50 protein-coding genes (1 of these 50 cut by a window edge) are annotated in these 56,176 nt (G+C 69.6%); 26 read left to right on the plus strand and 24 right to left on the minus strand.

Features of this window, described 5'->3' with window-relative positions:
• The first annotated feature begins 199 nt into the window (after positions 1–199).
• On the plus strand, positions 200–667 hold the full coding sequence (locus tag ACFYMC_RS21580; protein WP_388527728.1) for a MarR family winged helix-turn-helix transcriptional regulator: 468 nt from the start codon (positions 200–202) through the stop codon (positions 665–667).
• 65 nt (positions 668–732) lie between these two features.
• On the opposite strand, the gene ACFYMC_RS21585 is transcribed toward ACFYMC_RS21580, so the two are convergent.
• On the minus strand, positions 733–1,653 hold the full coding sequence (locus ACFYMC_RS21585; protein ID WP_388527731.1) for a DMT family transporter: 921 nt from the start codon (positions 1,651–1,653) through the stop codon (positions 733–735).
• 148 nt (positions 1,654–1,801) lie between these two features.
• Here ACFYMC_RS21585 and ACFYMC_RS21590 point away from each other — a divergent pair, with 148 nt between their 5' ends.
• Positions 1,802–3,043, plus strand: a complete 1,242-nt coding sequence (locus ACFYMC_RS21590) for an AI-2E family transporter (RefSeq protein ID WP_388527734.1) — start codon at positions 1,802–1,804, stop codon at positions 3,041–3,043.
• A gap of 54 nt (positions 3,044–3,097) precedes the next feature.
• Here the strand turns inward: ACFYMC_RS21590 and ACFYMC_RS21595 are convergent, their stop codons facing one another.
• Positions 3,098–4,291 (minus strand): FAD-dependent monooxygenase, encoded by a 1,194-nt coding sequence (locus ACFYMC_RS21595; RefSeq protein ID WP_388527737.1) that lies wholly within the window; start codon positions 4,289–4,291, stop codon positions 3,098–3,100.
• Between the two features lie 90 nt (positions 4,292–4,381).
• Between ACFYMC_RS21595 and ACFYMC_RS21600 the strand changes: the two genes are divergently transcribed.
• A complete protein-coding gene (locus ACFYMC_RS21600; protein ID WP_388527740.1) occupies positions 4,382–4,987 on the plus strand; it encodes a TetR/AcrR family transcriptional regulator in 606 nt (201 codons plus the stop codon).
• Positions 4,988–5,102: 115 nt separating this feature from the next.
• Here ACFYMC_RS21600 and ACFYMC_RS21605 read toward each other — a convergent pair whose 3' ends face one another.
• Complete coding sequence (locus ACFYMC_RS21605) at positions 5,103–5,627, minus strand: MarR family winged helix-turn-helix transcriptional regulator (RefSeq protein WP_388527743.1); 525 nt, start codon at positions 5,625–5,627, stop codon at positions 5,103–5,105.
• A gap of 109 nt (positions 5,628–5,736) precedes the next feature.
• Between ACFYMC_RS21605 and ACFYMC_RS21610 the strand changes: the two genes are divergently transcribed.
• Positions 5,737–6,150, plus strand: a complete 414-nt coding sequence (locus ACFYMC_RS21610; protein WP_388527746.1) for an organic hydroperoxide resistance protein — start codon at positions 5,737–5,739, stop codon at positions 6,148–6,150.
• A gap of 143 nt (positions 6,151–6,293) precedes the next feature.
• On the plus strand, positions 6,294–7,553 hold the full coding sequence (locus ACFYMC_RS21615; protein ID WP_388527749.1) for a glycosyltransferase: 1,260 nt from the start codon (positions 6,294–6,296) through the stop codon (positions 7,551–7,553).
• Between the two features lie 255 nt (positions 7,554–7,808).
• Here the strand turns inward: ACFYMC_RS21615 and ACFYMC_RS21620 are convergent, their stop codons facing one another.
• Complete coding sequence (locus ACFYMC_RS21620; RefSeq protein ID WP_388527752.1) at positions 7,809–9,446, minus strand: phospholipase D-like domain-containing protein; 1,638 nt, start codon at positions 9,444–9,446, stop codon at positions 7,809–7,811.
• 444 nt (positions 9,447–9,890) lie between these two features.
• Here ACFYMC_RS21620 and ACFYMC_RS21625 point away from each other — a divergent pair, with 444 nt between their 5' ends.
• A complete protein-coding gene (locus ACFYMC_RS21625; RefSeq protein WP_388527755.1) occupies positions 9,891–10,706 on the plus strand; it encodes an alpha/beta fold hydrolase in 816 nt (271 codons plus the stop codon).
• A gap of 202 nt (positions 10,707–10,908) precedes the next feature.
• Here ACFYMC_RS21625 and ACFYMC_RS21630 read toward each other — a convergent pair whose 3' ends face one another.
• Positions 10,909–11,340, minus strand: a complete 432-nt coding sequence (locus ACFYMC_RS21630; RefSeq protein WP_388527758.1) for a GNAT family N-acetyltransferase — start codon at positions 11,338–11,340, stop codon at positions 10,909–10,911.
• 334 nt (positions 11,341–11,674) lie between these two features.
• On the opposite strand from ACFYMC_RS21630, the gene ACFYMC_RS21635 reads away from it, so the two are divergent.
• Entirely contained in the window at positions 11,675–13,234 is a 1,560-nt protein-coding gene (locus ACFYMC_RS21635; RefSeq protein WP_388527761.1) for an RHS repeat-associated core domain-containing protein, read from the plus strand.
• Entirely contained in the window at positions 13,228–13,410 is a 183-nt protein-coding gene (locus tag ACFYMC_RS21640; RefSeq protein WP_388527764.1) for a hypothetical protein, read from the plus strand. Before ACFYMC_RS21635 ends, ACFYMC_RS21640 begins: the two co-directional genes overlap by 7 nt.
• Positions 13,411–13,753: 343 nt before the next feature.
• On the opposite strand, the gene ACFYMC_RS21645 is transcribed toward ACFYMC_RS21640, so the two are convergent.
• Positions 13,754–15,139, minus strand: coding sequence for a glutamate decarboxylase (locus ACFYMC_RS21645; protein ID WP_388527767.1), 1,386 nt, complete (start codon positions 15,137–15,139; stop codon positions 13,754–13,756).
• Between the two features lie 330 nt (positions 15,140–15,469).
• On the opposite strand from ACFYMC_RS21645, the gene ACFYMC_RS21650 reads away from it, so the two are divergent.
• The 5 genes from ACFYMC_RS21650 to ACFYMC_RS21670 all read left to right on the plus strand — a co-directional run bounded on the left by ACFYMC_RS21650 (position 15,470) and on the right by ACFYMC_RS21670 (position 19,774).
• Positions 15,470–17,269 (plus strand): S8 family serine peptidase, encoded by a 1,800-nt coding sequence (locus ACFYMC_RS21650; protein WP_388527866.1) that lies wholly within the window; start codon positions 15,470–15,472, stop codon positions 17,267–17,269.
• Positions 17,270–17,607: 338 nt separating this feature from the next.
• Positions 17,608–18,006 carry a hypothetical protein gene (locus ACFYMC_RS21655; protein ID WP_388527770.1) on the plus strand — a complete coding sequence of 133 codons (399 nt, stop codon included), beginning with the start codon at positions 17,608–17,610 and terminating at the stop codon, positions 18,004–18,006.
• Positions 18,007–18,029: 23 nt separating this feature from the next.
• The gene (locus ACFYMC_RS21660; RefSeq protein ID WP_388527869.1) at positions 18,030–18,797 is read left to right on the plus strand and encodes a transcriptional regulator; all 768 of its coding nucleotides are present in this window, start codon (positions 18,030–18,032) and stop codon (positions 18,795–18,797) included.
• A gap of 38 nt (positions 18,798–18,835) precedes the next feature.
• Positions 18,836–19,273: a roadblock/LC7 domain-containing protein gene (locus tag ACFYMC_RS21665; protein WP_388527772.1), complete on the plus strand. Its 438-nt coding sequence runs from the start codon at positions 18,836–18,838 to the stop codon at positions 19,271–19,273.
• 126 nt (positions 19,274–19,399) lie between these two features.
• On the plus strand, positions 19,400–19,774 hold the full coding sequence (locus ACFYMC_RS21670; protein ID WP_388527775.1) for a hypothetical protein: 375 nt from the start codon (positions 19,400–19,402) through the stop codon (positions 19,772–19,774).
• 454 nt (positions 19,775–20,228) lie between these two features.
• Here ACFYMC_RS21670 and ACFYMC_RS21675 read toward each other — a convergent pair whose 3' ends face one another.
• The 3 genes from ACFYMC_RS21675 to ACFYMC_RS21685 all read right to left on the minus strand — a co-directional run bounded on the left by ACFYMC_RS21675 (position 20,229) and on the right by ACFYMC_RS21685 (position 23,187).
• Positions 20,229–20,507, minus strand: a complete 279-nt coding sequence (locus ACFYMC_RS21675) for a hypothetical protein (RefSeq protein ID WP_388527778.1) — start codon at positions 20,505–20,507, stop codon at positions 20,229–20,231.
• Positions 20,508–20,542: 35 nt separating this feature from the next.
• Positions 20,543–21,430 (minus strand): alpha/beta fold hydrolase, encoded by an 888-nt coding sequence (locus ACFYMC_RS21680; RefSeq protein WP_388527780.1) that lies wholly within the window; start codon positions 21,428–21,430, stop codon positions 20,543–20,545.
• Between the two features lie 113 nt (positions 21,431–21,543).
• Entirely contained in the window at positions 21,544–23,187 is a 1,644-nt protein-coding gene (locus ACFYMC_RS21685; RefSeq protein ID WP_388527783.1) for a LuxR C-terminal-related transcriptional regulator, read from the minus strand.
• Positions 23,188–23,398: 211 nt separating this feature from the next.
• Here ACFYMC_RS21685 and ACFYMC_RS21690 point away from each other — a divergent pair, with 211 nt between their 5' ends.
• Positions 23,399–23,974: an ETX/MTX2 family pore-forming toxin gene (locus ACFYMC_RS21690; protein ID WP_388527785.1), complete on the plus strand. Its 576-nt coding sequence runs from the start codon at positions 23,399–23,401 to the stop codon at positions 23,972–23,974.
• On the opposite strand, the gene ACFYMC_RS21695 is transcribed toward ACFYMC_RS21690, so the two are convergent.
• A complete protein-coding gene (locus tag ACFYMC_RS21695) occupies positions 23,904–24,719 on the minus strand; it encodes an alpha/beta fold hydrolase (protein ID WP_388527788.1) in 816 nt (271 codons plus the stop codon). The two genes, ACFYMC_RS21690 and ACFYMC_RS21695, sit on opposite strands and share 71 nt — an antisense overlap.
• A 160-nt stretch (positions 24,720–24,879) precedes the next feature.
• Positions 24,880–25,539: a DUF4097 family beta strand repeat-containing protein gene (locus ACFYMC_RS21700; protein WP_388527790.1), complete on the minus strand. Its 660-nt coding sequence runs from the start codon at positions 25,537–25,539 to the stop codon at positions 24,880–24,882.
• Between the two features lie 232 nt (positions 25,540–25,771).
• Between ACFYMC_RS21700 and ACFYMC_RS21705 the strand changes: the two genes are divergently transcribed.
• The 5 genes from ACFYMC_RS21705 (at position 25,772) to ACFYMC_RS21725 (ending at position 31,155) form a co-directional block, all read left to right on the plus strand.
• Positions 25,772–26,530, plus strand: coding sequence for a helix-turn-helix domain-containing protein (locus ACFYMC_RS21705; protein ID WP_388527872.1), 759 nt, complete (start codon positions 25,772–25,774; stop codon positions 26,528–26,530).
• A 296-nt stretch (positions 26,531–26,826) separates the two neighbouring features.
• On the plus strand, positions 26,827–28,413 hold the full coding sequence (locus ACFYMC_RS21710) for a serine hydrolase (RefSeq protein WP_388527793.1): 1,587 nt from the start codon (positions 26,827–26,829) through the stop codon (positions 28,411–28,413).
• A 330-nt stretch (positions 28,414–28,743) separates the two neighbouring features.
• Positions 28,744–29,340, plus strand: coding sequence for a malonic semialdehyde reductase (locus ACFYMC_RS21715; RefSeq protein WP_388527796.1), 597 nt, complete (start codon positions 28,744–28,746; stop codon positions 29,338–29,340).
• A 132-nt stretch (positions 29,341–29,472) separates the two neighbouring features.
• Entirely contained in the window at positions 29,473–30,261 is a 789-nt protein-coding gene (locus tag ACFYMC_RS21720; RefSeq protein ID WP_388527874.1) for a polysaccharide deacetylase family protein, read from the plus strand.
• A 174-nt stretch (positions 30,262–30,435) separates the two neighbouring features.
• Positions 30,436–31,155 carry a polysaccharide deacetylase family protein gene (locus ACFYMC_RS21725; RefSeq protein WP_388527877.1) on the plus strand — a complete coding sequence of 240 codons (720 nt, stop codon included), beginning with the start codon at positions 30,436–30,438 and terminating at the stop codon, positions 31,153–31,155.
• 15 nt (positions 31,156–31,170) lie between these two features.
• Here the strand turns inward: ACFYMC_RS21725 and ACFYMC_RS21730 are convergent, their stop codons facing one another.
• Positions 31,171–32,220, minus strand: coding sequence for a phosphatidylinositol-specific phospholipase C domain-containing protein (locus ACFYMC_RS21730; RefSeq protein ID WP_388527799.1), 1,050 nt, complete (start codon positions 32,218–32,220; stop codon positions 31,171–31,173).
• 192 nt (positions 32,221–32,412) lie between these two features.
• On the opposite strand from ACFYMC_RS21730, the gene ACFYMC_RS21735 reads away from it, so the two are divergent.
• Complete coding sequence (locus tag ACFYMC_RS21735) at positions 32,413–33,135, plus strand: Clp protease N-terminal domain-containing protein (protein WP_388527802.1); 723 nt, start codon at positions 32,413–32,415, stop codon at positions 33,133–33,135.
• Between the two features lie 69 nt (positions 33,136–33,204).
• Here ACFYMC_RS21735 and ACFYMC_RS21740 read toward each other — a convergent pair whose 3' ends face one another.
• Positions 33,205–34,047 carry a YhjD/YihY/BrkB family envelope integrity protein gene (locus tag ACFYMC_RS21740; RefSeq protein ID WP_388527880.1) on the minus strand — a complete coding sequence of 281 codons (843 nt, stop codon included), beginning with the start codon at positions 34,045–34,047 and terminating at the stop codon, positions 33,205–33,207.
• Between the two features lie 300 nt (positions 34,048–34,347).
• On the opposite strand from ACFYMC_RS21740, the gene ACFYMC_RS21745 reads away from it, so the two are divergent.
• A complete protein-coding gene (locus ACFYMC_RS21745) occupies positions 34,348–34,824 on the plus strand; it encodes a carboxymuconolactone decarboxylase family protein (protein WP_388527883.1) in 477 nt (158 codons plus the stop codon).
• A 105-nt stretch (positions 34,825–34,929) separates the two neighbouring features.
• On the opposite strand, the gene ACFYMC_RS21750 is transcribed toward ACFYMC_RS21745, so the two are convergent.
• The gene (locus ACFYMC_RS21750) at positions 34,930–36,615 is read right to left on the minus strand and encodes a helix-turn-helix domain-containing protein (protein WP_388527804.1); all 1,686 of its coding nucleotides are present in this window, start codon (positions 36,613–36,615) and stop codon (positions 34,930–34,932) included.
• 836 nt (positions 36,616–37,451) lie between these two features.
• Between ACFYMC_RS21750 and ACFYMC_RS21755 the strand changes: the two genes are divergently transcribed.
• Positions 37,452–38,894, plus strand: a complete 1,443-nt coding sequence (locus ACFYMC_RS21755; protein WP_388527807.1) for a PP2C family protein-serine/threonine phosphatase — start codon at positions 37,452–37,454, stop codon at positions 38,892–38,894.
• Between the two features lie 212 nt (positions 38,895–39,106).
• Here the strand turns inward: ACFYMC_RS21755 and ACFYMC_RS21760 are convergent, their stop codons facing one another.
• The gene (locus ACFYMC_RS21760) at positions 39,107–40,627 is read right to left on the minus strand and encodes a hypothetical protein (RefSeq protein WP_388527810.1); all 1,521 of its coding nucleotides are present in this window, start codon (positions 40,625–40,627) and stop codon (positions 39,107–39,109) included.
• A 233-nt stretch (positions 40,628–40,860) separates the two neighbouring features.
• On the opposite strand from ACFYMC_RS21760, the gene ACFYMC_RS21765 reads away from it, so the two are divergent.
• Positions 40,861–42,003 carry an aminoglycoside phosphotransferase family protein gene (locus tag ACFYMC_RS21765; RefSeq protein WP_388527812.1) on the plus strand — a complete coding sequence of 381 codons (1,143 nt, stop codon included), beginning with the start codon at positions 40,861–40,863 and terminating at the stop codon, positions 42,001–42,003.
• Positions 42,004–42,228: 225 nt separating this feature from the next.
• A complete protein-coding gene (kstD, locus tag ACFYMC_RS21770; protein ID WP_388527815.1) occupies positions 42,229–44,028 on the plus strand; it encodes a 3-oxosteroid 1-dehydrogenase in 1,800 nt (599 codons plus the stop codon).
• Positions 44,029–44,073: 45 nt separating this feature from the next.
• Here the strand turns inward: kstD and ACFYMC_RS21775 are convergent, their stop codons facing one another.
• From ACFYMC_RS21775 to ACFYMC_RS21800, 6 genes are all read right to left on the minus strand, one after another.
• Positions 44,074–44,574 (minus strand): hypothetical protein, encoded by a 501-nt coding sequence (locus ACFYMC_RS21775; RefSeq protein WP_388527818.1) that lies wholly within the window; start codon positions 44,572–44,574, stop codon positions 44,074–44,076.
• Positions 44,575–44,915: 341 nt separating this feature from the next.
• Complete coding sequence (locus tag ACFYMC_RS21780; protein WP_388527886.1) at positions 44,916–45,146, minus strand: DUF397 domain-containing protein; 231 nt, start codon at positions 45,144–45,146, stop codon at positions 44,916–44,918.
• Between the two features lie 119 nt (positions 45,147–45,265).
• Entirely contained in the window at positions 45,266–46,432 is a 1,167-nt protein-coding gene (locus ACFYMC_RS21785; protein ID WP_388527821.1) for a thiolase domain-containing protein, read from the minus strand.
• 85 nt (positions 46,433–46,517) lie between these two features.
• Positions 46,518–47,579 (minus strand): thiolase domain-containing protein, encoded by a 1,062-nt coding sequence (locus tag ACFYMC_RS21790; RefSeq protein ID WP_388527824.1) that lies wholly within the window; start codon positions 47,577–47,579, stop codon positions 46,518–46,520.
• Positions 47,579–48,562, minus strand: a complete 984-nt coding sequence (locus tag ACFYMC_RS21795; protein ID WP_388527827.1) for a Zn-ribbon domain-containing OB-fold protein — start codon at positions 48,560–48,562, stop codon at positions 47,579–47,581. The genes ACFYMC_RS21790 and ACFYMC_RS21795 overlap by 1 nt, the downstream gene beginning before the upstream one ends.
• A gap of 123 nt (positions 48,563–48,685) precedes the next feature.
• Entirely contained in the window at positions 48,686–49,486 is an 801-nt protein-coding gene (locus ACFYMC_RS21800) for a crotonase/enoyl-CoA hydratase family protein (RefSeq protein WP_388527830.1), read from the minus strand.
• 391 nt (positions 49,487–49,877) lie between these two features.
• On the opposite strand from ACFYMC_RS21800, the gene ACFYMC_RS21805 reads away from it, so the two are divergent.
• Both ACFYMC_RS21805 and paaK read left to right on the plus strand, forming a co-directional pair.
• Positions 49,878–51,542 (plus strand): acyl-CoA synthetase, encoded by a 1,665-nt coding sequence (locus ACFYMC_RS21805; RefSeq protein WP_388527833.1) that lies wholly within the window; start codon positions 49,878–49,880, stop codon positions 51,540–51,542.
• A 104-nt stretch (positions 51,543–51,646) separates the two neighbouring features.
• Positions 51,647–52,939 carry a phenylacetate--CoA ligase PaaK gene (gene paaK / locus ACFYMC_RS21810; protein WP_388527835.1) on the plus strand — a complete coding sequence of 431 codons (1,293 nt, stop codon included), beginning with the start codon at positions 51,647–51,649 and terminating at the stop codon, positions 52,937–52,939.
• A 60-nt stretch (positions 52,940–52,999) separates the two neighbouring features.
• On the opposite strand, the gene ACFYMC_RS21815 is transcribed toward paaK, so the two are convergent.
• The 3 genes from ACFYMC_RS21815 to ACFYMC_RS21825 all read right to left on the minus strand — a co-directional run.
• Positions 53,000–54,223, minus strand: coding sequence for a calcium:proton antiporter (locus ACFYMC_RS21815; protein WP_388527838.1), 1,224 nt, complete (start codon positions 54,221–54,223; stop codon positions 53,000–53,002).
• A gap of 164 nt (positions 54,224–54,387) precedes the next feature.
• Positions 54,388–55,947 (minus strand): acyl-CoA synthetase, encoded by a 1,560-nt coding sequence (locus tag ACFYMC_RS21820; protein WP_388527841.1) that lies wholly within the window; start codon positions 55,945–55,947, stop codon positions 54,388–54,390.
• Between the two features lie 14 nt (positions 55,948–55,961).
• Positions 55,962–56,176, minus strand: the end of a protein-coding gene (locus tag ACFYMC_RS21825) for an NAD(P)H-dependent flavin oxidoreductase (RefSeq protein WP_388527844.1). The gene runs 892 nt beyond the window's last position; the window shows 215 of its 1,107 coding nt (coding positions 893–1,107); its start codon lies beyond the right edge, outside the window; the stop codon is at positions 55,962–55,964.

Genomic DNA, 56,176 nt, shown 5'->3' on the forward strand with positions numbered 1-56,176 from the left:
GCAAGGGCTCCCACTTCCTCGCCTTCCTCGGCCTCGCAGCCGCCCTGACCTGCTACAAGAAGCTCGCGAAACTCGCCACGTGAGACACCCACTAAGGCCTCTCTACAGGCGACGACGGAACAGGTGATTCGAATTCGAATTACCTCGAACGACGATAGCCCTTGATTCGAATTTGAACAACAAGCGTAGGGTGAGGCCCATGGGTGACATGACACGATGGCTCGACGAGGGCGAAATGCGCGCGTGGAAGGGATTCCTGGCCGCCTCCTCGCTCCTCAACCGGCGCCTCGACCAGCAGCTCCGGGAAGACTCCGGGCTCTCCCACGCCCAGTACGAGATCCTGGTGCGGCTCGGCGAGGCTCCGGAGGGCGAGCTACGCATGACCGAGCTCGCCGACGCCCTGGTGAACTCCAAGAGCGGCATCACCTACCAGGTCACTCAATTGGAGAAGGCCGGCCTGGTACGGCGCCGTAGCTGTCCTTCCGACGTACGGGGCGTCTTCGCCGTGCTCACCCAGGCCGGTCGGGAACGGCTAACGCAGGCCGCGCCCGGCCATGTCGACACCGTCCGCAAACACCTCATCGACGTTCTGACCCCAGAGCAACTGAACGCGCTCGCAGAAGGGTTGGGCGAGGTCGGTCGGCGACTGCGCACCCAGAACCACTGACCCCAGCCGCACACGACCCCGGCCGGCCACGGGCACCCCAACACCCACCGCGGCCCGGACACCCATCACAGGAGGCGGTCGTCGACGCCCCCGCCAGGCAAGGCCGAGGAGGCCTCCTGCTCACCCTCCGGTCCCACCAGTGAGTGCAACAGCGAGGTCCGCGCGAGGGCGAAGACCCCGCCGGAGACGAGGAGCACCCCGAGCAACTGCGGTAACAGCCACCAGCCGGCGCGCAGATGCTCCTGGTAGAGCGCGATACCCAGGGTGAGTCCGAGCAGCGCGTCACCCAGGGTGAGTGCGGGTTGCGAGGCCACCAGTGGACCGCCTTGCATCGCGTGCTCCAGCAGGAGAAGAGCCGCTACGCCCACGGCGGCTAAGGAATAGGTCTGCCAGGCGGTCAGGAAGGCGACCAGCCCGTGGTCATCGAGGATGTGGGTGGCGGCCTTCATCAACGCGGCCGTCATCGCATAGCCGATGGCGGTGGCCGCCCCGAGGCACGCAGCACGCATCCGGCCCCGGGGCCTGCGCAGCCCGAGGGCGGCCAGGGCCGCCGCGGCGGCGGCGCAGAACACCAGTGCCGGAATCCAGCGGTCGGCCGGAACGGTCGTCCGGTTCCCGGTCGGCGCCGCGGACACCATGGCCACGCCCAGGCCTCCCACCACGGCAGCCACGGCGAGCCATGTCACGACGGGAAGCTGGCGCCGTTCGAGCAATGAGGCGATCAACAGTGCCAGCGGGAGCTCCAGGACGAACAGTGGCTGCACCAGGGAAAGCGGCCCGGAGTTCAACGCCAGCGCCTGGCCCGCACTGGCACCGATCATCGCGAGGATCCCCACCACCCAGATGGGGCGTCGCAACAGGTCCAGGATCAGCCCAGGACGCAGCCCCTGGGACTGCGGGACCGTCAGGGCAGCCCGTCGCTGAAGCACCGTCGCCCAGGCACTGCTGACCGCCGCGGCGATCGCGAAAACAACCGGCAGCCACACGCGTGCGCTCCTGACAGGGTGTCGGTCGACAGCGAGATGACGATCTTCCCCACTTCGGGACCGCTGAGGCTCCAGCGACACCCGCCGGGCGGGGGAATGTCCAAGCCGGCCCGTGGGCGGGGGCCAGCACCGTGGTATCAGCAAGGACATGCCCAGGCGTCCGGACACCGATCCCGCTCACCCCCGGGTCGGTACGACCGCGCAGGCGCGGCGTCCTCGGCTCCGGACCGCCCGAGGGGCCCGTGGCCGCGGCGGCCGGACGAAGCGCTCCGCCGTGACCGGCGCGGGGGCGAGCGAGCGCGAGGTTCATCCCGCCCTGCGGACCGCGGCGGCCTATGCCTGGCGGCTACTGGTGGTGGCCGCCGTGGTCTACGGGGTCTTCGTGGTGCTCGGCCGCTTCCACGAGCTCGGTGTCGCGGTCTTCCTGGGGCTCGTCGCCACCGCGTTGCTGCGTCCCGTGGCCGACCTGTTGGCGCGCTGGCTGCCACGGCCGCTGGCCGTGGCCCTCGCTCTGATCGGGAGTATCTTCCTGGTCCTCGGCGTGCTGGCGCTGGTCGGGGAGGCGGTGGCAGGAGAGCGCGGCTCCCTGGAACGCGAGTTCGACCAAGGGGTTCATCGCATCGAGCGCTGGCTGGAAGAACCCCCGTTCCGGCTCGACCCCGGCGCGCTGAGCGATGTTCAGTCCCGGATCGGTCAGTATCTGTCCGAGCACCGCTCCACCCTGTTGAGTACCGCGGTCAGCGGGGCAACCCGCCTGGTCGCCGTGCTGACGACACTCGCGCTGGCCTTGTTCTGTTCGGTCTTCTTCATCCATTCCGGGGACCGTCAGTGGGCTTGGTTCTGCGGCCAGCTCCCACCCGCCGCGGCGCCCCGAGTGACCCTGGCCGGTCGCGCCGCCTGGCGCACCTTCACCGGCTACACCCACGGCATCGTGCTGGTGGCCGCGACGAACGCGGTGCTCGTGGGGGTGGCGTTGTTCGCCCTCGGCGTGCCTTTGGCCTTCCCGTTGGCGCTGCTGGAGTTCTTCGCCGCGTTCGTACCCCTGATCGGCTCGCCGATCGCGCTGGCCGTCGCCGCAGTGGTCGCGCTCGCCTCCAAGGGGCCGCTGGTGGCGGCCGTGGTGATGGCCCTGATCGTGGTCATCGGCCAGATCGAGGGCCACGTACTGCATCCGATCGTGATGAGCTGGGCGGTGCGCCTGCACCCCCTGGTCGTGGCTCTCTCCGTGATCGGCGGAGCGATCGCCGCCGGCGTGGTGGGCGCTGTGGTGGCCGTGCCCTTGGTGTCGGTTCTGTGGGCGGTCTGGCTCGCGTTGCGCGGCCCCCGCGATGAACAGGTGGCGGGTCCGGCAGCGGCCGACATCGAGGCGGACCACATCGGGAAGGCTTGAGGAGCCGCAGCGCCCTTCTGGCGGGGTGGTGGGCGGCGCCGGCTCCGGGCTGGTTCATCGTGGCGCCGGAGGCGCACCGGCGGTTCCTGGCGGGGTCCACTCCAGGAGTGCGTCGAGGGCGCGGCGGACCACCACGCCCGGGGTCGTCCGCAGCAGGAGGTCCCGGGCTGAGGCCGCAACGGGGTTGGTCACGGCGGCCACCCGGCCAGCGCGCCGCGCCCGCAGCAAGATGGCGTTGACCCGGGCACGGCGAGCCCGGGTGTAGTCGCTCAGAGCAGTCAGGACGTCGTGCTCGCTGGCCAAGAGGTGCGCCAGCTCGACCGCGTCCTCCATCGCCAGACAGCCGCCCTGGCCCAGGTTGGGCGTCATGGCGTGCGCCGCGTCGCCGAGCAGGGCCACGTGGCGCCGGTGGAACCGGTTCAGCGGGAGCGCGAGGTCGTACAGATCGTGCTGGAGCACGGATGCGGGCTCCAGGGCGTCGATTCGTTCGAGGAGTTGCGGGATCGGCTGGTGCCAGGCCGCGAACCTGCGGCGCAGTTCACGGCGGGCGTCAGCGGGTCGGTAGCCGGCCGGCGCGAGGGCCGTGGCGTACACGTAGATCCTCCCGTCGGCGAGCGGCACCACGCCGAACCGCTCGCCTCGGCCCCAGGTCTCCGCGGCGGGGTACGGCGGCAGGCCGGTACCGTCGACGACCGCACGCCAGGCGGTCTCACCGCTGTGGCGCAGCCCCGGGTGCGAGGGGAAGCACTGACGGCGCAGCACGCTGTGGATGCCGTCCGCTGCCAGCACCACGTCGGCCTTGAGGTCTCCGGCCGTGGTGTGCACCACGGTGGGTTGGCGCGCGGCTGGCGGCTCGGTGACGGACAGGACGCGCGCGTTGTGGCGCAGGGCGCCGTCGGGGAGAGCGCGGGCGAGCGCAGCCGTCAGGGTGGGTCGGTACACGGCCAGCGGTGGTCTGCCGTAGCGAGCCGTGAGCGCCGCGGCGTCAGCGCGGCTGAGCCAGGTGCCGCTCGGGCGGCGCAGACCGAGGGCGGCCGGGCTCGCGTCACCGGCCCAGTCGGCGGCGCCGAGCCCGATGGCGTCGAGGGCGCGCAGCGCGTTAGGGGCGAGGATGATTCCGGCGCCGTGGGCCGACAGTCGAGGTGCTCGCTCACAGACCGTGACCCGCCAACCCTGCCGGTGCAGGGCGACGGCGGCCGTGAGTCCGCCGATCCCGGCTCCTGCAACCACCGCGTGCCGCTGGAACATGTCCGTTTCCCCTCTTCGAGTTGCAACCGACCCCACCCTCTACAGATGTAGAGGGTCGCTGGCTGCACTCTACAGCTGTAGAGTGCAGCCATGTCCACCCCCGACCGCCGCACGCTCATCGCCGACGCAGCCATCACCACCGTCGCCGGAGCGGGCCTGCGCGGCTTGACGCACCGGGCCGTGGACACGGCGGCGCAGCTCCCTGCCGGCAGCACCTCGTACTACTTCAGGACCCGCACGGCCCTCATCGAGGCCTGCTACCACCGTCTCGCACAGGCAGACCTCGCGGACCTCGCCGCACTCTGGGGTGACGACGCCGCAGGGCCCCCGCACCCCGCCCCTGCCTCGCTCGACGCCGCCGCGGGCACGCTCGCACGAGTACTCCACCACTGGTTGACCGATGGACGCGCCCGACAGCTGGCCCGTTTCGAACTGAGCCTGGAAGCCGTCCGCAGGCCCGAGCTCCAGGGCGCCCTGCACAGGGCCGGCCACGATGCACGGACCCGTGCCGCCGCCCTCCTGGCGCAACTGGGGGCCACACACCCCGAGGAGGCAGCCGAACTCCTGACGGCCTGGACGGACGGCCTGCTCTACGACCGCCTCGCCGGCGCCCTGGCGAGCACCCGACCAGAGCCAGACCGGGCCGAACTCACCAGGGTGGTACGCCGAATGATCACCACGGCCCTGGAGCCCTGACCTCGGGGGTTGACCACTGGGCCGCACCCACCCCCAGCGCGCCACGGGCCCCGGCGACGACTCCCAACCCCGTGACGGGCGAGCCGTAACCGGCCAGGGCCGCAGGGGCCGGGAGTCAGCGGGCGCCTCCCGCCACCCGCCCCTCCACGGCCGATGCAGCACCCTCCGCCGCCGCGTCGATCGCGGCGGTCAGGCGTTCGAGGCGGGCGCGCAGGTCCCTCATCTCGGCGAGGTCGAAGCCGGTGGCCAGAGCGATGCGCCGCGGGATCCGCGCCGCTCGGACCCGTAGCCCCGCGCCCGCTTCGGTGAGGTGGACCCGCACGGAGCGCTCGTCCTCGGCGCTGCGCTCGCGCCGGACCAGACCGGCCGCCTCCAGGCGCTTGAGCAGCGGGGAAAGCGTTCCCGAGTCGAGCCGAAGGCGCCGGCCGAGCTCCTTGACGGGAGCCTCGCCCTGCTCCCACAGCACCAGCATCACCAGGTACTGGGGGTAGGTGAGCCCGAGGTCCTTCAGGACGACGCGGTAGAGACCACCGAAGGCTCGGCTCGCCGCGTTCAGGGCGAAGCAGATCTGTCCGTCCAGGCTCAGGAAGTCCTCGTCGGGGTGCTCGTCACCGGGGGTGGGGGACGGATGCTCGCTCATGCACCAAGCCTACCTTGCAAGACATTAAGTTGTGCACAACTTAATTGTGTGCTTCATTAGTAGGGCGGCTTCCACCGGTCGCACCACGACCTTCGAGAGGACCCCCGAGATGGACGCTCTGTACACGGCTGTCGCCACCGCCAACGGCCGTGAGGGCCGCGCCGTCAGCTCCGACGGCCAGATCGACCTCGCGCTCGCGATGCCCCCGGCCCTTGGCGGAAACGGCCAGGGCACCAACCCCGAGCAGCTCTTCGCCGCCGGCTACGCAGCCTGCTTCGCCAGCGCCCTCGCACTGGTGGGCCGCCAGGCCAAGGTCGACACCGGCGACATCTCGGTGACCGCCGAGACCTCCATCGGCAAGGACGCCACGGGCGGCTTCGCGCTCGCCGTGACCCTGCGCGTGGAACTGCCCGAGGCCCTCCAGGGCGAGACGGGCACCCTGCTCGTCAAGCAGGCCCATGAGGTCTGCCCGTACTCCAAGGCGACCCGTGGCAACATTCCGGTCGAGCTCGTCGTCGAGTAGGTCCCCTCGCGCTCCGACGCGCGCTCGCCCGACGGTGCACGGACCTCGCGAAGCGACCCCAGAGCCGCCCGCACACCTGAACGTGCGGGCGGCTCTCCCGTGTCCACGGGTCTCAGCACCGGATTCGAGGGCAGAGTCGGAACATGCGTGTGCTGATCGTGACCGCGGGGACCTGGGGCGATGTCGCCCCCTACACCGGGCTCGGCCTCCGGCTCAAGGCAGCCGGTCACGAGGTGTCACTCGCCACCCACACCCGCTTCGCCGATCCGGTGACCGTCCAGGGGCTCGGATTCCGCCCACTCCCCCTCGACCCGCGCGAACAGCTCGCCTCGGTAGGACAGGGACTGGCGCACCCCGGCAACCTGCTGGCCCTGGCCCGACTGAGCCGGCTGGCCCGCCGGAACGTGCCGGCGCTGGCCGCTGGGATCGTCGAGGCCCTGCGCCCCGGAGCCGACGTGGTGCTCGGCTCCACGCTCACCGATCCGCTGTGCGCGCCCCTCGGAGAAGCCCTGGGCATCCCCACCCACGGGGTGTACCTGCAACCCGTACACCCGACGCGGCATTTCCCGCCACCCGTGGGAATCCCCTCACTGGGCCCCCTCGGCAACCGGCTGGCCGGGCGCGCGATGACGATGACGATCGGGCAACTCCTGGGCCCGTCCGTCTCCCGGCTGCGCAGCGATCTCGGCCTGTCCAAGGGCAACCGGCCGGGCACGGGCGTCCCCGGCAGCCCACTGGTGCACCACGGTTTCAGTCCGTTGGTGGTGCCCCGGCCCGCGGACTGGCCCACCGGGCACCGGGTTTGCGGATACTGGTGGCCGGCCCGCCATCCGCACTGGCAGCCGCCCGCGCGCCTGCTGGACTTCCTCGACGCAGGGCCCGCCCCGGTGTTCGTCGGTTTCGGCAGCCATGTCGCAGCGGACGCCGAACGGTTGAGCCGGCTGGTCACCACTGCCCTACGGCGCGCCCGGGTACGGGCAGTCGTGCAGTCGGGCTGGAGCGGTCTTCGCGCGGAGGGCGATGAGGTGTTGACCGTCCCCGAGCTACCGCACGACTGGCTCTTCCCGCGCATGGCAGCCGTCGTCCACCACGCGGGCGCCGGGACGACGGCCGCCGGTCTACGCGCCGGCGTACCCGCCGTACCGGTTCCGGTCCACCTGGACCAACATTTCTGGGCCACCCGGCTCGTCGCACTCGGTGTGGCACCAAAAGCCCTGCCGTACCGCTCGCTCGCCCCCGAACCGCTCGCCGCTGCGATCGGCCGGGCCGTCCAGCGGTCCGACCACCGAATCCGGGCCCGCCACCTCGCCGCCGCACTGCTCGAAGAGGACGGCGCGGCTGACGTGCTGCACGCCGTGGAGGGTCGCGGTGGCGGGGACCGTAGGCGAGGCACTCTCGCCTGAGGCCCGTCCCGTCGTCCCCGGTGGGTCAAGCGCGGGGCGTCATACCGGGGTGGCGAGCGGTACGGCCCACGGGAGTCACGCCGGAACCCACGACGACTGCCGGGCCCGGTTGCTCCCCCTCCTTAGCGTTCGCTCGCACGGGGGTCCCGTCGGGACCAACTACCGCTTTCGCCAGCGGCCCTTCGAGATCCCCCCGACACTCCTACGGGTCGGGGCGCCCAACAAAGGGGAGCAACCAGTCCGGGGCGGGAGCCATCAAGCCGCGCAGATGCCCCGCTCGTGGTCGAAGGTCGCCGTGGCCTGCGAGTACTTCCACTGCGGAGCCAGGAGATCGGAGGCCAACTGGCCCGCAGCGGTGGAATCCTCCACGACGTAGCCGAAGTCCTGTAGCCAGGAAGGGTAGAGGTTCTTCGAGCCGAGGTAGAAGGCGGAACCGTCCACGGAGACCAACTTGTGGTGCTGCGCGTAGGCGTGGCCGTCCGCCCACTTCGCGCTCATGGCACTGCGGAAGCTGGCAAGCTGGAGGTTGTCGCACATCGCTGCACGTGCCTCGCCCACGTCGCCACCGGTCAACAGGGCGATGCGCCCGCGCAACGCATCACTGATCTCGGACAGCGACTTGATCTGCGAGTACCCCCCGCTGCCGACCGCACCGCGGTTCTCCGGGTCACTGACGACGATGCGGACCTTGACACCGGCCACCAGTTTGGCGGCCAGGGCGTCGTAGACCCGGACGTCGTAGCGCGGCAGTGGCGGGCAGGTGGCGTTGACGTCCTGCTGGGAGATCTCGATGTGCTCGGTGGCGCTGGAGATGAGTGCGCGCAGGGCGCTCTCCTCCGGGTTGACCGTGTCGTAGTCACGGTCCGCGTTGGTGTTGTCGTGCAGGCTGACTCCGCACTTGATGTCCGGGGCTACGGGCAGTACGGGGCGGAAGGAGGAGACGGAGTCTCGGCTCTGGATGCCAACTCCCAGGCCCCCCACAGCGATCACCGGAACTGCGGAACCTGCGGGCGGAACCGGGGTGGACTTGGCTGCCTCATCAGCCAGTGAAGACATGCAACCGGCGCCGGACGAGGAGAACCACACGCTTGCGAAGTTGTACTTGTTGCGGCAGGTCCAAGCCCACAGCGTGTCCAGGTACTTGCCGGCGGAGCCCGCTGCCGGGCCGGTCAGGGCCAGGTCCACGTCGGCCACCGGATGCGCGGTCTCGACGTAGTCGCCCTTCCAACTGTTGATACCGCCAGTGATCACCGACTGGTTGTCAACCACCAACAGTTTGGAGTGGTTCCACGACAGTGCCGTCTTCGAGGTGGTCATCGAAGCCACGTTGAGCGAGACCCCGGAGGCAGCCGGGCCGAGCTTGGCGAGGAGCTCGTCACGGTACTTCGAGGGCACCACGTTCATGTGGTAGAGCGGGGCGGCACCGACCAGCACCCGGACCTTGAGTTGGTGTCCGGCGCCCGTCGAGGCCTTCAGTCCTTCCACGATGGCGTCCTGGAAGGCACCGTCCGGGAAAGGAGCCAAGGTGGATATGTCGACGGTGTGCGTCGCCCGAGCGATGTTCTGAGTCATCTTGGCGAGCAGACGCCGGGTACCGGGCCGCTCGGCACAGGTGTTGTCCCCCCAACAGCCGGGGGTCTGCAACAGCCAGTCAGCGGAGTCCTGCGAGGACGCGTCGAGCCGGTTCCCCGCGGTGCGCTCCCACACCGGACCTTCCAGTCCCGGGCTGACCTCACGCAGCACCTGCTCGACGGAGTCGAGATGCGGGGTCGACGCTGCGGGGTCGGCGGGCGCGGCGGCCACCGGGGCGGCGGGCAACAGGGCGAGCGCGAACGCGGGGACTGCCGAGCGGGCGAGGAACCGGTGCGAACGGCTGGAACGAAGGCGAACCAATGGACTGCTTCCTTGTCGAGGGGGCGGACAGCCCCGGGCACCGCCCACCGGGCCAACTCGGGGTCCCGGCCGACGGCGTGATCAACTGTGTGAAGTTACCAGCCAGGAACATCAAGCCGGCGTGCCGGTGAACACAAATCGGCCATCGCCTCCGGGAGTCCGGCAGCGGCCGATCAGAGCCCAGGGCGGCCCCTCCACGACGGCCACGGGCGAGTGACCTGACATCCACGGAACGCCGTCGACTACTTGCCCGAAGCGGTGGAGATACCGAGCCCCCGGGCGATCCGGCGTCGTCACGGGCCTCCGATCAGCTCCACCGCGCCCCTCACAGCACGGGCTGGGCCGCGGCGTGGCTGCACTCGGGAGGGGTGGCCACGCTGATAGGGAGGGACGCGGTGAGCGATTACCGAAGCACGCCGTGGACTCTTCGCGAGGGAGCATGCCATGCCATTGATCCACGCCAACGGGGTGAACCTCTTTTTCGAACGTGTCGGCGAGGGGGACCCTCTGGTCTGCGTCCACGGATCATGGAACGACCACAACAGCTGGCTGCCCGCGATCGAAGCCGACCTACGCGCATCCTTCTCCGTCATCACGTACGACCGGCGCGGTCACGGCCAGAGCGAGAACATGCCTGGCCAGGGCACCCGCAGGCAGGACGAGGACGATCTGGCCGCCCTCATGGAACAGTTGGACGTCGCCCCTGCCCACGTCACCGCCAGCTCCTTCGGTGCCTCGATCGCCCTCGGCCTGGCCGCTCGACGCCCCGAGCTCTTCCGCAGCCTGACGCTGCACGAGCCCCCGCTTGTCGCGGTCGTGGCCGACGACCCCGGCTCGCTGGCTCAGCTCCAACCGATGATGACTTCCATCGACGCGGCCCTTGACCACCTGCGCAAGGGCGAGGACGAGCAAGGTGCACGGCTGTTCGTGGAGGAGGTGGCCTTCGGCCCCGGCTCGTGGGACAAGCTTCCCGAGACGTTCCACCGGACACTGGTGGACCACGCCCAGACCTGGCTCGACGAGCAGTCCGACCCCGACTGGGCCACCCTCGACCTCGACGATCTTGATCGTTGCACCATGCCGGTGCTGCTGAGCCACGGGGCGCAGAGCCAGGAGTGGTACCTCACCGTGCTCGACCGACTGGCCGAGGCCCTCCCTCGGGTCAGCCGCCAGACGATCGAAGGTGCGGGGCACACCCCCCACATCACCCACGCCCCCGCCTACGTCGCCGCGCTGACCGCGTTCATCCGGGATGTCTGACGGGTTCACCGAACTCGCAGGGCTCCGCCCGCCCGTACCCGTACACGTGTGGCCGGCAAAGGCGGCTCGCCACAAGTCCCCCTTCGGCGCCGGGCAAGTCCGCCTCCCGACGGACCGGGCATCAGGCGCAGGCTCGGGGTGGTGCACGCCGGGCCGCGACACCGATCCGGCGGGCACGTACCCCAACCCGCGCCGTTCCGGCTCACTGTTCGCCCAGCACCATCCACTTCTCGGGCGCCTGCATCGGGGCGAAACCGATCCGCGCGTAGACCTCGTGAGCGTCGGCCGTGGCCAGGAGCGTACGGCGGAGCCCGAAGGGGGCGAGGTGGTCACGGACCGCGGCGACCAGAGCAGTGCCCACGCCCTTGCCCCGCACGGCCGGCTCGATGTAGACGTCGCACAGCCAGGCGAAGGTGGTGTGGTCGGTGACGACTCGGGCGTAGCCGACCTGGACGCCGGAGACCTCGTCGTACACCCCGAAGTTCAAGGAGTTGGCGATGGCCAGGTCCTGCTTCTGCCGGGAACGCCCCAGGGCCCAGTAGGAGTCCTCGGAGAGCCACCGATGGATCCTGGCTCCGTCCAGGCGGGAGGGTTCGCTGGAAATCTCGTAGCCGACTGGAAGATCGCTGGTCATGAAGAACCTCCGAGGAGACCCGCGGTGTTGGCCGTGGGGAGGAATCGGACCCCTGCGGAGCAGGGCGGGAAGAGCCGGTTCGCCTTGCGGACGGATCGCCGTCCACCCGTCGCCGGCTGACACCCGTCACTCACACAGAACCTGATGGGGAGTCCTCCTGGACGGGGCGTCGGTGAAACAGGGACCCGGCGGGCGACCGCTGGAGACCTCCGTCTTCAGACTCAGGCAGGAGGTCAAGCAGGATCTAAACAAATTCGGTCAGCCAATGACCACTAGGTTTCGGTGGCCGACCCAGGGGTGCCCATTGCTGCAAGCTTCTCGACTTGCGCCGGAGATGACGAACTCGCTCTTCGCCGACCGCGGCTACGACCACACGGCGGAGCCGCGCGGTCTGCCCACGGCGCTGACCGATTCCGTCGCGGGTACGTTCTCCGCCCGGTACGACGTGGACGGCACGGTCGTGGAGGAGACCCTGCCCGGCGGCTACACCATGAGGCAGACCGGAGGAAAGGCTGGACTGCCCTACCAGCGGGTCTACACGCGGGACTCCGACGGTGAGGTTCTGCTGAACGACACGGTCACCGAGTCCGTGCACGACGAGTGGGCCACTCACGCCGGCGGTGCGGGTGTGGGCGAGTCGCAGGCGTATGCGTTCGACGCGGTCGGCCGGCTCGCCTCGGTCCAGGACACCTACGACAACGTCTGCACTACCCGCACGTACACCTTCGACAAGCGCACCAACCGCACGGGACTGGCCTCGGCCGCGGCGGCGAGCGGCGCGGACTGCACCACGTCCGGCGCCACGACGGTCACCCACGCGTATGACAGCGCGGACCGCATCGTGGACTCCGGTTACGTCTACGACGCGTTCGGCCGCACCACCGGCCTGCCCGGGGGCACCGCGGTCGCGTACTACGTCAACGACCTCGTCCGGCAGCAGACAGCGGGTGACAGCCGTCAGACCTGGACACTGGATGCCGCCGGCCGCTTCCGCGGCTGGACGGAGGAGTCCAAGGCTTCGGGCACGTGGAAGCAGACGGGTTCGAAGACCAACCACTACAGCGGTGCCGCGGACAGTCCGCGCTGGATCACCGACAACACCGCAGGCACCGTGTCCCGCATGGTGGCCGGCCTGTCCGGCAGCCTGTCGGTGATCACGGCGGCAACGAACGCGGCGGTGCTGCAGCTGTCCAACCTGCACGGGGACGTCAGCCTGGTCCTCCCACTGGACAGCTCGGTCGCGCCGACAGCGCTGAGCGCCGACGAGTACGGCCGGCAGCGGACGAGCCGGGCGGCCTCAGGCTACGGCTGGCTGGGCGGGATGCAGCGGTCCGCCGCCACTCCCACAAGCCAGATCCTCATGGGCGTACGCCTCTACAACCCCGCCACCGGGCGTTTCCTCCAGGTCGACCCCGTGGTCGGCGGCAGCAGGAACTCCTACGAGTACGCCGCCGGCAACCCGGTCAGTAACTACGACCTGGACGGCCGCCGGGTGTACCGCTACGCGCAGCGGACCCTGTACCGGTCCTGGGGCAAGGTGATTCTCAAGCGGTGGAGCAACAAGAGCAACATGGCGCGCTCCTACAGCACGCGGTGGACCCTCAACCGGCGCTGGACCAGTAGGATCGCCTACTACGGTCCGTACGCCTCGGGCTTCTTGGCTATCGCGTCCGGTGCTGTCGCGTTCATCCCGGGGGCCCAACCGATAGCCCTGATCCTGCTCGCACTCTCCGCGGCGGCACTCGCCATCGGGATGATCGCAGGCCATGCCGAGCGCTCCGGCCAATGCCTCAGCATCTACAGTCGCACGACCGTGCATTACCGGAGAACCTTCGGCTACACCCATTTCTACTACTACACGGGATACGCGTACCCATGGAAGGCGAGATGCTGAACAGCAAGGGAACCGTCGTGGCGGCGTACGCGATAGCGGCTGCAGTGATCACGGCAATGGTCGTGGTGTCCGTCGCGTGGGGGGCGCGGGCTTCCGTCCCGTACTACGTCCCTGCCGTCCTGATCGCCCTCTCCGCGGGCACGATCCACTACAACACGCGTAAGCGGAAGAGGTAGAAAGAGTCACCGCCTCTGGCCGGAGTTGACGGAATCCACCGTCGGCTCCGGCCTCTCGCGTTATCGGCTGTCAGTTACCGCTGTAGTTCATCACCGACAGGCCGGTGATGTGTTGCTGTAGAACTCGTCTCGGAAGCGTGACAGTTCCACCAGCGGCTCTCGCCGGGCATCGTGATGCAGCAGACTCATCCCCACGGCCTTCGTGCTGGACGTGTGTGTTCCTTGATCGGAGCACATGTTCAGACGAAGGCCGCTTCCATGTACGGCGGTTACCGAACCGAGTGATCAAGTACGACACACCGTTCGACCACGCACGTTAAAGATCAAGTTAGGCGGACGGACTTCAGTGGTGGAACCCGGTGCGAGCCGCGTCGGAGGGCGTGCCGGAGACGAGCCGGTCCAGACAGCGTCGCATGTCCTGGACGAGCAGGGCGATCTGGTCGCGCTCGATGCCGTGCCGGATCAGCACGCGCTGGATCACGGTCTCTTCGCGGTCGGGCGGCAGGGGGTAGGAAGGGACCTGCCATCCGCGGAGCCGGAGTTGCTCGGAGAGGTCGTAGAGGCTGAAGCCCGCTGTTTGAGGGTCGGTCAGCGTGTACGAGACGGCCGGCAGACCGCCCTGACCGTCGTAGAGCAGGGTGAAGGGCCCCATCTGCTCGATCTGGGTGGCCAGGAAGCGGGCCGTGTCCGCGCAGGCCTGGTGGACCCGTCGATAGCCCTCACGACCCAGCCGGAGGAACAGGTAGTACTGGGCGATGACTTGACCGCCCGGCCTGGAGAAGTTCAATGCGAACGTCGGCATGTCGCCACCGAGGTAGCTCACCTTGAAGATGAGTTCGGGCGGCAGCTGATCAGCGGATCGCCAGACCACCCAGCCCACGCCCAGGGGGGCCAACCCGTACTTGTGGCCTGAGGCGTTGATGGAGACCACGCGCTCCAGTCGGAAGTCCCAGACCACGTCGGGGTGGAGGAAGGGCGCGATGAAGCCGCCACTGGCTCCGTCGACGTGCAGCGGGACGTCGATGCCGGTCTCGGCCTGGATCCTGTCGAGTTCGGCGGCGAGATCGGCGACCGGCTCGTAGTTGCAGGAGTAGGTGACGCCGAGAATGGCGACGACCCCGATGGTGTTCTCGTCCACATAGGAAGCCAGTTGATGGGGCAGAAGTCCGGTGGCGCCCTCCTCCAGGGGGATCTGGCGCAGCTCCACATCGAAGTACCGGGCGAACTTCTCCCAACACACTTGTACCGGTCCGCAGACGAGGTTGGGGCGGTCCGTGGGCTTTCCCTCGCTTCGACGACGTTCCCGCCAGCGCCACTTCAGGGCCAGCCCTCCGAGCATGGCCGCCTCGCTGGATCCCGTGGTGGAGCACCCGGCTGCCGAGGGCCCCTCGGACGGAGCGTGCCAGAGGTCGGCGAGGATGTTGACGCAGCGGGATTCGATCTCGGCCGTCTGCGGGTACTCGTCCTTGTCGATCATGTTCTTGTCGAAGCACTCCACCATCAGGCGGTGCACTTCCGGCTCTGACCAAGTGGTACAGAAGGTGGCCAGGTTCTGGGCCGCGTTGCCATCCAGCAGTAGTTCGTTGTGGATCATGGAGTACACGACGTTGGGTGGTGCGTGTTCCGTGGGAATTCGGTTCTTGGGTAGAACGTCCTCGCTGAGGGCGGATGCGAACACATCCGTGTAGGCGTCGTCCGCCCCGGGGGTCTTCATCTCGTGCAGAGCCATCGGCCACCTCCATTGAGGGGGCCATAACACCACAAAGCGGCACGTCAGCTCATGAAGCACGGCGGCATGGCCTTCGCGCCGCGGGCCGGGTTCCACCCGGGGCCACCGGCGCGGGGTGCCGGGACCGGCAGCTGTCGGTCGTTCCCCGCACCGACACCACCCGCAAGCGGAACCTCCACCCCCAGATCTGGCCCCTTCCCAACCTAACCGTGCTCATGACAGATTGCGTCCATCCCATTTCACCGGTCCCACCGGCGCCACGAGCACCGACGGGCCCCCGAAAGGACGCACTTGACTCCCCACATATCCCTCCGCCTGAAGCGCACGGCCGTGGCCGCTGCCGCGATGGGCGCGGCTGTTGCGTTCGTGACTCCCGCCTCCCTGGCCTTCGCGTCGGTCCCGGAGGTGCCGGCGGGCACCTCGGCCGCGGCGCAGAGCCCCCAGACGACCCCCCTCCGGGCCACCACCGCGCGCACGACCACGGCCTCCTGGGCCGCGGGCACCCGCGCCTACCTGGTCATCACCGCCCCCGGCGACACCTCGGCAGTGCGAGCCGCGGTATCGAACAACGGTGGCAGCGTCTTCTCGTCCTACGACGCGATCGGCGTGATCGTCGCCCACTCGACGTCCTCCTCCTTCGCCGCCGCCATGCGCGGTGTCAGCGGAGTGACACAGGTGGGCGCGACGCGCACGTCCGACGTCCCTGCGGACGCCTACAGCCCGGCCCTGCCGGCGACTCCCTCCCAGTCGAACACCACGCTGACGGAGTCCAACCGCTGGGACATGACCCAGATCAACGCCGATCAGGCCTGGGCCGTGAACCAGGGGTCGGCCTCCGTCAAGGTGGGCGTGCTCGACACCGGCGTCGACGACCTGCACCAGGACATCGCGCCCAACTTCAACGCCGCCGACTCGGCCTCCTGCGCGTACGGCAAGGCCGACACCCGCACCGGGGCGTGGCGTGACGTCGGCTCGCACGGCACCCACGTCGCGGGCACCATCGCAGCCGCCAAGAACGGCAAGGGCGTCATCGGTGTCGCGCCGGGCGTGAAGATCTCCTCAGTGCGCATCGCCGAACCCGGCACCAGCCTCTTCTTCGCCGAGAACACCATCTGCGGGTTCATGTGGGCCGGCGACCACGGCTTCAAGGTGACGAACAACAGCTACTACACCGACCCGTGGCTGTTCAACTGCCCGGACGACCTGGACCAGGCCGCCATCATCGAAGGTGTCCGCCGCGCCCAGGCCTACGCGGAGAGCAAGGGCTCCCTCCAGGTCGCCGCCGCCGGCAACAGCAACTACGACCTGGCGAACAAGCGGACCGACAGCGACAGCCCGAACGACTCCACTCCGGTCACCCGCACCATCACCAACGCCTGCATGGACATTCCGACCGAGTTGCCCGGTGTGGTGACCGTGGCGGCCATGGGCAAGGGCGACGTCAAGGCCTCGTACTCCAACTACGGCAAGGACATCATCGACGTAGCCGCCCCCGGCGGCGACGGTTCCTCCGGTGTCTACTCGACCCTGCCGGGCGGCAAGTACGGCAACATGAACGGCACGTCGATGGCCTCGCCGCACGTGGCCGGAGTCGCCGCCCTGATCGCCAGCGCCAACCCGTCGTTCACCCCGGCGGACATCCGCGCCCGTCTCGGCGTCCAAGCCAACGACACCGCTTGCCCCTTCGACAGCCGCTGCCAGGGCACCACAGCCAAGAACGGCTTCTTCGGCGAGGGCCAGGTTGATGCGTTGAAGGCGGTGGGCGGCTCCACTCCGCCTCCGAGCGGGGACTACTTCGAGAACCCGAGCGACGTCGCCATCGTAGACAACTCCACGGTGGAGAGCCCGATCACGGTGACCGGTGTGAGCGGCAGCGCCCCGGCCACGCTGAAGGTCGGCGTGGACATCAAGCACACCTACCGTGGCGACCTGGTGATCTCGCTCGTGGCACCGGACGGATCGGTGTACCTCCTGGAGGACTTCCGGAACAACGACAGCGCCGACGACGTCAACAAGACGTACACCGTGAACGCTTCCTCCGAAGCGGCCAACGGCACGTGGAAGTTGCGAGTCAGTGACAACGCGACCTACGACACGGGCAAGATCGACGCTTGGAGCCTGACCTTCTGATTCAGGCCCGCCCCTGCACCAACCGCCGGCTCCACCCTTCGGGGTGGGGCCGGCGTCCTGCTCTTTGCGGACAAGCGCGGGGGGTGTGTCACACCATGGAGAACCGGCGGAACGGAGCAGGGCCGGCGAGACCGCCGGGAGCGGGCCGCAGGCTCAGGCTCGCTCGGCACCTGAAGGCGGCCGGACCTGCGACGAACTCTAGTCCGGTGAAGGCATGTTCCGTTGGAAAATGCCAGAACCTCTGCTGCGGACGCGCACGTTGCGTAGCCTCTGGATCACCGCCACAACGGTCGACCGCCGGCCGCCGAGCGACATCCGCCGGGAAGGGGATTTTTCGCGTGCCTGGAATCGACGAGTGCCTGCTGGAAGCCATGACGCTGCCCGGCGCCCTCGGCGCTGCCGTCGTCGACTGGACCAGCGGCCTGGCGCTCGGCACGATCGGAGAGTCACCAGGTGGCGATCCCGAAGCGGCTTCCGCCGAAACCGCCGAACTGGCGCGCATGGCCGCAGAGCAGCCCGCGTTCCTACCGCGCGCCCTGGCGGGCGACACTGGCTCGGCCGGGACTCCGGTCGAGGACGTGATTGTCACCACCCGCAGTTGCTATCACGTCCTGCGATTCGTGGAGACTGCCTTTGACGGAAGCGTCTTCATGCACCTCTGGTTGGACCGTGAGGACGGCAACCTCGCCCTGGCCCGATTACGGATGCGCGACCTCGCCGATCGGCTCGTTCTGTGAGCCCCGGCCCGGCTCTCTCGCCGATGTTGGTGCGACTCGCTGCGGAGCGCGCCACCGGAGTGCTACTGCGTGACCGAGGGGCGCTGTACCTGGCGCAGGGTCAGGTCGTACACGCGGAGAGCCCGGCGGCTCCCGGGCTGGACGTCCTGCTGACTGCCGGCGGCCGACTGCGGCCGGAGGGCTGGCGGCGCGCCGTGGACGAAGCCGGCGCGCGCTGCCGGGTCGGACGCTTCCTCGTGGACAGCGGGCAGGTGCCCGGCGGCGAGTTGGAGCTGTGCCACCTGGGCGCGATCTTCGACGCCGCCTACTTCGCGCTGTCGCCCAGCGGCGCCCCCGCCCGCTTCCGCTACGGAGTCGCCCACTGGATGGGCCCGGTCCGACCCGTACCAGTGCAGTTGGTCGAACGCGAGACGGTACGACGCCGTGAGCTACTGGACCGTCTCTGGCCACACCCGGCGATCGACACCGTCCCCGTGCTGCGCACCGAGGGCGTCGGGGAAGGCACGGTCACCCACCGTCAAAGCGCGGTGCTCGCCCTGGCCGACGGAACGCGCACACCGTGCGAGTTGGCCCGAGAACTGGGACGCCCCGCCTTCCACACCCTGGTCGATGTACGAAGGCTCGCCGCAGCAGGGTACGTCGCCTCACCCCGGGGCGCTTCGCCTCCCGCAGGGCCCGCGGTCACAGCCGCTCCTGCGGTGGCAGGAATGCCTTGGGGGGCGCACGGGACGTCTGCACCAGACATCGCGCTCCTGCGCCGGCTGCGGGACGCATTGGAGGCGACCCTTTGATCCGCGCCATGCGGCAGCGCGCCGAGAGGAGACAGCTGATGACTGCCGAGGCGGAAGTCCTGGAGGAACTCAAACGGCTAAGGGCCCGGCTGCCCCAGTTGTCGGGAGCCCTCGCAGCCAGCGTCGACGGGCTGGTCGTGGCGCAGGACGCAGAGACGGTCGAGGCCGAAACGGTCGCGGCTCTCACGGCAGCCGCGCTGAGCGTGGCCCAACGACTGTCCGACGCCACCCGGCAGGGCGGTTTCCGGGAGCTGTTGGTGCACGGAGAACACGGCTATGTCGCCACCTACGCCGCCGGCAGGGCGGCCGTCCTCCTGCTGCTCGCCGAGCCCCGCACCAACGTGGGACGGCTGCACCTGGAAGGCCGGCGAGCTGGCGCCCGGATCGGAGAACTGGTCGACGGAGTTCTGGAGCGGATGCCCCGTCAGCAGCTCTCCCCCATCAGCAGGCCGATGATGCGGCCACCTCGTCCCTGACGTCCGCCTTGGCAGCCGGTCCGATTCCCGGTCGGCCACCAGCGGCGGGCACATCCCTGATCGTCCCCACGGCGATCGACAGATCCACCGAAACAAGAAGAACACCGAAAGAAGGAGCACAGCGCTATGGCTTCCACCGACGCCACCCTCAAGGACGCGATGACCTCGATCGAGGGCGTACTGGGCGTGGCTCTCGTCGACTACACCAGTGGGATGGCCCTCGGTATCGCCGGCGGGAGTAAGGAACTCGACCTGAACGTGGCTGCGGCTGGCAACACCGATGTGGTCCGCTCGAAGTTGCGCACCATGGAACTCCTCGGACTCAAGGACGAGATCGAGGACATCCTGATCACGCTGGGGGGTCAGTACCACCTGATCCGACTGCTGAAGTCGCGTGGCGGAAAGGGCCTGTTCCTCTACCTGGCGCTGGACAACCAGCGGTCCAACCTGGCGATGGCACGGCACCAACTGAAGCGGATCGAGAACGACCTGGAGATCTGACCGCGGCCGAACCCGCTCAACAACGCAGCCCTGTGCACCGAAGGGCGCCCAGGGCTGCGGGCAGACAACACCAGAGTCGAGGGCGCCGGTGGGTGCCTGCTCGTTCAGTGAACATCCCCGGCGTTGCTGTGCCAGGGCCCCTTCGGCCTACTCGCCCGCAGTGCCCCCGTACGGGACGCCCCTCGGGCCTTACGCCCACGGCCCCGCCGCCCACCAGGCCAGCGACGGGGCCGAAGAAGGCTGGTAGCTGGCAGGGCACGGGCGTCGCCACCGTGTCGCGGACGCACTCGATCAAGGCAGCGGTGGCGATCCCGCGGGGATGCTCCGTCGCCTGAAGGCGTGGGCCGGCACCTCCCGTGAAACCTGCACCAAGGTCATCGACGATGGCGCCCGCCTCGGCATCGACGTCGAGGTCGCCCAACGCGAGCCGGGCCGGAGACCTGGGGCTCCGTCGTCATGTCATGTAGCTGTAGATCGGCGAGAACTGCGGTGTCGGGGGCGGACCCGTCGCGCCTGCGGCTTGGAGGGCGGGGGCGAGGCGCTCCTTGACGAATCGCTTCGCCTCCTCCTCCGACTCCCAGATCTCGATGACACGCCAGCCGCCGGTGGGGCTGGGGCCAGCGGCGTGGAAGATGCCGCCTGCGGGCTTGTCCTGCAGGCCCAGTTGCTCCCGGGCCCTGTCGTAGATCTCCTGTGAACCGTGGGGGTTGTCCAACACCATGGCGATGGTCATCACTGCCTCCTCATGGTCGGGCGTCTTCCGTGTGGTCATGTGGCGTGCGAGAGGGTGGTGGCGATCTCTGTCCGTAGCGCTTCTAGGAAGGCTCCGGGCTGTTCGAAGGCGGGGTCGTCGGCGGCGTTCTCGATCACGTGCAGCGGCCATCCGTGGCGGGCGCTCGCGGCCTCGGCCACCTTCAGCCCGACCTGGCGGTCGTGCCTTCCGCAGATCAGGGCCGTCGGTACGGGGATGCGGGCCAGGTCGGCCGCCGGGATCGGGGTCATCGCGAACGCGGGCATGAGGCTGCGCAGAGCTGCCTTCTCTTCGCGTGTGCGGGCGCCACCGAGCATGTACGCCTCCATCAGCTCCATCTGCTCGCCGAGCTGTCGGCGCAGCGCGCCCAGGTCGACCATGCAGGCGTCCATCAGCTGGTCCCGGGAGCGTTCCGTGGGCCGTGCCACGAAGCGGGCCATCGCAAGGGCGAACTTCGGGGCGGGGCGGAACCGGGCGAGGCCGTACGTGTCCACCAGGACCAGGCGGGCGAGCCGGTCCCCGTGGTCGCAGGCGAACCGGGCGGCGATCGCGCCACCGAGCAGATGGCCGGCCAGGACGGGCCGAGAGGCGCAGGTCTGCTCGATCAGTTCGCCAAGCCAGGTGAGGACGCGGTCGACCTTCAGCCGGCCTTCGCCCGGTTCGGAGGCACCGTGTCCCGGCAGGTCGGGGGCGACCACGGAGAAGGTCTTCATCAGGTCCGGCATCACGCGCATCCAGGTCGCGGCGAACTCCCCTGCGCCGTGCAGGAGGACGAGCGGCGGTCCTTGGCCTCCTTCCAGTACGGCCGTCGGGATGCCGGCAGGGTCGATACGTCGTTCCGTGGCGGGGAAGCCGGCGAGGAGCCGTTCACGGATCTCGTCGCCGGTGGCGGCGGGCTTGGTCATCTCTGCCACCTCCATCCGCTGCCAGCATCCTCGGGACGGCGGCGGGGCGGCATCGACCGGAATCACCAATCCCGTCAGGAAGCGAGGCGTGGTTCTTTCTGACCACGTGGGCGTCAGACCACGTGGTACTCGTGCGCCTTCGCGCTCGCCGCCGTCCGGGAGTCCACGTCCAGCTTGGCGAAGATGTTCTGGAGGTGCCGGGCGACGGTGTGCTCGCTGATGACGAGAGCGGAGGCGATCTCCCGGTTGTGCTTCCCGGCCGCGACGAGCCGCAGGACGGCCTGCTCGCGCGCTGTCAGCCCCAGGACGGTCCCCGGCTCCTCCCGGCCGCCGGGCGTGATCGCGTCGGCCCGTGCCATATCCGGCCCCGCTCCGAGCCGCTCGAACTCGGCGCGGGCCGCCTCCAGTTCGAGGGCCGCCGTCTCCTCGTCGCCCAAGGCGCGGCATGCCCTGCCGAGGTGCATGCGCGTCCGCGCGGTCTCATACGGCGCGCCTAGCTCCTGCCACCCCTGCTCGGCCTCGCGGAGGGCGATCAGGGCGGACCGAGCGTCACCGGCCGCCAGCTCAACCGTGCCGCGGGCGGTCGCCGCGATCACCCGCAGGACGTTGCACCGGTAGCGCTCCGCGATCGTCCCGAGCTCGTCGCAGGCGCTGCGCGCGGCCTCCGTGTCGCCTATGGCCAGCGCAATCTCGACGCGGGCGGGCAGCAGCCGCGCCCTGTCCAGGGGCTCGGTGGTCTCGTCGACCACGCGGCGGATCGCGGCGGCTGCGGCGGCCCCGTCCCCCTGGGCAAGCCTCAGCAGGGCGAGGCCCGGCTGCGGGTCCCCTCCGACTCTGCTGGCGTCCCGGTACGCCTCCTCGGCCGCCCCGATCGTCCCTCGCAGGCGGTGGATCTCCGCCTGCCGGTAGAGGGCCTGGGCGGCCCCGGCTGGGTACGCCTCCTGCCGGAACAGCTCGCCCGCCCGTTCCGCCTCCACCAGCGCGTCCGACCACGCGCCGTGCAGCTGCATGATCTCGGCGCGGTTCAGGTGGCACCGGCCGCTGAAGGCCACCAGGTCGGGCTGCTGCTCGCACCAGGACGTCAGGGCCTCCGTCCACTCCTGGACGCGGCGGAGCTCGTACACCGCGCTGCAGACGTCGATCACCTCGCAGTAGACGATCCCGGTGACGATGGGCGAGAGGTCACCCGAGGTGGCGGCCACCATGGCCTCGTCGAGGAGCCTGAGCCCCTCCTCGACCCGCCCCTCCCTGACCAGGGAGTGCCCCTGCTCGTTCAGGGCGAGGGCGAGGAGGTCCGCGTCCCCGAACCGTTCCGCGATCGCGGCGGCCCGGGCCGCCTTGGCACGGGCGCCGGCGTGGTCGCCGCCGGCCCGCTGCGCCGCTATGGCCGGGATGAGCAGATAGCCCTCCTCGGCGCAGGCGTCCTCCTCCACGTCGACCAGCCGCCGCGCCCGTCCGAACCATCCGGTGGCGCGGCCCGTCTCGCCCCTGTACGCCAGATCGGCCCCCGCCCAGAAGGCCCAACGCACTGCGCGCAGCGGCCGGCCGGCCTCCAGGTACGCGCCGTACGCCCGCTCCGCCACGCTCACCATCTCCTCGTGGCGTCCGGTCAGGTGAGCGGAGATAGCGAGGAGTTCGAGGTCCTGCGGTCCCAGCGGGCTCAACCGGTCCGCGCGTTCGAGGGCCTTGTGGGCCTCGGCCCAACGCCGTCCGGCGCAGGCCGCCCGGCCACGTTCAAGGTCGCCGGTCACGGCCACGGGAAGGCCTTCCCGGGGCCGCCTTCGCAGGTCTGCTTCATGCGCGCCTCCAGGCTCCACGAGAGCACCTCAATTTTATGGGAAGGGCAGGAACTGCTCCATTTACTCCTACGGCACCGGGATCACCGAGGTCTCCAGCCTTGACGGTCTGCTCACGACTTCGGTTCTTACAGCCGAACCGAAAGGGACCCCGACCACCAGCGACGGCGACATGTGGTATGTGGGGAGTGCGACGCTGGCCAACAACACCAGCCAACAGCAGACGCACTACACACCGTCATTCTCGAAGGCGATCGCTTCGACGATGTCGGCCACCGTCACCACGGGTGTGACGAGCACTTCGAAGCTCTGCGACGTGGTGAGTGTGAGCGCCGAGCACAGCATCGCCATCTCCTACTCGACCGCCACCACTCAGACCTCCACGGTGACGGACACCTACACCGGCCCGGACCGGCCAGTCGTGATACCGGCCAACACCACGGCTCACGTGATCGCGACCATGCAGTCGCAGAACGTCACAGGCAACTTGAGGCTATCTTGCAGGCCAGGAATCTACCCAGAACGCCACTCTAAGGGCTGTCCCGTACCTGGAGAGCCGTTTACTCGCTACTCTTCTGCGACACGACGAATTCGCTGTGATCCGCACGGCCCACGGAGGCGGTCCCCTCCAGGGAGCAGGGAGCAGGGAGCAGGGAGCGGCGCAGGAGCACAGGAGCTCAGTCATCCTCGCCGTCAAGGATTGCGATCTGGCGAACGGCGTCGGCGACTGCCACGAAGTCCCTCCTGAGGACCGCTCCGTGGTTGCTGGTGACCTCTGCACTGACCTGGATGTTCGAGTTGCGGGCGGTCGCCGTGGTCAGGCCGGCGCGTATCCGCTCCTGCTCACCTGCCCGGCTCCCGAAGGACGTCCCCGAGGCGACCACGTACCTGACGGGGACGGCTATGTTGCCCAGCACGGGACCCAACTCGCACCGGCGGGAAAGCCGGCCCAGCTCGATGTTGCTGTTCGCCTGCTGTTCGGCGGTCATCCGTGGAGCCAGGCCCGTCGGTCGCAGGAGTGGTAGGACCCAACGGAGCCTGCGGAAAAGCTTCTTGATCCGCTTCTCCATTGCAGCGTCGAGCCAGTCATCGGGGAAGGCGCCGTCGACCAGGACCGCGCCCAGGGCCCGATCGGGATTTCGACTGGCCCAGTGCGCCGCGACCACCGCGCCGTAGGACCACCCCACCACCAGCGCCCGGTCCACGCCCCTCGCCGCCAGAACGGCGTCGACGTCCCGGACCGCCGCTTCGAAGGAATAGTCAGCCGAAGTCCGCGACTTGCCCCGGGCCCGCTCGTCGAAGGTGATCTGCCGCCATCCCGGCCCGAGTTCAGCGATGACCCGGCGCCAGTAGCCCTGGGTCGCGAACTGACCGTTGAGGTAGAGCACCACAGGACCCGGGCCGCCGGTGTCGGTGACTGCCAGAGCCGTGTCGTCGACCGGCACTGTGCCGGTCCACTTCGTCACCGGCAGCGAGCAACTGTCCTTCGTCATGTCTTCCACCTGTTCGTGTGCGGGGCAAACCGGGCATCGCAAGGCCGGGCGCGGGCCGGATCGCACCCCTGTGGAGGATGGGGGCGCTGTCCCGTGGCGACCGAGGGGATCGTGATCGCGGTGAGCCAGCCAGTCGGCCGGCAGTGCGCGTTCTGATCCGTCAGAGCCCGCGGGCGGTGATGTGGCCCCTTGATGTGGTCGCCTGGACTTCGAGCTCGGTGACGCCGTCGTTCTTGAGGCCGTTGGCGACGCGGCCATGGTCGGTACGGGCGTCGAGGGTGGCGGACGAGCCAGAAGCAACCGAGATATCACCGGACTGGGTGCGGAGCACCAGCGTGCCGCGCGCCGCCTCGGCAATCCGGATGTCGCCCCTTGTGGTCCTGATCTGGGCGGAGCCGCCCAGCCGGCCGATCTCGACGTCGCCTTCGACGGCGGTGAGGCGGATGCTCACGGCTTCGTCGATCTTGATTCGGCGGTGCGCCCCCTCGAAGGTGATGTCCCCGAAGCGTCCGACGCCGCGAAACGTGACGCTGGCCGCCTTGCCCTCGATTCGGGAGCCGGCTGGCATCCGGACGGTAATCGCAAGGGATCCGGAGGGCCCGAAGAGCTGGTTGCTCGGTGTCGGGGCGGTGATCCGCAGCACGTCGTCGGCGTAGGTGACTGCGGTCTGTTCGGCGGCCTTGATGTCGCGACCCTTGGCGGGGTCTGCGGGCGAAACCTCGACGAGGGTGTCGACACGGTCCGCTGCGATGAACTGAACATGCCCGGCGGGGATGTCCAGGACCGTGGTGATGGGGGCGGTGGTGTGGAACTCCTGCATGGCACTCTCCCAATGGTCGGCACTTTCCAACAGCAGAAACGCTACGCCGCCCCCCAAGGAAGGGCAATGCATTCATTGCATTGAACTTGCATTTAGCCAGGCCACAGCCATGCAATTGTTGCAACGATCTAGATCTAACGCAACGATCGCAGTTCAATTCATTGCAATGACCTGAAAGCGAACGCTATGGTCCCGGAGCAGACACCCCCGGATGACCACCAAGGAGATCGCGATGCCAGGAGGCCGGCTCACCCAGCAGGAACGTCAACAGATCGCGCTGGGGCTGGCGGACGGCCTCGCCTACGCCGAGATCGCTCGGCGCCTCGACCGCCCAACCTCGACGATCACACGTGAGGTGACGCGCAACGGCGGTCCCGGCACCTACCGCGCCGACCTGGCCCACCGCGCCACCGAGCGCCGGGCCCAGCGGCGTAGGCCCACCTCACCTCAAGGGCCGCACCCGACGTCCCCGCCACCTGGACCCAACGCCGAAGCCTTGACTCAGTACGAGGAGAGGTTCACCACCGTCCTGATGGCTTCGGGCCTGACCAAGATGACGGCCCGGGTGCTGACCTGCCTGTTCACCACGGACACAGGCAGCCTGACCGCATCCCAGCTCGCCCAGCGGCTCCAGGTCAGCCCCGCCTCGGTGTCCAAGGCGATCGCCTTCTTGGAGGGCCAGAGCCTCGTTCGCCGAGAACGCGATGAACGCCGCCGCGACCGCTACGTCGTCGACGACGAGCTCTTCTACCAGGCGACGATCGCCAGCGCCCGCTCCAACGACCGGCTTGTGGAGACCGCGCGCCAGGGCGTCGTCCTCCTCGGCGCCCAGAGCCCGGCCGCCGCTCGCCTGGAGAACATCGCCCGCTTCCTCGACTTCATCAGCGAGAGCATGGTCCGCGCCGCCGAACAGGCCCGCGAAGTCCTCCACGGCAGCGTTGAGGGGGCCCCGAACGATGCCACCGACCGCGACCGGGCCTCGAAGCCCTGAGGCCTGTGCCGCACACCAGCGAGCAACGCCCGCTCGAACCGTCAACCAGAACAGCCCGCAGCGAATGCGACGAGGCCGACACCTTGGCGACCGAGTGTCCGCCCGCACACCCACCGGGCTCTCGACCGCCTCACCGGCACACTCCAGCCCACAGCCTGAGCCACCGCGTCCGACGAGGCTCGCCCGGTGGCGAGAGCGTTCTTCGAAGCGTGCCGGCGGCTGGGGCGGCCGGGGAAGCAGCCTCGACGGTGGGACTGCGCTGGCGAGGTACACACCCCAGCAGTTCAATGGGGCGTATGGGTGAAGCCCGGACCAAGAGTGCGGGGCGCACCGGCCGCGCACGATCCACCGCTGTGAGTGTTCTGGCGGTTCTCCTGGCCGGTGGCCTGTCCCTCGCGGCAGCGCCACCGCCCCAGCCGCCACCGGTGATCACTACCGGCATGGTCGACAAGGCGGTCGACGAGCTGGACGGCATCGTGCAGGGGACCATGCGGCGCACCGGCGTCCCCGGCGTGGCGGTGGCCGCGGTCCATGACGGGAAGGTGGTCTTCGCCGAGGGGTTCGGCGTCCGCAGGGTGGGTGAGTCGGCCGCGGTGAACGAAGACACCGTCTTCCAGATGGCCTCCTTGTCCAAGCCGATGGCCAGTACGGTCATCGCCGCGACCGATGTGGATTGGCAGGAGCCGGTGACCGAGAACCTGCCGGGCTTCGCCCTGAAGGACCCGTGGGTGAGTGATCACGTCACCGTCACCGACCTGCTCTCGCACCGCAGTGGGCTTCCCGATCATGCCGGGGACCTCCTGGAGGACCTCGGCTACGACCAGGCCTACATACTCGACCACCTGGTCCGACAGCCACTGTCGCCGTTCCGGGCGAGCTATGCGTACACCAACTTCGGCTTCACGGCAGCGGCGGAAGCCGTGGCACGGGCGAAGGGCGTCAGTTGGGACCAACTCGCGCAGGACCTGCTGTACGCGCCGGCCAACATGAACTCGACGAGCTCACGTTTCGCCGACTACGAGCAGGCGAAGAACCGTGCGGTCGGCCATGTCAAGGACGCCGACGGCGCCTGGCGGGCCGAGTTCGTGCGAGACGCCGATGCCCAAGCGCCCGCTGGTGGCGTCAGCTCGTCCGTCTCCGACATGGCGACCTGGCTGCGCCTGCAACTGGGGCAGGGGAAGCTCGACGGGAAGCAGCTGATCCCTGCTGAACGGCTCACCCACACCTGGCAGCCAGAGACCGTCTCCCAGCCCCCGCCGGCAGCCGCCGGCCGCACCGGCTTCTACGGGCTGGGGTGGAACGTCGGCTACGACGACCTCGGACGACTACGGCTCAGCCACTCCGGCGCGTTCTCGCTCGGCGCCAACACCAGCGTGATCATGCTGCCCGGTGAGCAGCTCGCAATCGTGGTGCTCACCAACGGAGCACCGGTGGGTGCCGCCGACGCGATCGCCCTCAGCTTCATGGACGTCGCACAGCACGGAAAGACCACGACTGACTGGTTGCCGCTGCTGGCCGGGGTGTTCGAAGCGCAGGAGCAACAGAGGCACTCCGAGACGGACTACACCGCGCCGCCTGTGGACGCCGAGCCGGCGCTCCCCGCCGCGGCGTACACGGGGACCTACGTCAACGACTACTACGGACCCATGACGGTGACCGCTGCGCCCGACGGCAGGTTGACGATGCGGCTCGGCCCGACGGACAACAGCATGCAGTTCCCGCTCACGCACTATGACGGGCAAACGTTCAGCTTCCGCACGACCGGGGAGAACGCGGTGGGTCTGTCCGGGGTGACCTTCACCATCGGCGAGGACGGCAAGGCCCAACAGCTGACGGTGGAAAGCTTGGACAGCGAGGGCCTGGGGACGTTCACCCGCCGCTGAGCAGAGGTGGTCCAGCGTGCCGCGACGGGCTCGTGCCGGGTGCTCCGTGAAGGGCACCGAGCTGCAAGCCTGCACCGGTCAATCGTTGAACTGCGGCGGACCGGACGGCGGAGGCAGGCGACGCCCTCCGTCGCCGCGCGGGATCGGCATGAGGCCGCCCCCTGGTGCACGAGCCGTACCACTGCCGCAGTTGCACGCGATCGCCGCTGCTCAACGACGCTCTGGCGGTGCGGTGCCGCACGTGTCTCCTACGGCTTGGCGGGCCTTCGACGCTACGGTGGTCCACAGTGGCTGCCCTTGATCACGTATAGCCGAGGAGGAGCACGACCCATGCCGAGTTACGCGCTGGACGAAGCCGCCCTGGACACGCTCTTCCGCCAGGCCCGGACTGCCAACACCTTCACCGACGAACCCGTCACCGCCGAGCAGCTCCAGAGCGTCTACGAGCTGGTCAAGTACGCGCCCACGGCCATGAACTCCCAGCCGCTGCGGATGCTGGCGCTGGCCTCGGGCGCTGCCCGCTCTCGCCTGGTCCCACTGATGAACTCGGGTAACCAGAAGAAGACCGAAAGCGCACCACTGACAGTGGTGCTCGCCGCCGACACCGCCTTCCACCACCACCTGCCCACCGTCTTCCCGCACGCCGCGGGCGCCAGGGAGATGTGGGAGGCGGACCCGGCCGGGCGCGCTGAGGCGGCACGCTTCAACGCGCTGCTTCAGATCGGATACTTCATTCTCGCGGTTCGTGCGGCCGGGCTCGCTGCCGGCCCAATGAGCGGCTTCGACGCCGCGGCCGTCGATCAGGAGTTCTTCCCCGAAGGGACTCGCCACACCCTGGTGGTCGCCAACATCGGCCACCCCGGGCCGAACGCGTGGCGGGAGCGGCTGCCCCGGCTGACCGCCCCTCAGGTGATCACCACACTGTGACCGGGGATCCCGGACTTTTGGTGATGAATTCGTAACAGAGGCATCCTTCGGGCATCTGCTGCCCTCTTCCCCGGCGAACCGGGCCATCAGCCGGTTCACTCGCCGATGGGAGAGGACCACAGCGCCATGACGATGCCCCGCCGGAACCGGAACCGAATCGCCTTGACCGTCGCCACCGCGATGAGCATCAGTGCGGTACTTCTGTGCGCGGCGGCGCTCGCACCCGGCTCGCCGCGGCCTGTGGGCGCGAAAGAGCAAGCCGACTCGCCCGCACCGGCTCCCGCCCGGGCCGGCTCACCGGCCCGGGCCGTGGTCAGCGAATCGATCGTGCACCGTCCCGAGGTCGCGGGTCGGGCGGTGAACCTGACCCTCGATGACGGCCCTGATCCGAGGTGGACTCCGCAGGTACTCGACCTTCTGGGGCAGAACTCGGTCAAGGCGACGTTCTGCCTGGTCGGCCCGCAGGCCGAGCGCCATCCGCATCTGGTGAGGCGGATCGTGTCCGACGGCCACCGCCTATGCGACCACTCGATGAGTCACGACGTGCGGATGGACCAGAAGCCGGTGCCCTACCAGTCGCGGGAGATCCTGGACGCACGGCAGCTGATCGAGAACGCTTCGGGGGGTGCGCCCGTGCTCTACTACCGGGCGCCCGGTGGCGCATTCACTCCCGACAGTCGCAAGATAGCCGCCGGCGCCGGCATGCGCCCCCTCGGCTGGAACATCGACACCAAGGACTTCGAGAAGCCCGGCACCTCCGCGATCGTACGGACCGTGCGCCAGGGGCTGGAGGGTCGACAGAGTGCCACCATCCTCTTCCACGACGGCGGGGGCGACCGGCACCAGACGGTGGAGGCGCTCCGTCGGCTGATCCCGTGGATCAAGGAGCAGGGGTACGCCTTCAGCTTTCCCCAGGTCTAAGGCCTGTCCGCAATGCCGCAGGGCGGGTGACGCCGAGGGCGTGGACGCCTGACCGAACCCGCCGGTAACCCGCGATTGGCCAGCCCTTATGGTGAGGGCATGGGGGGAAGACCGAACATACGTAGGACATTGACCCGTCGAGGGGCCACGCTGACCACCGTGGCGACTGCCTTGATGCTCGCGCTCGGGGGGTGCGGGATGCAGACCACGTCCCCGGCCACGGCTCGCCTGCACGCGCAGGACCGGGGGGACGGCAAGAACGGCGATATCGCGCCCGGGCAGGTCGACTGCCGCGAGGCGAAGTGCATCGCGCTGACCTTCGACGCCGGCCCGGGCAGGGACACGCCACAGTTGCTGGACCTCCTCAAGCGGGAGGAGGTCCCGGCGACCTTCTTCCTCCTGGGCAAGAACCACGTGCTCCGCCACCCGGACACCGTCCGGCGGATCGCGGCCGAGGGCCACGAGGTGGCCAACCACACCTGGACGCACAAGGTGCTCACCGGCCTGGACGGTGCCGGCATCCGCGCCGAGCTTGAGAAGACCCAGGAAGCGATAGCGCGGGTGACCGGGCGGCGCCCCACCCTGATGCGCCCGCCGCAGGGGCGTACCGACGAGGAGGTCGCCCGGATCTGCAAGGAACTGGGCCTGGCCCAGATCCTGTGGAACGCGACCGCCAAGGACTTCTCCACCACCGACTCCGCCTTGATCACCAGGCGCATCCTGGCTTCCGCGAAGCCGGACGGCATCATCCTCCTGCACGACATATACGACGGCACGGTGCCGGCGGTGCCGGGGATCATCGACGAGCTCAAGCGACGGGGCTACACCTTCGTGACCGTCCCCCAGTTGCTCGCACCCGGCACCGCCGAGCCTGGCGAGGTCTACCGTCCGTGACGGGGCCGTCCCGGCTCAGCCGCGGGGCAGTACCACGGAGAGCACCTCGGGCAGCGGATACCAGTCGCAGGAGGCGATGCTGGCGTGGTGGCCGGCGAGGAGGGCGACCCGGTCACGGGCCTGTTCCTCGGTGGGCCGCACCGCGTCGATGGCCGGGGCCACACTGTGCGCCCCGGTCATGATGACCAGGTAGTGCCGCGTGTCGTACCAGGAGGCGTCGATGCCCCCGCCGGCATAGCTCCCCGCGCCACCGTCGAAGACGACGAACCAGGGCCGGATGGATGCGTCCGGGTAGCGCGTACGTGGGTCGCCTGCGCCGGCTCCGAGGACGGCGGGGAAGGCGGGGAAGGCGGCGGCCTCGGCGAGCCGACCGGCGGCGGCGAGGTTGCGCAGGTGTTCGGCGTACTCCCGATCGGTCCAGTAGGTGTCGAAGGGGTTGTTCTGCTCGACGGTGCCGGGGATGAGGTCCACGATGAAACGGCCGGCGAGGTCCGACCGCTTGGGCCAGCCCCGCTCGGTGACGGCCGCGTCGAGGGTGGGAAGTCCGGCGGTGAGCTCGGCCGGGCGGTACAAGGCGTTGCCGAGCTTCGCCGTCAGGAGAGCGTCGAGCTGGGCCGGGCCGCGCCCGTACTTGCCCTGGAAACCGTCCTTCATCTCGATCTTCAGCAAGATCGGCCGGTGGCCGGGATGCGCGTCGTGCCAGCTGCGGATGTCCGCGAGACAGCCCGCCAGGTTCTGGTTCCGCGCCTTGGTGCGCAGTTGGGCCGGGGTCGTGGCGTTCTCGCAGTTGTTGTCGTTGCCGATCGGGTTGTTGTGCGCGACGCGCCAGGAGACCCCGAAGACGTTGGTCCACACGTCCAGCTCCAACATCGCAGCGCCGGAGTCAAGGGCGTCGGCGAAGTAGGGGTATTTGGACTTCTCGTAGGCGTTGTGCACCCCTACGCCCGTGGTGGAGGAGTACGGCAGGTCGTCCGACGTGGCTGCGCCCGCCGGCGAGATGGTCGCGGCGAGCGCGAGCACTCCGCCCATGAAAGCGCCTATCACCGTTCGCACCAGTGCCCTCATAGCAGCTCCTTGTCTGTCCACGGTCAAGACATCGGCGGAGCCTAGGGGCCTGAACCCCCCAGAGGAAGGCGACGCCGCCACGAAGTCGGGCGGCATCCATGAAATCCGGCCACGCCGGACCCGAGAGGAAGGAGGCACACGAGCGTCAACCAAAGGTTGACGCCACATCAACTGTCAACCTAGGGTTGCCTCATGACGAACCCTCTCGGCGCAACCAGTCCGGTTCGGCTGGACGAGCTCATCGAGGCGATAAAGAGGACCCATCCCGACGCCCTGGAACAGCTCTCCGGCGCCGTGGTCGCGGCGGACCACCTCGGCGACATCGCCGACCACCTCATCGGGCACTTCGTGGACCAAGCACGCCGCTCCGGCGCCTCCTGGACGGAGATCGGCAAGAGCATGGGGGTCACCCGGCAAGCGGCGCAGAAGCGCTTCGTACCCAGAGATCCGGGTGAACCCACCCTCGACCCGAGCCAGGGGTTCAGCCGGTTCACCCCACGGGCCCGCAACGTGGTCATGGCCGCGCACCACGAGGCGCGGTCGGCCCACAACGACCAGACCCTCCCGGCGCACCTCCTCCTCGGTCTGCTGGCCGAACCCGAAGGCCTGGGCGCCCAGCTCCTCCTCAGCGAGGGCCTCCCGCTCACAGCCGTGCGGGAGGCGGCCAGTGCCGCGCTCCCCCCGGCCGCCGAGGAAGTGCCCGAACTCGTCCCCTACGACGCCGGCGGCAAGAAGGTGCTGGAACTGACGTTCCGCGAGGCACTGAGACTGGGTCACTCCTACATCGGCACCGAGCACGTCCTACTCGCCCTGCTGGAGTACGAGGCGGGTGACGGCGTCCTGGCTGGCCTCGGCGTCACCAAATCGACTACGGAGGAACGCCTCGCCGCTCTGCTGGAGCAGTTCAAACACTGACGCCTCCCCCGACCGAACAGCCGAGGCCGCCCACCAGCTCCCGCGGGGACCGGTGGGCGGTCTCGGCTCTCAGAAGCGATCGCAGGGGGGGTCGGGCACCAGTCCCCCGGCGCGCAGTCTGCGCAGGGTCCGACGTTCGTGGGCCAGTCGCCCCACCAGCGCACCCCCGTACACCACCACCCCCACGCCCACCAGCCACGACTGGACGACCAAGACCGTGCCGAAGCGCCCGTAGATGACGGCGTTGGACGCGATCAGCGGGGAGAACACCAGCCAGGAGAAGCCTCGCAGTCCGACCAGACCCAGACACGTGAACACCGCTCCGGGCAGCAGGGCCCGCCAACGGACCCGCCCGCCGAGCAGGAACCGCTGGGACCACCAGAAGAACAGCAGCGTGAAGAGCAGGTCACCGGCGCCGCCGAGGAGCGTGCGAACTCCGAACCCGGCAGGTACGGGGATGTTGACCAGGAGACCGAGGTAGAACACCAGCAGAGCCAGCCAGACCACGTGCCGCCACATCGTGTGCCAACGCGCAGTGGGCACGTCCCATACCTTTTCGTAGCCCGTCTGGACGACCGAACCGAAGGTGAGCCCGAAGACCGCCAGCGCGGCGAGACCGAACGCAGTGGTCCGCTCCAGCGCCACTCCCGGCATGCCGAACAGTTCCTCGACCTCCCGCCGGGAGGCGGCCGAGACCCCGAGGGCGTCACCGAGCCAGCGGCCGAAACCCAGCCCACTGGCCGGATCGGCTGCGGCGACGACCACGAGCAGGGGCACCAGGGTCAAGAAGCCGAGCGCCGCGAAGCCCATGGCCCGATGCATGAGCTCGATCTGTCGACCCCGGTTCCACGCCAGGGCCAGTGGCGAGGTCAGCACCCGGGCGCGGAGCCGTCGCAGCCAGGGGAAGCGCATGCCTTCGGAGGCGGCGTCCAACAGCCCGCCCGCTTGGTCCTGCGCGCGGCCGTGCGCAGGACCAGGGCGCTTCCGGGTCATATCTAACCTATTACCCCGAATTGCCCATAACGGCTAGCTCTTGACCGGGCGATCTCCGCGGACGAGCCAGGGATGCCGTAGCCCCTGCTCGCATCCCCAGAGCCGCCACACAGTCCGCCACGAAGGCCCCACCCTCCCCTCCTGTCACACCAGGGCGCCGCACTCCGTCATAGGGGTGTACCTCGAAAGACCCCGGAAGGGAGCACCACCGTGACCACCATGACGAGCACCACGACGACCCCGCAGTCCCGCATGCCGAACCCCGCCAAGGTCCTGCCTGAGGCGATGCCGGCCATCCTGAGCCTGATGAAGGTGGCTCGCAAGGGGGGCGTCCCGCAGTCAACCCTGGAGCTGGTCCACCTCCGGGCGAGCCAGATCAACGGCTGCAGCGCCTGCGTGGACGGTGGCGCCCGCTCGGCGCGCCTCGCCGGCCTCAGTGACGAGCGCATCTTCGCCGTGGCCGCCTGGCGGGAAACTCCCTACTACACCGATGCGGAACGAGCCGCCCTGGCACTCGCGGAATGCGCCACCCGCCTGGCCGACACCACGGACGCGGTCCCCGACGAGATCTGGGAAGAAGCAACCCGGCACTACGACCAGGAGCAGATGGCCGCTCTCACCCTCTGGATCGCAGTGACCAACCTCTTCAACCGGCTCAACGCCACCACGCGGCAGACCGCCGGCACGGGCTGGTAGCAGCAGCCGCACACAACGACCGGACCCAGCCCGCGTTCCTCCCCGAAGGCCAGGCGCTCCACCGCTCGGGGCGCCGAGACGCTCCGGTCCCGCCAGACAACCGCCCTACTCCGGTTCGCCCCGGAGCGGGGCGGTTGCCAGTTCCACGGAACGGTGGGCCAACCACAGGTCGTACCGGGCGCTCGGGGTCTGGAGCAGCGAACGCTCCAGAACCGCCTCGATCCGGGTCAGCCTCTTACGTGCACCTGGCACCGAGATGCCGAGCGCCGCCGCCGTGGGAACCAACCGGGCGTCGTTGGCCAGCCAGACACGCAGCGTCCCACCGGCCCCCGGCGGCGCGTCGGGGCCCGTCAGCGCACGCAGCTGCAGACGAGCCCAGTCCGCCACCTCGGGATGCGCGAGGACGCCGTCCATCGTTGCGGGCGTCGCTCGCGGTGGCGAAGGCGCGGCGCGGTCAGCCGGGGCCAAGCGCAGCGCGAGGGACAGGGAGGCCTGCCCGGGCAGTGTGTTCAGATCGAGGTCGAGCAGTGACTCCACGTGCCGCAGGCGGGTGGCGAGGGTATTGCGATGGATCTTCAGCAGCCGAGTGGCGTGCGTAGTGAAATTGAGCCAGGCATGGGCCGTGGCCCTCAGCTCCAGGGCATCGGGATCCTGGGCGCGCCGCGGTCGGTAGCCGTGCAGTGGTTCCAGGAACGCGTGAGCCCAAGGGGAACCCGGCTGATGGGCAGCCATGGCCAGCTCCGGACCGGACCCGAACCGAGCATGCCGGGTCGAGCGCCCGCGCGCCACGGCCACAGCGTGGAATGCCTGAGTGTAGGCGGGGGGCGCCTCGCGTAGGCAGGCTCGTGCGCTGACTCCGACGACGCAGTCCCCAGCCGCAGCGGCGATGGCCGAAGCCAGAGGGCCAGCTTCTGGTCGGCCTGCTGAGAGCCCCACCGGGACCAGGGCTATCAGGTGCCGTACGTACACCGGGCAGCGGACAGTCCAGGCGCGGCCGTCGGTCAGTTCGTCGATCAACTTGCCGACGCGCTCCCGGTCGCCGGTGCGGCACTCGACGACATAGAGGTGGAGCGGGTCCGGTAGGGGTGGGGCGAGCGTCTCGGCGATCTGGTGCGCCATGGACAGCCTCCCGCTCATCAGCAGGTGCAGCACTGCCTCGCGGACCCGCCCCTCGGCGACGGCGCTCGCTTGGAGCACGGCTTCGGCCCGTTCCGCACGCAGGGCGAGCGCCAACGGAACAGCCGCGTCCGCCAACAGGGCTGGCGCACCCGGATGGTGGGGCAGGTCAAGTGCGGCTGCCAGGGCCGAGCCACCCAGGTCGAAGAGCAACACCGTCTTCCCGGAGCCGGCGAGGACCGCGGAGCCCGCACCCCGCGCCTTCATCTCGGCTGCACCCCTGGCCAGCAGTTTCACGATCCGGGTCTCTGGTGGCGCCTGCCGGGCGTGTTGCACTGCCCCGTCGGCAGCCACCAGGCCCGTCCAACCGCCCAACCGTCGGGCGAGCCAGTCCAGTAGTTCCGCACTACCACCGGTATGCGCCAGTCGATGGGCTTTGAGGACGTCGTCGGGACGACTCCAGTCGAGTGCGGTGGTGCGCGCTGGAATGGCTGCCTCCTTTCGCTCGGTCGGAGATGTTCGGGCCCCCGCGGACTGCGTAGCCGCGAGGCTGCGGGCCGACGCAAGCTCGCCCTGCCGGGCGGCTCCAGTCCCAGCCGGAGCGCTGCCCTCTTCCGGCGGATGCGGTGGCCGCAGGTCGATCCACCACGGCTGACGCGGTGACCCGGGGCCCATTCAAGCACCATGGCCTCGCTGTGCGTAGCGATACCCCGGCCGTGGAGCCGCTGGGCCGAACGAACCCGCCCTGAAACGACCTTGCCCTCTAGGGTTTCTTCAAGTCGGGGCCCGGCGGCACAGGGGAACGCCGGGCCCCGATCAAAGAGCTCCGCGGAGAACAACCGAACGGGGCCATGCGAAGAACAGTTCAAACCCAGCGGTAATTCGTTCGACAAAACACTGCCGAAAGACTACCGAAAGGGCGTTGCGGAGAGCCGCTTTGTTGATCGTCGCCGATCTGTGGAATTCCCGCACCGTCACTGCGCGACCCCCTCACGCCCCGCTCCCCCACGACCTCCACCCGCGAACCGGCGGAAGTCGCGAGGGCGGCGCGTTCGACCGATCGCCACACGGGTCCATGGACCGCGGCGACCACGCGAGCTCGCCCGAACCGACAGCACGGGCGCGACGACCCCACGTACACACAGTTCAGAGGCCTGGTGAGGCCAAGGGAAGCAGGCTCGACCGGCCCCGGAAGGCCGACCTCCGCGGCAGCCACCTTACCCACACTCCATGGGTCCACTCATACGGATCTCGCCGTTTCCAGCACGGGCCGCACGGGGGTGTAACCTTCGCGCCACCCGGTCCTCTCCTCTGTACGCGCGGCTATTGCGGCGGGAGTTGGCCGGATCAGACCCCAGGTGGCCGGTTCATCGTCTAGCCTTTGGCATATGCCAGAAGCACCACCGGATCGGGTGTTGCCAAATCCCTTACGGCCTGTCGCTGCCTATGCAACAGTCGTAACTGGCTCTTCCATCAGACTTGGCCGTGCCGCGCCTGTATCGGAGTACGACATGCCGTCCCATCTGTTTGCGGACCGTCACGCCGCACAGCCGCCGGAGCGGGTTTCCGTGGACGCCCTGATCTCCCGGACCCGTCAACTGCGCGGAGCGGTGGACGCCGTCCGGCGGGACGCGGTGCTGGACCACGACGACGCCCACGGCCGCTGGCAGCGGGCCCTGTGCGACCTGTCGGTCCATCAACTCGATGACCTGGGCGAGCATTTGCGACAGCTCAAGGAAGGACTACCGGCCGCCCCCGCGGAGTCGTCCGCGGGAGCGCAGGAGCAGTTCCCCTGCACCTTTGCGTCCGGTCCGGAAACCCTGGTCTCGCGGGTCGGCAGCGCCGAGTGGAACCTCCTGACCGACGAGGTCACCTGGTCCGAGGAGTTGTTCCAGATCTTCGGCCGCTCCCCCTCGTCCGGCGCGCTCTCCCTCGATGAACTACCGTCCATGCTCTTCGCCGACGACCAGCCACTGCTGACCGCGATGGTGACCGAGTGCCTCGTGGACGGCAAACCGATCGACGGGGAGTTCCGCATCGTCCGCGCCGACGGCCGGGTACGGACCCTCCACATGATGGGTGAGCCGGTCCTCGACCCCGAAGGCGGCACGGCCTCCATGTGGGCGGTCCTGCGCGACGTCAGCGACCTGCGTAGAAGTCAGCGCGCCGCCCGCGAGAGCCGCGACTCCTTCCAGCGCCAGCAACAGGTCGCACAGACCGAGCGCCGGCTGGCGGTGGAACTCCAAGAAGCCGTACTACCCCCATGGCGCGGTTCCCTGCTGCTACCGGAAGGCGGTGCGGGCACCTTGGACCTCGCCGCCCACTACCTTCCCTCCGCGACCAGCGCACTGATCGGCGGTGACTGGTACGACGCACTGGAACTACCCGACGGGCAAACCCTCCTGACAGTAGGCGACCTCACCGGACACGGCGTCGCCGCCACCTCGGGGATGGCCATGATGCTCGGAGCGCTGCGCGGCATGGCCGTAGCGGGCATCGCACCGGGGCCCCTGATGGGCTGGCTCAACCAACTGCTGGAGGCCTCCGTCCAGCCTGCACTGGGTAGCGCGATCTGCTGCCGCTACTGCCCCAGAACGAGGACCCTGTCCTGGTCCCAGGCCGGCCACCCGGCCCCGCTCCTGTTCCGCGCGGGGAGGGGGAGGCAGCTTGAGGCCCCCGAAGGGGTTCTGTTGGGCGCCACCTCCAAGGCAGTGTACGGACAGGCGGAAGAGAGACTTGAGGCCGGTGACGTGCTCGTCCTGCACACCGACGGACTGTCCCCTCGCAGCGTGGAGTTCACCGCCACCGCCGGGGCGGAGCGACTGCTCGCCCTCGCCCCCCGTTTCGCCGCCGCCCGCTCGGCTCAGGAATGTGTGCGGAGCATCGTGGAAGAGTTCGGTGAAACCGAGCGTGAGGACGACGGCTGCGTACTGGTGGCGCGGATCAGCCCCTGAAACCTGAGCGCCGTCCGCACCCGGGCGGGGCGTACGGGAGCAGCCATGACGCACCCGCACGGGAGACCCATGGTGGCCGTTGGGGCTCGGACGGTGCGCCACACGAGCAAGGAGGGCGCGGCGCAGCGGGCCACGACGCTCCGTCAGGCACACCCCTCGACGCCGACGTGGGCGCATCACGGCGTGGTAGTGGCTGCCGCGGTGCGGGCACCTCAGACCTGCGCTCCCCGCACCCGCCGCGGAGCCCCCTTCGGGAGGGACCGCTCGATCTCCTCGCGAAGCTCCCCGATCGCCCCGTACCCCGCGTACTCGCCGCTGAGCCGGTACATCTCACGCAGCCGATCCCAGGTGCGGTGCGAGGACGTCTCTCCCATGGACACCAGCGCCAGTCGGGCGTAGCGGTCGGCCTGCTCAGGATCGTTGGCGATGAAGCAGGCCGAAGCCATGGAGATGTAGTCGAAGATTCGTGAGCGTTCATGGCCCTTGGCGCGCAACCTCAACGCCTCCTTGGCGTGCTGTTGGGCCAACGGAGCGGCGCTGGGGTCGTGGTCCGCCAGGGTCCGGTAGGCCAGCGCCTGCATGCCGTGCAGGTCCGCCTCGTCGAACATCTGCATCCAACTAGGCGGAGGCACGTCGCTCTTGTCCGAAACGAAGAGGTCTTCCGCCTCGCCGAGCGTGCGCCGCATCGCCTGGCCCCTCCCCATCGCCGCCTGCGCCCAGGCTTCGATGGTGTGAAGCATGGCACGCGTGCGCGGCAGGGTCTGGGCCCCGGAGCCGGACTTCGCCAGCTTCATGAGGTCCAGCGCCTCACTCGGTTTGCCCAAGTGCACCATCTGGCGGGCGGCGCGGGAGAGCGCTTCGCCCGCCCGTGGACGGTCCCCGCCCTCACGTGCGGCATGGGCGGCGATGACGAAGTACTTCTGCGCGGTGGGCTCCAGGCCCACGTCGTGGGACATCCAACCAGCCAGGCAGGCCAGGTTGGCGGCGACGCCCCACAGGCGGCGCTGGAGGTGGTCGGGGTGGTGGTAGGCAAGCATGCCCCCCACCTCATTGAGCTGGCCCACCACGGCCTTTCGCTGGAGCCCGCCACCCCGGGAGGCATCCCAGGCGCGGAAGACCTCGACGGACCTCTCCAGGGCTTCGATCTCTTCGGATCCGACGGGTGCGGCCTCATAGCGGTCGAACCCGGCGGGGTCGGCGTGCAGGGTGTCGTCGTGGCGGGCGGCGTCTCGCCTGCCCGCCCAGCGGAGTGAGTCGGTGGTGCTGGCCGGGTCGGTGTGCAGCCAGTCGTGCATGGCGCTGCTGAGCGCTGAGCCGGCGGTGAGCGCGGCACCCGCGCCCATCAGACCGCGTCGGTTGAGCATGAGGTCCATTCCCGTGAATTCGGTGAGAACCGCAGCCGTGCGCTCGGGCGCCCAGGGCACTCCGTCGGGGTTTTCCTGCACCCCGACCTCGCGCCGCTTCGCGGAACGCCCGTGCCGTACGAAACCGAGGTCCTCGATGGTCACGACACGTCCGAGTCGCTCGGTGAACAGCGCCGCAAGCACCTTGGGCACGGGATCGCGCGGGGTCTCCCCCATGTCCATCCAGCGCCGTACCCGCGAGGTGTCGGTGGCCAGTTGGGGGTGGCCCATGGCCGCCGCCTGCCGGTTCACCAGTCTCGCGAGTTCGCCCTTTGACCAGCCGGCCAGGCCGAACAGGTCGTTCAGACGGGTGTTGGGTCCTCTGCTCACGTCAAGCCCCCAGGGATCTCGGCTGAGTTGACAGTAGCCCGGCGTCAGATGCCGAGCGACTATTCGCCAGGGTTCGCCAGGGTTCGCCAGATGGTGTGCCACCCGCCCACGGGTGTCGGGTAGGAATGCGCCTCCCCGCCCCGGTCCCCGGGCCCACTTCCCCAGGGTGCGGCACGGCCCCGGGGTGGGTGGCGTACGCAACTCGTCGGCGCACGAAGGGATCTGTCACCACCATGTACACAGCATCGTCCTCCGTGTCCGCACCGCCCCGGCCGCACCGAGCCTTCCCGGCGGGCAGCGGTCCCTACCTCGACCCCAGCCGGTCGGTCACCGCGGCCGGGCCGGCACCTCACCTGCGCCGGGCCTCCGGCGCGGTCCAGCCCGGCCAGCCCGTGAGCGGCAGGCTCGATCTCTCCGGCCCCCAGGGCAGCCAGCTGCGCTCCGCGCTGGCCTCGGTGCATCGGATCTGTCCGGAGTTCGCGCCGGTACAGGTGCTGCGGCGCAGTGGCCGATCGGTCCTCCTCGTGGGCACCACGGGCCGCACGACCGCTGTGGCAAAGGTCTTACTGGACCACTCGCCCGCCTGGGTCGACAGCTACCGGCAGGAGATAGCTGCCTATCGGGCGTTCGTACGCCACCGCCCCCCGGTACGAGTGCCGCAGCTGATCGCCGCGGACCCGGAGAACTGCGCGCTGATCGTGGAGCGGAGTCCGGGCAGGGTCGCAGCCCTGCAGCGCCACCCCGTGGAGGCTCCCGCCCGTGCCGACCTACGAGCCGTGCTCGGCGCGGTGTGCCGCCTGAACACCTGGCGACCGGCGGCGGACCTCTTCGGGCAGCCGATCGACTACTCCTCCCGTCTGTCGCGCTACCACAACCTGGGCCTGCTTACCGATCGGGATCTGGGAGACCTCCAGAAGCTCCTGCGCGGGCTCGCGTCGGCGGGGGGCGGCAAGGGCGTGGTGGGTCAGTTCTGCCACGGAGACGCGCTGCTTTCCAATGTGTTGCTCGCCCCGACCGGACCGGTCCTCCTGGACTGGGAGCACGCGGGGTGGTACTTGCCGGGCTACGACCTCGCCACGTTGTGGACCGTCCTCGGTGACGTGCCGACCGCCCGTCGCCAGATCAGCCAGCTGGCCCAGGCCTCCGGGCCCGCGGCACGGGACGCCTTCCTGGTGAACCTGATGCTGGTGCTCACTCGGGAGATCCGCACCTATGAGCTGGCCGTGCAGCGCTCCATTCAGGCCGCCCCGCCGGTGACCCCCGGTGCGCCGACCGCGCCCGTCTCGGGCGAGGAGCAGCGTCTGCTGCTCCGCCGGTTGCACGATGACTGCGGCATGGCTCGCCGCGCGGTACGGGCGGCGGTCGGCACGCGCTGATCCGATGCGGTACTTCTGGGCGTGGTCCCCGGCGCATGGGTGCCGGGGACCACGTTTGCTGCGCACGACGGCGCCACTGGACCGATCAAACGGAACCGGTTTCGAGGGTGGGCAGGACCACGGTCACGGCGCTTGACATCACATGATCCTGCGAACACATTGCTGACGCAGCATCAGAACGCCGCACCGGTAGGACCCCTTGACGCCGCGTCCCCGGAGCTGCCCATGTCCGCGAACCCCAGTCCCGCGCCTCGCCCCAACGGGCCCGCCACGAGCGCTCCGACCCCGGACCTCCCCACCCGCCGCTCGGTCCTTGCCGGGGCCGGCGCAGGTGTTCTACTGGCCGGCGTACCCGCCGTTGCCCGCGCCGCGGAGAGTCCCGTGCTCGGCGAGTTCGACGTCGTCGTGGTCGGTGCCGGGGCGGCCGGAATGACCGCCGCGCTCACGGCCGCCCGTCGCGGACTGAGCTGTGTAGTGGTGGAGAAATCCGCCACCTACGGTGGTTCGGCCGCCCGATCAGGTGCCGGTATCTGGTTGCCGAACAACCGGATCCTCCTGGAAGCCGGCGCACCCGACACCCCGGAAAAGGCCGCGACGTACCTCGCAGCGGTCGCGGGGCCCGAAGTACCTGTTGCCCGGCAGGCGGCGTTCTTGGCGAACGGCCCGCGCATGCTGGACTTCGTCATGTCCAACAGCCCCTTGAGGTTCCGCTTCATGGCTGGCTACAGCGACTACTACGACCTGCCCGGCGCCCTGCCCGGTGGCCGTTCCATCGAACCCGACATGATCGACGGCAAGCTGCTGGGGGCGGAACTGGAGCGGCTGAACCCGGCCTACCTACCCGTTCCCGCGGGGATGGTGGTCTACAGCGCGGACTACAAGTGGCTGACCCTTTCCCTGGTCAGCGCGAGGGGCCTTGCGGTGGCCACCGAATGCCTGGCACGCGGTACCGCTGCCGCGCTGCTCGGCCAACGACCGCTGACCATGGGCCAAGCCCTCGCCGGTGGGCTGCGCTTGGGGCTGTTGCGCGCGGGGGTGCCGCTCTGGCTCGAAACGCCCCTGGTCGATCTCGTCCAGCAGGACGGTGCGGTCTCCGCGGTGGTGGTGGAGCACGAGGGCAGGACGTGCACGGTGCGGGCGCGGCGTGGGGTCGTCATCGGCTCAGGTGGTTTCGAGCACGACGCCGCGATGCGGGCGCGGTACCAGCAGCAGCCCATCGGCACCCAGTGGACCGTCGGCCACCACGCGAACACCGGGGACGGCATCCGCGCCGGCGAACGGGCCGGAGCGGCGCTGGCCCTGATGGAGGACGCGTGGTGGGGACCGGCGATCCCCCTGCCGCAGGAGCCGTACTTCTGTTTGGCCGAACGCACCCTGCCGGGCGGGTTGATCGTCAATGCGGCGGGTGGGCGCTTCGTCAACGAGGCGGCGCCGTACGGGGACGTGGTGCACGTGATGTACGAGAAGGACCGGGTCTCGCCCCACATCCCCGCCTGGCTTATCGTGGACCAGAACTACCGCAACCGGTACCTCTTCAAGGACGTCGCTCCCCTGCTGCCGCTCCCGGATTCCTGGTACGCCTCGGGAGCCGCGCACCGGGCGTGGACCTGGAACGACCTGGCTGCTCGGATCGGCGTTCCGGGCGCGGCCCTGCGGGCGACCGTCAACAGGTTCAATCTGATGGCGTGGCACGGTGAGGACGCGGACTTCGGTCGGGGTGAGAGCGCGTACGACCACTACTACACCGATCCGTCCGTCAGACCGAACTCCTGCCTGGCACCCCTGTGGGCGCCGCCGTTCTATGCTTTCAAGATCGTCCCCGGTGATCTGGGCACCAAGGGCGGGATGGTCACCGACCACCGTGCGAGAGTGCTTCGGCCGGACGGTTCGGCGATCCGTGGGCTGTACGCCGCGGGAAACGCCAGCGCGGCCGTGATGGGCCACGGCTACGCGGGCGCGGGTTCCACCATCGGCCCGGCGATGACCTTCGGCTTCGTCGCGGCCAACGACCTCGCCGAGGGCTGACGCCCTCAAAGACCGACCTTCAGCCGGCTGCCGCGAGGGGACGGATCAGTCCTGCTGGAAGAGGGCTGCGGGCAGCGGCTTCAACAGCGTGTAGAGGTCGTCGGTGATCGGCCGCTCCCAGCTGGCGATGGTGACCAGCACGTTGTCGCTGCGGTCGAACTGCACGCAGGAGATTCGGGTCTCCGAAAGCTTGATCCGCCGCACGATCAACAGGTTGTCACCCTGCATGACCGGCACGTCCTCGACGCCCGTGACCTCGACGTCCTCGTCGTTCTCCAGGGCGAGCAGGAGTTGGGCGACTTCGAAGGGCACCTGGTTGTCGGCGAGCTCACGGGCCGGGGAGCCCTCCGGGAGGTTTCCGATGATCATCGCTGGTCCGCGCCCCCCGAACAGGTCGTAGCGCAGGAAAACACCCTGGCAGCTGCCGTCGGGAGCGGGCAGCAGGCCCGCCCCGAGATTGCCCGGCCAGTCCCCCGGGTCCATGGCCAGGACGTCGAAGTCCGGGCCCGCGGGAGTGGCGGCGCTGCGGCGGCGGAGGAAGGACATGCCGCCATGGTACGTGCCTTTGCCCCGCCTCCGGAGCCTGGGGCGGCGTGCCAGACCACCTCCGGCCGGGCCGGCGCGAACAAGGGTGGGCCCGCGCGGCCGGGCTGCCCACCGCCTCCGGACCGCTCAGGCCGCTCCGGCGGGGCCGACTCCTCGCGCCACAGCCATCCGAGGGCGCCGGCACTGATCACGTGATCGCTCGCCCCGTTCGCCCGACGCCGAAGCGGAGCACTCCTCGTATAGGGCGCTCAGGTGCCTCCGGCGGCCAGGGCGACTGCCCGGCTCCCCGCCCGCCGGACGCGGTCATGACCCCTCGGGCCCGTACGGGCGGGTGACGGGCGTCAGGTGAGGTCGAACTCGCCCTCCCGCGCACCGAGCACGAACTGACGCCACTCCCCCGGAGTGAAAATCAACGAGGGGCTCTCGGGTCGGGTGCTGTTGCGCATCGCGATGAACCCCTCGACGAAGGCGATCTGCACGTCGCCCGCGCCCTGACTGCCCGACTGCCACTGCGCGTTGCTCAGGTCGAGCTCGGGCTTGTCCCAACCCGCCGCCAGTTGCTGCGAAATCATGCCCTCAGCCACGTCCGCGCTCCTCCCGATCGCCGTCGTCCGGGGCCAGGTTAGCGACCGATGTCGATGCCCGACAGACCACCGAAACAGCCAGCTTGGGCCGCCACCCACCCCTTCGGTCAGGCGTTCGGAGGTTCCGCGCCGACGAGCCACATGGCGAAGAACTGGGCCCCACCGCCGTAGGCGTGCCCCAGGGCCATACGGGCGCCCGGGACCTGGTGTTCGCCCGCTTGCCCACGTACCTGGAGCGCTGCCTCGGCGAACCTGATCATGCCGGAGGCGCCGATGGGGTTGGAGGACAGCACGCCTCCGGAGGGGTTGACCGGCAGGTCACCGTCGAGCGCTGTCACCCCCGACTCGGTGAGCTTCCAGCCCTCGCCTTCGGCTGCGAAGCCCAGGTTCTCCAACCACATCGGCTCGTACCAGGAGAAGGGCACGTACAGCTCCGCCACGTCGATCTCGCGGCGGGGATCGGTGATGCCCGCCTGGTGGTAGACCTCGGCGGCGCAGTCCCGGCCCGCCCGCGGGGAGACGAAGTCCTTGCCGGCGAACAGGGTCGGCTCGCTACGCATCGCACCACCGTGCAACCATGCCGGCGCTCTGGGCGCCCGGGCCGCGCCCGACCTGCCGGTGAGGACCATCGCGCAGGCGCCGTCGGAGGACGGGCAGGTCTCCGAGTAGCGGATCGGGTCCCAGAGCATCGGGGATGCCTGCACCCTCTCCAGCGTGATGTCGTGTTCGTGCAGGTGCGCGCAAGGGTTCTTCAGCGCGTTGCGCCGGTCCTTGAGGGCCACGAGGGCACCGATGGTCTCGGGTGCGCCGGTGCGCCGCATGTAGGCCCGCACGTGCGGGGCGAAGAACCCTCCGGCGCCGGCGAGGAGGGGCTGCTGGAAGGGGACGGGCAAGGACAGGCCCCACATGGCGTTGGACTCCGACTGCTTCTCGAAGGCCAGGGTGAGGACGGTCCGGTGGATGCGGGCCTCGATCAGCCCGGCAGCGACCAGCGCGGTGGACCCGCCGACCGATCCGGCGGTGTGCACCCGAAGCACGGGCTTGCCCACGGCGCCGAGTGCGTCCGCCAGGTACAGCTCCGGCATCATCACGCCCTCGAAGAAGTCGGGGGCCTTGCCGATCACCACGGCGTCGACATCACTCCAGCCGAGCCCGGCGTCGTCCAGGGCGCGCTGGGCGGCCTCTCGGACCAGGCCGGCGAGGGAGACGTCCCGACGGGCGGCCACGTGCTTGGTCTGGCCGATACCGACGACGGCCACGGGTTCCCTGCTCATGCTTATCCCTCGCTCGTCTCTCCGGCCGCGCGCGGCGGCACTCGGTGCATCGGTTGCCGTGATCGGGTGACCGCGGGCGCCGGACTCACGGGCCTGGGTCCGCAGCCAGGACCGCCACCAGGTTCTGTTGGAGGCAGGGGCCGGAGGTGGCGTGCGCGAGTGCCCGTGCGGAGGCGCCGCGATGGATCCGGGCCGCCGCCTCGCCGATCCGGATCAGCCCTGCGGCCATGATGGGGTTGGCGGCGAGCGCTCCGCCGGAGGGGTTGACGAGCACGTTGTCCCCGAGGCGTAGCGCCTTGCGCAGGACGACCTCCTGGGCGGTGAAGGGCGCGTGAAGCTCGGCGGTGTCCACCGGGGCCTCGAAGTAGCCGGCGCGCTCGGCGGCGATCCGGGTGGAAGGCGAGTCGGTCAGGTCACGCAGCCCGAGGGCGTGGGCCTCGATGCGGTGGTCAATGCCCGTGATCCAGGCGGGGTTGGCGCACAGCCTGCGCGCGGTTGCTCCGGCCGCGAGGATGACTGCCGCGGCACCGTCCGAGACCGGCGGGCAGTCCCCGGTCCGCAACGGTTGGACCTGGTAGTCACCGCCGGCCACCGATCCACGGAGTTGGGCGTGCGGATTGTCCTTCGCCGCGGTGCGGCTACGTTCGGCCACGGCGGTCAGCGCCGCCTCGTCGGTGTCGCCGGCGTCGATGAGGGCCTGGGCCTGGAGGGCGGCGAGCGCCACGGAGTCGGGCCACAGCGGGGCCAGGTAGTAGGGGTCGAGCTGGCGGGTGAGGACCTCGCGCACGGAACCGGGGGAGGACTTTCCGTACCCGTAGACCAGTGCGGTGTCCGCAGCGCCGGTCTGTATCTTGACCCAGGCCTCGTAGAGCGCCCAGGCGCCGTCCATCTCCACGTGGGATTCGCATACCGGCGGCCAGGCACCCACCGCGTCCAGGGTCATGGTGAAGGAGAAGGCGCGCCCGGCGAGGTAGTCACTGGAGCCGGAGCAGGTGAATCCGATGTCGGCGGTTTTGAGACCGGTCTGGTCCAGGACCTGGTGCAGCACCGGCATGACCATCTCGACTTCGGAGAGTTCGTCCGTGCGCCTGCGGTGGTCGCTCTGTGCAAAGGCGACCACCGCCACGTCACGTATCCCGTTGGCCATTACAACAACTCCTTGTAGGCCTCGTAGTCGGCGTCCGCCTCGCCGGTGGGACGGAAGTGGTCGGGAAAACGACTCCCGGCGATCCATACCGGCTCGACCCGAAGGCCCATCCGCACCTGGTCATAGGGGATCTGACCGATGCGCCCGTGCAGGGCCAGGTCAGCTCCGTCGAGGGCGATGTGCGCGTAGACGTAGGGAACTTCGATCTCCGCGCCCGCAGGCTGCCGGGACGTGATGTTGACGATGCAGTAGGTGGTGACCGTTCCGGCCGGACCCGCCTCGACCCGCTCGGCGGTGGCGACACCGCAGGTGGGGCAAGCCCCCCGGGGCGGGACGTACACCTTGGTACAGGAGGGGCAGCGTTCGCCGACGAAGCGGTGCTCGGCGAGCGCGTTGAGGTAGGCGCCCTGGGCGCGGCCGGGGCTGTAGCCGTAGTCCAGCCGGGCGGGAGCGAGGATTTGGGTGACCGGATCCTCGAACGCCCCGCCGTGCAGGGCCGGTCGGACTCCGATCCCGCCGCCCTGCGCACCTTCGGGATCCGGCTCGAAGCACGCGATGTCGGTGATGGCACCCGACCGATGGGGCGCCCATCGGATCCTGACCCGCATTCCGCTGGAGACCGACTGCGGACCGGGCGCGTCGAGAACGTGCAACAGGGCGGTGTCCGCTCCGTCCAGGCGCACTAGCACCCAGGCGAAGGGGGTGCTGAGGGGTTGGTGGGGGCGTGGGCGCGGGTTCCAGGCCCAGGTGGTCACGGTTCCGGTGGCGGCTACCTCTACGAGGTCGCGGAGCTCCGCCGCGGTGACCGGGTCGTACTCGACGGGCGGCACCAGGACCCGCTCGTCCGTGGTGCGCACGCCCAGGACCGTGCGTTCACGCAGTCCGGTGAGGAAGGCGCTTTGGACCGGGCCCAGGGAACGGGTGAAGGGGTACTCGACGACCAGGGGCGCTCGGAGCACCTCCGGCGAGGAAGGGGCTGCCATGGGGTCACTCCTTTTCGGGCGGGCCGCTCCGGCCTCAGGGGCAGGGCACCGGCACGCTGGGAGGGTCGGGCACCACCCGGCCAGTTGGCGGAAACGGCGGCGGCGCGGCGCCGCGGGTCGGCGTCAGGCACGCCGGTAGAGGGGGGGCCGCTTCTCGGTGAAGGCACGTGCACCCTCCTTCGCATCGGCGGTGTCGAAGACCGGCCAGCCCCGCACGAGTTCGGCGGCCAGCCCCTCGGCTTCGGTCATCGCTGCGCTCTCGTACACGCTGGCTTTGACCGCCTCCACGGCGAGCGGCCCACAGGCGTTGATCTGTTCGGCCAGGTCGAGGGCGTGTTCCAGGGCGGTCCCGGTGGGGACGACCTGGCCGACCAGCCCGATACGGGCGGCCTCTTCGGCGGTGTAGGCGCGTCCGGTGAGCAGCATTTCGAGGGCGTGGGTGTGTGGGATCTGCCGGGGTAGGCGCACGGTGGAACCACCGATGGGAAAGAGCCCGCGGCGCACTTCGAAGAGTCCGAAGGTGGCGCCACTGGCTGCGATGCGGATGTCGGTTCCCTGGAGTATCTCCGTACCGCCGGCGACGCAGGCTCCCTCGACGGCTGCGATGACGGGTTTACGGGGGCGATGGTGGCGGAGCATCGCCTTCCAGTGCAGATCGGGATCCTCCTTGAGGCGGTCCCGGTAACTGTCTGCCGCCATCCCCCGGCCGGCGAGGGCCTTGAGGTCCATTCCGGCGCAGAAGTCGCCTCCGGCGCCGGTGAGCACCACGGAGCGGACCGAGTCGTCGGCGTCGGCTTCCTGCCAACCGTCCCAGAGCCCGACCAGCAGGGCCAGGGACAGCGCGTTCTTCGCTTCCGGCCTGTTCATGGTGAGCACCAGGGTGGCACCCTGACGCGTCACGCTCAGGTGTTCCGTCCCGCTCATTGCCGTCCTCCCGCTCCAGGGACCCTGTGCCGCGGCAGGCGGCTCCTGCCTGTCCGGGCCGCGTCGCGGTGTCGGCTGCGTGGCCCGCGGACGAGACGTGACGGTGTCGTCGGACGGTGCGGGCCGGGCACCACGACGGGCGAACGCTGCCGCCCGCGGCACTAGGGCGTGGTGCGAAGGTCCCGCCTGCCCCGCGGACGGACGGCGCAACTTTCGCAACACGCACTAGAACAGGTTGCAGGAGTCGCCTGTCCAGTTCAAGAGTTCTCTGACAGACAGTCAGATTTCTTGTCCGATGGCCTTCACACTTGCCCGGACCAACGCTCTAATGACCGCCAGACCTAACGCCCGACCGGCCAAAACCCCCGGACCAAAGGGCCAGGAGGTAACAGTGGAGTACAACCTTGCCGACCTGTTCGAGTCGGTGGTCGACACGGTCCCGGACCGTGAAGCCCTGGTCTACCTCGACCATCCGGGTACCGGAGCGGAGCGCCGCCTGACCTACGCGGAACTGGACGCCGCCGCCAACCGGATCGCCCACCACCTCCTCGACAGCGGGCTAACCCCGGGCGAGCATCTGGGGCTCCATCTGTACAACGGCGTCGAGTACCTCCAGACGGTGCTGGCCTGCCTCAAGGCCCGCCTGGTGCCCGTGAACGTCAACTACCGCTACGTAGAGGATGAGCTGGCCTACCTCTATCGGGATGCCGACCTGGCGGCGCTGGTCTTCGACGGCGAGTTCACCGAACGGGTGGCCGCCGCCCTACCGCACGCACCGCGGCTGCGCCACCTCATCCGGGTCGGCCCCACCCCCGAGGGCGCAGCCGAGCCCGCCGTGCACCCCATCCCCTACCCGGGGGCGGAGGTCTCCGGAAACCCGGAGCGCGGGTTCCCGCCACGCTCACCCGACGACCTGTTCATCATCTACACCGGCGGGACCACCGGCCTGCCCAAAGGGGTCATGTGGCGCGCCGAGGACCTGTTCTTCGCCGGGCTCGGCGGCGGCGCACCGACCGGCACACCGGTCGCCTCCCCCGAAGAGCTGGCCGAACGGGTGGCCGCCGGAGGGGACGGCCTGGTCTTCTTCCCCACGCCTCCCCTGATGCACGGCACCTCCACCCTCACCGCCTTCATCGCCTTCAACTTCGGCCAAAAGGTGGTCATCCACAAGAAGTTCGCCCCGGAGCAGGTGCTGAACACCATCGCCAAGGAGCGCGTCACCAGCGTCTCGCTGGTCGGTGACGCCATGCTGCGCCCGTTGGTCGACGCCCTCAACGGACGGCTGGCCGGCTCCGACACCTCCGGCCTGTTCAGCGTCTCCAGCTCGGGCGCGATCATGTCGGAGACGGTGCGGGCGCAGTTCCAGGCGCTGGTTCCCCATGCGTTGCTGCTGAACAACTTCGGCTCCTCGGAGTCCGGGTTCAACGGGACCGCAACCGAGGATTCCGGTCCCGCGGCGGGTTTTCGACTGCGGGTGAACGCGCGTACACAGGTGGTGGACCCGAAGACGCACCAGCCGGTGGCCCCCGGAGAGCCGGGGCGGATCGCCCAGCGCGGGCACGTGCCACTCGGCTACTACAACGACCCCGTCAAGACCGCCGAAACCTTCTTCCGGCGCGGCGAGGAACGGTGGGTGCTCCTCGGCGACATGGCCACGGTGGACACGGAAGGGATCGTGACGGTGCTCGGACGCGGATCCCAGTGCATCAACACCGGCGGTGAAAAGGTGTACCCGGAAGAAGTGGAACAAGCCCTCAAGTCACACCCCGACGTGTACGACGCCCTGGTCGCGGGGGTCCCCGATCCCACCTGGGGCAACCACGTGAGCGCGGTGGTCCAGCTTCGCTCGGGCACGCAGCGGCCACCGGACCTGCTCGACATCCAGACGCACTGCCGCACCCGGCTGGCCGGGTACAAGATCCCGCGGCAGCTCGTGGTCGTAGAGCGGATCCAGCGCTCTCCCAGCGGCAAGGCCGACTACCGTTGGGCGCGGTCGGTGGCCACCGGCGCCTCAGCCCGATCGGCCGAACCACCGGCCCCACCACAGCACCCCTGACCAGACCTTGACGGGTCCTCCTGGCACTGGTTTCGTTGCCGTCGACCACTACCGAATGATCGGTCGGCAGCTGCCCCGATCGGTCCGAAGGCGAGGGGCGAGCTGTGAGCGGCGTTCTCCTGGACACGGCGGAGCGACTGGATCGGACCGCACTGGAGTCCCTCCAGTTGGATCGGCTACGAGCCACGCTCCACCGCGCGTACGAGAAGGTGCCGCACTACCGCGAGGCCTTCGACCGGGCCGGGGTCCGCCCCGAGGACTGTCGCACCCTCGCCGACCTGCCGCGCTTCCCCTTCACCACCAAGGCGGAGCTGCGCGAGCAGTACCCCTTCGGCATGTTCGCCGTCCCCCAGGACCAGATCCGCCGCATTCACGCCTCCAGCGGCACCACCGGCCAGCCGACGGTCGTCGGCTACACCGAGGGAGACCTCGACCGATGGGCGGACCTGGTCGCCCGGTCGTTGCGCGCCGCCGGCGCCCGGCCCGGCGACAAGGTCCACGTGGCTTACGGCTACGGCCTGTTCACCGGAGGCCTCGGAGCCCACTACGGCGCCGAACGACTGGGCTGCACGGTCATCCCCGCGTCCGGGGGGATGACCGAGAGGCAGGTCCGTCTCATCCAGGACTTCCGCCCGGAGGTCATCATGGTGACCCCGTCCTACATGTTGACGCTTCTGGACGAGTTCGAACGCCAGGGGGTCGACCCCCGCTCCACCTCGCTGCGGGTGGGCGTGTTCGGCGCCGAGCCGTGGACTCAGGCGATGCGGAGCGAGATCGAGGAGCGGTTCGCCATCGACGCCGTGGACATCTACGGACTGTCGGAGGTGATCGGGCCCGGTGTGGCACAGGAGTTCGCGGGGACCAAGGACGGCTTGCACATCTGGGAGGACCACTTCCTGCCCGAGGTCGTGGACCCGGTGTCCGGCAAGGTCCTCCCGGAGGGGGAGCCCGGAGAGCTCGTCTTCACCTCCTTGACCAAGGAGGCCATGCCCGTCGTCCGCTACCGCACCCGCGACCTGACCCGGCTACTGCCCGGGACCGCCCGTCCCGCCTTCCGCCGGATGGCGAAGGTCACCGGCCGCACCGACGACATGATCATCCTGCGTGGGGTCAACCTCTTCCCCGCCCAGATCGAAGAGATCCTGCTGCGTACCCCGGGGATGGCCCCGCACTTCCAGCTCCGACTGACCCGGGAGGGCCGCCTGGACGCCCTGACGGTGGTGGCCGAGGCACGCCCGGAGGCGACGTCCGCGGACCGGAGCAGCGCAGCCGCCTCCTTGGGCCGGGCGGTTAAGGAGGGGATCGGGGTCTCGGTCTCGGTCGAGGTCTGTGAGCCCTACACGCTCCAGCGCTCGGTCGGCAAGGTCAAGAGGATCGTGGATCTGCGCAACGGCTGAACCGCCGCCCGGCGGCCACGACGCGTGGCGCAGCGCTCGCCACGCCCTTGCGGGAGGCGGTCACGGGGTCACCGCCAGGAACAGGTAGGCGGCGAGGATCACGAGGTGGACCCCGCCTTGGAGGAGGGTGGCGCGCCCGGGAAGGACGGTGAAGGCCCCGACCATCACAGTGAGGGCGAGCAAGACCATGTGGGTCGGGTCGAGCCCCAGCACCAGGGGACCGGTGAGCCAGACGGACGCGAGGGCGATGGCCGGAATGGTCAAGCCGATGCTCGCGATGGACGAGCCGTAGGCAAGGTTGAGACTGGTCTGGATGCGGTCCCGGCGGGCGGCCCGGACAGCTGCGAGCGTCTCCGGCAGCAACACGAGCAGAGCGATGATCACACCGACCACGGCCTGCGGCAGGCCGGCCCGGGAGACCGCGGACTCGATGGTCGGAGAAACCGCCTTGGCGTCTCCCACCACGGCCACCAGTGCGACGATCAGCAGACCGAGGCTGATCACGGCGGTGCGGGCGGTGGGGGGCGCGGCGTGTTCCTCCTCCCCGTCACCGAGGTCCACCCCTTCTCCCGCCGGCTTCGCCACGCCCTTCGACCCGCCTCGGGTGTCCGCGGGAGCTGCGGCTACCGGCGCTGCACCCACCGCGACGGGCCGCGGGGTGCGGGTCGTTGACGGTGACGGGACGGGAAGGAAGTAATCCCGGTGCCGCACGGTCTGGACGGCGATGAACAGCGCGTACAGCGCGAGGGAGGCCGCTGCCGCGAAGGCGAGTTGAGCACTGGAGAACTCAGGGCCGGGCTTGCTGGTGGTGAATGTGGGCAGCACCAGACCCAAGGTGGCCAGCGTGGCGACGGTGGCCAGGGCAGCACCTGATCCGGCGGCGTTGAAGACGGCGATACGGGTGCGCAGTGCGCCGACGAACAGCGAGATGCCGACGATCCCGTTGCAGGTGATCATCACGGCGGCGAACACGGTGTCGCGGGCCAGGCTGGCCGTCTTGTCGCCGCTGCCCGCCATGAGCGTGACGATGAGGGCCACCTCGATGACGGTGACCGACACCGCCAGGACCAGCGAACCGAAGGGCTCGCCGACCCGGTGTGCGACCACCTCAGCGTGGTGGACCGCTGCCAGCACCGCCCCGGCGAGGCAGAGGGCGACCAGACCCACCACGAATCCGGGCAGCTCGCGGCCCCAGCTGAAGATCAGGGCCACGACTGCGACTAGAGGGACCACGACGGTCCAGTCGGTGATCGGGAAACGCGTTGGCATACGTGCCGAGCTCATGACCGCCACGCTGCCAGAGGCCCGCAGGATGAAGGGGCGCAACGCGCCGTCGGCGTCCGGCCCGGCCAGGCGGAGGCCGTCGCACCCCTCGGCCGCGCTCTCTGGGCGGCTCCCAAAGCCCCTCACCGGGGGTTCGGCCACGACCCGGGCGAAGCCCGGCCCGCTCAGATGCGGCGCTCGCGCCCACGCCAGTAGGGCTCGCGCAAGTGCCGCTTGTAGAGCTTTCCGTTGGGGTCCCTGGGCATCGCCGAGACGAAGTCCACGGACTTGGGCCGCTTGTACCCGGCGAGCCGGGTCGCGCAGTGGGCCAGGATCTCAGCCGCCAGGTCCTCCCCGGGCTGCTGCCCCTCGGCGGGCTCCACCACGGCTTTGACCTCCTCCCCCCAGTCCGGGTGCGGGACCCCGAAAGCGGCGGCGTCGGCAACGGCAGGATGAGTCAGTAGAGCGGCCTCGATTTCGGCGGGGTAGATGTTGACTCCGCCTGAAATGATCATGTCGATCTTCCGGTCACGCAGGAAGAGGTACCCCTCTTCGTCGAGGATCCCCAGGTCACCCACGGTGAAGAAGTCCCCGATGCGGTTGCTGCGGGTCTTGTGCTGATCCTTGTGGTAGCTGAAGCCCCCGGCGTTCATCTTCATGTAGACGGTGCCGAGTTCGCCCGGGGGGAGGGCCTCACCCGATTCGTCGAAGATGGCGAGCTCGCTGATCGGCCAAGCCCGGCCTACCGTGCCGGGCTTCTTCAGCCAGTCCGCGGCCGTGGCGAAGGCGCCACCGCCCTCGCTGGCCGCGTAGTACTCCTCGACGCACGGGCCCCACCAGTCGATCATGGCGCGTTTGATGTGGTCGGGACAGGGGGCGGCGCCGTGGATGGCGTGCCGTAGGGAACTCACGTCGTAGCGGTCCCGCACCTGGGCGGGGAGCGCGAGGAGTCGATGGAACTGCGTGGGCACCATGTGGGTGTGCGTGACCCGATGCTCCTCGATCAGGCGCAGCATGTCCTCGGGGGTCCATTTGTCCATCAGCACCAGGGGATGGCCGATATGCAGGGCGGCGGCGGCGAACTGGAGCACGGCGGTGTGGTAGAGCGGCGAGCAGACGAGGTGGACGTTGCCGTCGAAGGGCCGGATGCCGAAGATCCCTAGGAAACCACCGAGGGAGGTTTCCTCGGGCAGCCGGCCGGGCAGCGGCCTGCGAATCCCACGCGGGCGGCCGGTCGTTCCGGATGTGTAGTTCATGACCCAGCCCAGGGTGCGGTCCACCGGCTGCGCCGTCGGCTGCCCCTGAACAAGCCCGCCGTACGGCCGGAACCCGCAGATGCCACCGACGGCGAAGCAACGCCCCACCGGCAGCCCCGCCCCCTCGGCCGCCTCCACGGCGGTCCGGGCGAAGCGCTCGTGCGCGATGAGCACCTTGGCGCCGGAGTCGGCGACGATCCAGGCGATCTCCGGGCCCACCAGGTGGTGGTTGACGGGGACCAGGTAGAGGCCCGCTTGTGCGGCGGCGAGGTAGGCGGTGAGGAGCTCGACCCCGTTGGGCAGGACCACGGCGAAAGCGTCCCCGCGTTGCAGGCCGGCGGCGCGTAGACAGTGGACGAGCTGGTTCGCCGCGCCGTGCAGACGGCCGGCCGTCCACGGCTGGCCCTCGGGCGGGAAGAGGATGGTGCGGTCCGGGGCCGCCTCGGCCTGGGCCCAGAAGCCGTTCGGCGGCTGTGCGGTGACTGACATGGCTGCGGGGCTCCTCAGTCTCGTCCGGCTATGCGGTTGATGCGCTCTACGGTGGCCTCGAACCCCCGGGTGAGTTCGTCGACGACGACCTGGACACTGCGCTCCGAGTTCATCCGGCCCACAATCTGACCTACCGGGGTACCGAGCAACGGCTCCACCTCGTACTTCTGGATGCGGGACACCGCCTCGGCGACCAGCAGGCCCTGAAGTGGCATGGGAAGCGTGCCGG

It is taken from the genome of Streptomyces sp. NPDC006879 (assembly GCF_042869595.1).
Lineage (GTDB): Bacteria > Actinomycetota > Actinomycetes > Streptomycetales > Streptomycetaceae > Streptomyces.

What these genes read in the sequence shown, in the direction of transcription:
- ACFYMC_RS21660 (WP_388527869.1), top strand. Translation starts at nt 18,030, where the DNA reads ATGTTGGTGCGACTCGCTGCGGAGCGCGCCACCGGAGTGCTACTGCGT.
- ACFYMC_RS21680 (WP_388527780.1), bottom strand. Translation starts at nt 21,430, where the DNA reads ATGACCAAGCCCGCCGCCACCGGCGACGAGATCCGTGAACGGCTCCTC.
- ACFYMC_RS21605 (WP_388527743.1), bottom strand. Translation starts at nt 5,627, where the DNA reads ATGAGCGAGCATCCGTCCCCCACCCCCGGTGACGAGCACCCCGACGAG.
- ACFYMC_RS21690 (WP_388527785.1), top strand. Translation starts at nt 23,399, where the DNA reads ATGTGGTATGTGGGGAGTGCGACGCTGGCCAACAACACCAGCCAACAG.
- ACFYMC_RS21730 (WP_388527799.1), bottom strand. Translation starts at nt 32,220, where the DNA reads ATGAGGGCACTGGTGCGAACGGTGATAGGCGCTTTCATGGGCGGAGTG.
- ACFYMC_RS21735 (WP_388527802.1), top strand. Translation starts at nt 32,413, where the DNA reads ATGACGAACCCTCTCGGCGCAACCAGTCCGGTTCGGCTGGACGAGCTC.
- ACFYMC_RS21625 (WP_388527755.1), top strand. Translation starts at nt 9,891, where the DNA reads ATGCCATTGATCCACGCCAACGGGGTGAACCTCTTTTTCGAACGTGTC.
- ACFYMC_RS21720 (WP_388527874.1), top strand. Translation starts at nt 29,473, where the DNA reads ATGCCCCGCCGGAACCGGAACCGAATCGCCTTGACCGTCGCCACCGCG.
- ACFYMC_RS21715 (WP_388527796.1), top strand. Translation starts at nt 28,744, where the DNA reads ATGCCGAGTTACGCGCTGGACGAAGCCGCCCTGGACACGCTCTTCCGC.
- ACFYMC_RS21745 (WP_388527883.1), top strand. Translation starts at nt 34,348, where the DNA reads ATGACGAGCACCACGACGACCCCGCAGTCCCGCATGCCGAACCCCGCC.
- ACFYMC_RS21750 (WP_388527804.1), bottom strand. Translation starts at nt 36,615, where the DNA reads ATGGGCCCCGGGTCACCGCGTCAGCCGTGGTGGATCGACCTGCGGCCA.
- ACFYMC_RS21600 (WP_388527740.1), top strand. Translation starts at nt 4,382, where the DNA reads ATGTCCACCCCCGACCGCCGCACGCTCATCGCCGACGCAGCCATCACC.
- ACFYMC_RS21800 (WP_388527830.1), bottom strand. Translation starts at nt 49,486, where the DNA reads ATGAGCGGGACGGAACACCTGAGCGTGACGCGTCAGGGTGCCACCCTG.
- ACFYMC_RS21595 (WP_388527737.1), bottom strand. Translation starts at nt 4,291, where the DNA reads ATGTTCCAGCGGCACGCGGTGGTTGCAGGAGCCGGGATCGGCGGACTC.
- ACFYMC_RS21580 (WP_388527728.1), top strand. Translation starts at nt 200, where the DNA reads ATGGGTGACATGACACGATGGCTCGACGAGGGCGAAATGCGCGCGTGG.
- ACFYMC_RS21695 (WP_388527788.1), bottom strand. Translation starts at nt 24,719, where the DNA reads ATGACGAAGGACAGTTGCTCGCTGCCGGTGACGAAGTGGACCGGCACA.
- ACFYMC_RS21820 (WP_388527841.1), bottom strand. Translation starts at nt 55,947, where the DNA reads ATGTCAGTCACCGCACAGCCGCCGAACGGCTTCTGGGCCCAGGCCGAG.
- ACFYMC_RS21725 (WP_388527877.1), top strand. Translation starts at nt 30,436, where the DNA reads ATGCTCGCGCTCGGGGGGTGCGGGATGCAGACCACGTCCCCGGCCACG.
- ACFYMC_RS21775 (WP_388527818.1), bottom strand. Translation starts at nt 44,574, where the DNA reads ATGTCCTTCCTCCGCCGCCGCAGCGCCGCCACTCCCGCGGGCCCGGAC.
- ACFYMC_RS21705 (WP_388527872.1), top strand. Translation starts at nt 25,772, where the DNA reads ATGCCAGGAGGCCGGCTCACCCAGCAGGAACGTCAACAGATCGCGCTG.
- ACFYMC_RS21590 (WP_388527734.1), top strand. Translation starts at nt 1,802, where the DNA reads ATGCCCAGGCGTCCGGACACCGATCCCGCTCACCCCCGGGTCGGTACG.
- ACFYMC_RS21795 (WP_388527827.1), bottom strand. Translation starts at nt 48,562, where the DNA reads ATGGCAGCCCCTTCCTCGCCGGAGGTGCTCCGAGCGCCCCTGGTCGTC.
- ACFYMC_RS21640 (WP_388527764.1), top strand. Translation starts at nt 13,228, where the DNA reads ATGCTGAACAGCAAGGGAACCGTCGTGGCGGCGTACGCGATAGCGGCT.
- ACFYMC_RS21765 (WP_388527812.1), top strand. Translation starts at nt 40,861, where the DNA reads ATGTACACAGCATCGTCCTCCGTGTCCGCACCGCCCCGGCCGCACCGA.
- ACFYMC_RS21670 (WP_388527775.1), top strand. Translation starts at nt 19,400, where the DNA reads ATGGCTTCCACCGACGCCACCCTCAAGGACGCGATGACCTCGATCGAG.
- ACFYMC_RS21740 (WP_388527880.1), bottom strand. Translation starts at nt 34,047, where the DNA reads ATGCGCTTCCCCTGGCTGCGACGGCTCCGCGCCCGGGTGCTGACCTCG.
- ACFYMC_RS21815 (WP_388527838.1), bottom strand. Translation starts at nt 54,223, where the DNA reads ATGAGCTCGGCACGTATGCCAACGCGTTTCCCGATCACCGACTGGACC.
- ACFYMC_RS21635 (WP_388527761.1), top strand. Translation starts at nt 11,675, where the DNA reads ATGACGAACTCGCTCTTCGCCGACCGCGGCTACGACCACACGGCGGAG.
- ACFYMC_RS21700 (WP_388527790.1), bottom strand. Translation starts at nt 25,539, where the DNA reads ATGCAGGAGTTCCACACCACCGCCCCCATCACCACGGTCCTGGACATC.
- ACFYMC_RS21675 (WP_388527778.1), bottom strand. Translation starts at nt 20,507, where the DNA reads ATGACCATCGCCATGGTGTTGGACAACCCCCACGGTTCACAGGAGATC.
- ACFYMC_RS21790 (WP_388527824.1), bottom strand. Translation starts at nt 47,579, where the DNA reads ATGGCCAACGGGATACGTGACGTGGCGGTGGTCGCCTTTGCACAGAGC.
- ACFYMC_RS21785 (WP_388527821.1), bottom strand. Translation starts at nt 46,432, where the DNA reads ATGAGCAGGGAACCCGTGGCCGTCGTCGGTATCGGCCAGACCAAGCAC.
- ACFYMC_RS21615 (WP_388527749.1), top strand. Translation starts at nt 6,294, where the DNA reads ATGCGTGTGCTGATCGTGACCGCGGGGACCTGGGGCGATGTCGCCCCC.
- ACFYMC_RS21780 (WP_388527886.1), bottom strand. Translation starts at nt 45,146, where the DNA reads ATGATTTCGCAGCAACTGGCGGCGGGTTGGGACAAGCCCGAGCTCGAC.
- ACFYMC_RS21610 (WP_388527746.1), top strand. Translation starts at nt 5,737, where the DNA reads ATGGACGCTCTGTACACGGCTGTCGCCACCGCCAACGGCCGTGAGGGC.
- ACFYMC_RS21710 (WP_388527793.1), top strand. Translation starts at nt 26,827, where the DNA reads ATGGGTGAAGCCCGGACCAAGAGTGCGGGGCGCACCGGCCGCGCACGA.
- ACFYMC_RS21755 (WP_388527807.1), top strand. Translation starts at nt 37,452, where the DNA reads ATGCCGTCCCATCTGTTTGCGGACCGTCACGCCGCACAGCCGCCGGAG.
- kstD (WP_388527815.1), top strand. Translation starts at nt 42,229, where the DNA reads ATGTCCGCGAACCCCAGTCCCGCGCCTCGCCCCAACGGGCCCGCCACG.
- ACFYMC_RS21665 (WP_388527772.1), top strand. Translation starts at nt 18,836, where the DNA reads ATGACTGCCGAGGCGGAAGTCCTGGAGGAACTCAAACGGCTAAGGGCC.
- ACFYMC_RS21630 (WP_388527758.1), bottom strand. Translation starts at nt 11,340, where the DNA reads ATGACCAGCGATCTTCCAGTCGGCTACGAGATTTCCAGCGAACCCTCC.
- ACFYMC_RS21645 (WP_388527767.1), bottom strand. Translation starts at nt 15,139, where the DNA reads ATGGCTCTGCACGAGATGAAGACCCCCGGGGCGGACGACGCCTACACG.